This window comes from Caulobacter sp. X (genome assembly GCF_002742635.1).
In the GTDB taxonomy this organism is placed as follows: domain Bacteria; phylum Pseudomonadota; class Alphaproteobacteria; order Caulobacterales; family Caulobacteraceae; genus Caulobacter.
Genome location: NZ_PEGF01000001.1, coordinates 343,889 through 401,559, shown reverse-complemented (window position 1 = coordinate 401,559; position 57,671 = coordinate 343,889). Strand labels below are relative to the sequence as shown.

Sequence of the window (57,671 nt, the reverse complement as noted above, 5' to 3'; positions counted from 1 at the left end):
TCTGGCCCAGTTCATCGGCGACAAGCCGCCGTTCGACAAGCTGGAGACCATGGCCAAGTGGGTGGCGGACCTGGGCTATGTCGGCGTGCAGATGCCGACGGGAGGCGCGGATTCGTTCTTTGATCTCGCCCGCGCCGCCGAGAGCCAGGCCTATTGCGACGACGTCGCCGGCCTGCTGGCCGACCATGGCCTGCGGATCACCGAGCTTTCGACCCACCTTCAAGGCCAGCTGGTCGCCGTGCATCCGGCCTACGACGAGTTGTTCGACGGCTTCGCGCCGCCGGAGCTGCGCGGCAAGCCCAAGGAGCGCCAGGAATGGGCGGTCGGGCAGGTGAAAGCCGCCGCCATCGCTAGCCGTCGCCTGGGCCTAAAGGCGCACGCGACCTTCTCCGGCGCGTTGGCCTGGCCATACTTCTATCCGTGGCCGCAGCGCCCCGCAGGTTTGGTCGAGGAGGCCTTCGCCGAACTCGGTCGCCGCTGGAAGCCGATCCTGGACGTGTTCGAGGAGAACGGCGTCGACGCCTGCTACGAGATCCATCCGGGCGAGGACCTGCACGACGGCGCGACCTTCGAAAGGTTCCTGGACGAGGTCGGCGGCCATCCGCGCGCCAACATCCTGTACGACCCCAGCCACTTGGTGCTGCAGCAGCTCGACTATCTGGGCTACATCGATCGCTATCACGAGCGGATCAAGGCGTTCCACGTCAAGGACGCCGAGCTCCGGCCCTCGGCCCAGGCCGGGGTCTATGGCGGCTATCTGGGCTGGGCCGAGCGGCCGGGCCGGTTCCGCTCGCTAGGCGACGGCCAGGTGGACTTCAAGGCGATCTTCTCCAAGCTCGCCCAGTACGACTATGACGGCTGGGCGGTGCTGGAGTGGGAGTGCGCGCTGAAGCATCCCGAACAAGGCGCTCGCGAAGGCGCGCCTTTCATCCGCGACCATATCATCCAGGTGACCGACAAGGCGTTCGACGATTTCGCCGGCGGCGCGTCGGATCCTGGTCGCAACCGCCGCCTCCTTGGCCTCTAATGGGCCTGACCCGACGGAGTACTCAATGAAGTTCCAGCTTACCCTCGCCGCCCTGTTCGCGGGCTTGGCCACCAGCGCCGTCGCCGCGCCGCCCACGGGCGAGCAGGTGTTCCAGCAACGCTGCACGGTCTGCCATTCGCTGCAGCCCGCGCCGGGCAAGATGGGGCCGCCGCTGGCTGGCGTGGTCGGCCGCAAGGCCGGGACCGCGCCAGGCTACGCCTACAGCAGCGCCATGAAGGCCTCGGGCCTGACCTGGACGCCGGACCAGATGGACGCCTTCATCAAGGCGCCGAACAAGCTGGTGCCCGGCACCAAGATGCTGCTGGGCGCGCCAAACCCCGACGAACGCGCGGCCGTGATCCAGTACCTGGGTACGGTGAAGAAGTGATCGATCCTGACGGGCTCTAAATCATAGACTTAGAGCGTGATTGCCGCGAAACCGCTTACACTTTCGGCTATCACGCTCTAGCGCGCCGTCAGCTTCTGGATCTCGATGTCCTTGAACTCGATCGGATGGCCTTCGCTCTGCAGAGCGATGTAGCCCTCGGTCACCCGCTGAGCGCCGCGGGCCAGGATGTACGGCTTGGCGCCGTCGGCGACGGTGTCGTCCGGATCCAGCGTGATGTCCGCGTAGTGGTGGACGACGACGCCGTCGATCTTCTCGAAGACCTCGCCGTTCGGCCGCACTTCAAGCTCGGCCTTGACCCAGGTTCCGTTCGGAACGGTCGGCGCGTTGGCGGAAGGGGTGCAGTGCTCCTTCACCTTCTGTCCGTCGATGGTGATGGTGACGCCCGGCGTGCAGACCGCGGCGGTGGCTCGGCGCGCATCGCCGTCCTTGCCCAAGAGTTGGAACTCCACCGAGACCGGGAACGACTGGTTGACCGTCATGCTCTCGGGGCTTTGGCTATGGAACATGATCCCGCTGTTGCTACGCGCCCAGGCGGGCGTGTCGGGTAGGGCGCCGTCGGTCAGGAAACGGTAGGTCAAGCGGAGGCGGTAGGCTTTGAACGGCGTCTTGTAGAAGAGGTGGCCGAACTGGCCGTCCATGGTCTTGTAGCCGGCGTATGAGACCTTGATCGCGCCGTTATCGACAACAAAGGTTTGCTGATAGTTCTCGCCGACGGGGTGCTTGGCGATCTTGGGAATCCAGCCGTCCAGGCTCTTGCCATCGAACAGCGGTTTCCAGGGGGCCGCCTTGAGGTCCTGAGAGAATGCTGGGCTCGCGGTCGCAACCAGACCGAGCACGAGCGCGGCCAGGCCGGAACCCCGCGCCGACGCGGACAAGATGGTCATGGTGCTTTCTTCCTCCCGGACGCCCACTTTTCGCGATCGAATGTCGAGCTTTCTTGCAATGTAACCCATTTCATGGAAGCCTCCAGGCAAGAATGATGGGTTCCATCCAGGGTTGGCGTCGCGTTGCGTAAGCATGCCGGCGCGGTCTGGCGAGCGGACCGCAAAGGGAGCGAACATGGCCAACCTAAATGGTCGAGCGCGTCGTAAGAACACCTACGACGCCATCGTGGTCGGCAGCGGGATCACCGGCGGCATCGCCGCCAAGGAACTCACGGAAAAGGGGCTCAAGGTTCTGGTGCTCGAGCGCGGACGCATGGTTCGTCACCTCGAGGACTATCCGACCGCCACCCTGGATCCCTGGCAGACGAAGTATCCGCAGGGGCAGCTCCCGCCTGACGAGCTGTCGGCCCGATATCCGGTGCAGCGCCGCACGGGCTATACCATGACGGAGTACACCCAGCACTTCTTCGTCCGCGACGATACCAATCCCTATACCGAGACTAACCGGTTCGACTGGATCCGCGGTTATCACGTCGGCGGCCGTTCGTTGACCTGGGGGCGTCAGAGCTATCGCCACAGCCCGATCGACTTTGAGGCCAACGCCCGCGAAGGCATCGCGGTCGATTGGCCGATCCGCTACGAGGATCTCGCGCCCTGGTACGACCACGTCGAGCGCTTCATCGGCGTCTCGGGGCAGGCCGAGGGCCTACCGCAGCTGCCGGACGGCGTCTACCAGCCGCCGATGGAGATGAACTGCGTCGAGAAAGCCTTCAAGACGCGCTCCGAGGCGCGCTTCCCGGAGCGGCGCATCACCATGGGCCGCACGGCCCACCTGACCGCGCCGACCGAGGAGCAGCTCAGCCTGGGCCGCACCAAGTGCCAGTACCGCAACATGTGCATCCGCGGCTGCCCATTCGGCGGCTACTACAGCTCGAACTCCGGCGGGCTGGTCGCGGCCGAGCGCACGGGCAACCTGGTGATCCGACCCAACTCGATCGTGACCGAGCTGATCTATGACGAGAAGGCTGGACGGGCCAGCGGTGTGCGGATTCTGGACGCGACCACCCGCAAGGACGAGGAGTTCTACGCCGACGTCGTGTTCCTCTGCGCCTCGGCGCTGAATTCGGCCTGGATCATGATGAACTCGACCAGCTCGCGGTTCCCCAACGGCTTCGGCAACGGCAGCGACCAGCTGGGCCGCAACGTGATGGACCACCACCTGGGCGTCGGCGCCAGCGGCGAGGCGCCCGAGTTCGCCGACATGTACTACTCTGGCCGCCGGCCCAACGGCATCTACGTGCCGCGCTTCCGCAACCTCGGCGACGCCGCGACCAAGCGGTCCGACTACCTGCGCGGTTTCGGTTACCAGGGCGGCGCCTCGCGACCCGGCTGGGAGCGCGACCTGAAGAAGGGCGGACGCGGCTTTGGCGCCGAGCGCAAGGCGGCCCTGACACAGCCTGGTCCCTGGAGCATGGGCCTGGGCGGTTTCGGCGAAATCCTCCCTTACGAGGACAACCGCGTCACCTTGAACCGCGACGTGAAGGACGAGTTCGGCCTTCCGACCCTGACCATGAACGTGACCATGCGCGAGAACGAGCTGGCCATGCGCAAGGACATGCAGAACGCTGCGGCCGAGATGCTGGAGGCGGCGGGCTTCAAGAACGTTCGCGGCTACGACGGCGGCTATGCGCCTGGTCTGGGCATCCACGAGATGGGCACAGCCCGCATGGGCCGCGATCCGAAGACCTCGGTGCTGAATGCCCACAATCAGGTCCACGAGTGCAAGAACGTCTATGTGACGGACGGCGCGGCCATGACTTCGGCGTCGTGCGTAAACCCGTCCCTGACCTATATGGCGCTAACGGCGCGGGCGGCCGACCATGCCGTGAAGGCTCGCAAGCGGGGAGATCTGTGATGCTGCACCGACGCGACGCTCTCAAGGGTCTGGCGCTCACGGTCGGGGCGGCGGCGACCGGCTGGGCCAGCCGCGCGGCCGCCGCGCCGACGCTCGGCTGGACGCCCACGGCCCTGACCAGCGACCAGGCGCGCCTGGTCGACGTAGTGGCTGAGTTGATCATTCCGACCACCGATACGCCCGGGGCGCGGCAGGCCGGCGTGCCGCAGTTCATCGACCGCGCCTTGGCCAACTATTGCGACAAGACCCAGAAGGACCTGCTGATCGGCGGCCTGACGCGGATGGACGCCGACGCCCGGGCATCGCATGGCGACGTCTTCGCGGCGCTGAAGCCCGAGCAACAGGTCGCGATGCTGACGGCGTATGACCAGGAGGCGGCGGTCGCGAAGGGGCAAAACCCCAGCCAGCCGCATTTCTTCGCGGCGTTGGAGGACTGGGTGACGATCGGCTACTTCACGTCCGAACCCGGCGCGACCATGGCCTTGAAGTACGATCCGGTGCCCGGCGCGTATCACGGCTGTATTCCCCTGGCGGAGGTCGGGCGGGCCTGGGCGACGCGCTAAGGTCAGAACCTGAACTGCGCGAACAGCACAGCGAGGCTCACCGCCTTACCGCCTAGCGCACGAACGGCGGGCCCTGCGTCCTGCCGCGCCAGTTGGCCTTGGAGCTTGAAGTTTCGGGTCGCCTGCCATGACGCGTCCAACTGCATGGCGTCGCCAACGTCCTTGGACTGGCCAGGACGTGCGGCGGCGAGCGGAGCTAGAGGCTGCAGGTAGATCGCGTCGTCGCCCGTCCATAGGCGATGCGCTGTATAGCTAGCCTCGAGGCTGACGGCTTTCGACGGCGTGACGCCAAGGCTGGCGCGCAGGGAGGCTAGATTGCCCCAGCTGAAGAGGCCCGTTTCGTTGAAATAGGCGCCCTTCGGGAACATCGGGTTGAAAGTGCCCAGGCGACCGTCCGTGGGGTTCCGATCGCCTGACCCGGCGTCCAATCGCAAGCCCAGACGCGGCTTCCAGGGCTGGTCCAGCGTAAAGCCTCCGCTTGCCGAGACGGCGAAGGCGCGGATGCGGCGGCCGGCGAAGCGGCCGCCTTGCGCGACGCCTTCGGCCTCATAGTCGAACTTGCCCTCGGTCCCCGCGAGTCTGGCCCCGAGGCTGGTCCTGCGCTCGTCGCCCGTCACCGTTCCGAAGCGCACGGCGTCGCGCTCGAGTCCGAGGGCGTAGAGGTCCAGCGTCTGGCGCGGCGACAGGCGCGTCGAGGCATACAGGCCGTAGAAGCGTTGCGTGCGGCTGCGCGTATCGTCGAAGGCGCCGGTCGAGATGACGACGGGCTGGAGGTAGAACGCGTCCAGTTTCAGCGGGCCCGCGGTGTGGGTGATCCGCGCGCCATCGAAGCTCTGGCGGATGTTCGGCGCCTCGCGCACTGCGACGAAGCGCTGTGTCGCGTTGAACTGCAGTTCCTGGCGCCCAAGGCGGAGGCGCCAGCCTGAAGCGGGCGTGACGTCGACGAACAGGACCTGAGCGTCGACACCATCGCGATCGGTGGCGCCGGGCTTGTCTTTCTTGCCGTAGTCCCGATGCACGCCAAGCTCGCCATAGACCCTTACAGCTTGCCCCAGGCGCAGGTCGCCGCTCAGCAGCAGTCGGCCCAGAGCGAAGGTGTCGGTCTGCGCGCCGCCAAGGCCGAAACGCGGCTTGTCGACGGCGTCCACGCGCAGGCGCGCTTCACCACCTAGGCTCAGATAGGCGTCGCCGCCCAGCGGGACGTAGCGCAGCGGATCGAGTCCGGTGCGGTCGGTCACGTTGCTTAGGTAGCCATAGTCCTCGTCGGACCGCACGAGCTTGAAGGCGGGCGACTCGGACGCTTGAGCGGCGCCGGCGCTCGCCTGCGCGACCAGCACGATAGGTGTGACCAGCTTCACGACCGTTCTCCGCGCAGGGCGTGCAGCACCGCCAGGATGCCGACCACGACGACGCCAAGGCCGAGGCTCCAAGGGCCAGCGAACAGCACGCCGAGCGCGCCGCCCACTGCGCCGAAGGCGAAGGCCAGAACAGGCGGCCAGGTCTTGCGGATTCGTGTCTTCAGAGCCTCGTCAGGCCGGCCTCGGGCCACCACTAGGTCGACGAGGTCGATCGCCATCTGCGTGACGTTCCCCGTCATCATGGTGGTGGGCGCCAGATGGGCGAACACCACGCGGGCCGCGACGTTCTGAACCGCCATGGCGACCACCCCGACCAAACCCGCCAACATGACACCAGGGGCGTTGGCGCCGGCGGCGGGCAGGGCGTGGGCGGTCAGCAACATGAAGACCAGCAGCAGGAGGGCCTGCAGCGCCAGCACCAGCACCTCGCACGGCTGTCCCCTGGCGTTGCGCCAACGGATCAGGGCGTAGGTGGCGGCTACGGTTCCGATGAACACGGGCAGGGCCAGCAACTTGGTCGCCAAGCCGCTGGCGTCGCCAGCCAAGCCGACGCCAAGCATGACGATGTTGCCGGTGGCATGGGCGACGAACAGGCCAAACAGCAGCACGAAGCCGATGACGTCGATATAGCCGCCGACGAAGGCCATGCTCATGCCGGTGACGCCGGCCAGGCGAACGGGACGGGGGGCGCTCACGCGGCGCGCTCCCGGCGATCAAGCAGCGCGACCAACGCGAAGCCGCCGATCAGACCAATGTGTTCGACGAAGGCGTTCATGGCCATGAAGCGGTCGTGCCCGGTAGGCATCGCCCAGAAGGCGTTGGCCTTGATCGCCGCCAACAGGGTGAAGGCGCCCAGCATGCCCGCGCCCAGCCACAGCCAGCGACGCGTCAGGATCAGCAGCGGTCCGACGATCTCGACGGCGATGGTCAGGACGGCCCAGAAGGCCGGCGGGCTCATGCCAAAATGGGCTTGTTCGGCCACCGCGCCGGGGAAGTCGGTCGCCTTCACGACCGCGCCCAGCAGGTAGGCGCTGACCAGGGCCAGACGAGCCATCAGCGCGGTCGGCGGCCAGTCGAGGATGGCGGCGACGACACTTGGGGTTTCTCGCGAACGGATCATTTCACACCGCCCAGCAGCCGCAGCCCATCACACCCCAGAAGGAGCGCGCATCAGCGGTCGGCGCTTCGCGGGCGTAAGCGGCCGCGTGATCGTGGCCGTGGACATTGCAGCTGCTGGCGCAGCCGCAGGCTGAGGCCAGGGCGCGCGCGTGGCTTCGAGAGCGGTCCTGATAGCCGCCGAACGTCCGCACGGGCGACCAGTCTGGCATCGGCGGCGGCAGCACCGGCGCCAGCTTGCCGAAGTCGCCTTCGCCGTGGACCACCTTGCCGCCCAACAGGGTCAGCACCGACGACAGGTGCGGGATCTCGTCCTCGGGCACGGTCAGGTAGTCGCTGCTGAGTACGGCCAGGTCGGCGAGCTGGCCGACGGCGATCTGGCCCTTCTTGCCTTCCTCGTTCGAGAACCAGGTGTTGGCGGTTGTCCAGAGACGAAGGGCTTCCTCGCGGTCGACGCGGTTGGCCGGCGGGTAGAGGCGCGTGCCGCCCACCGTCTTGCCGGTCACCAGCCAGTTCAGCGAGACCCAGGGATTGTAGCTGGCGACACGGGTCGCATCCGTGCCGGCCCCAACCGGAATCCCGGCCTTCAGCATCTTGCCGATCGGGGGCGTGGCCTCGGCGGCCTTGGCCCCGTAGCGCTCCATGAAGTACTCGCCTTGGAAGGCCATGCGGTGCTGCACGGCGATGCCGCCGCCCAGGGCCGCGATACGGTCGATGTTGCGGTCGCTGATCGTCTCGGCGTGGTCGAAGAACCAGTGCAGGCCCTCGAACGGCATGTCGCGGTTGACCTTCTCATAGACGTCGAGCGCCCGGCTTATCGTCTCGTCGTAGGTGGCGTGCAGGCGCCAGGGCCAGCGGTTCTCGACCAGGTGACGGATGACCGGCTCGAGGTCGCTTTCCATGTTGGCCGGCATCTCGGGGCGCTCGACCCGGAAGTCCTCGAAGTCGGCGGCGCTGTAGACCAGCATCTCGCCCGCGCCGTTGTGGCGATACTTGTCGTCGCCTTGGCCGGGCTTCACCTGCTTGGACCAGCTCTGGAAGTCGGAGAGCTCGGCTTTCGGCTTCTGGGTGAACAGGTTGTAGCTGATCCGCAGGGTCAGCTGGTCGTCGGCGTGCAGCTTCTCGATGATCTCGTAGTCGTCGGGATAGTTCTGGAAGCCGCCGCCGGCGTCGATCACGCCGGTTACGCCCAGACGGTTCATCTCGCGCATGAAGTGGCGGGTGGAGTTCAGCTGGTATTCGGGGGGAAGCTTCGGGCCCTTGGCCAGCGTCGCGTAGAGGATCGTCGCGTTCGGCTGGGCCAGCAGCAGGCCCGTCGGCTCGCCCGAGGCGTCGCGCTGGATCTCGCCGCCGGGCGGATTCGGCGTGTCCTTGGTGTAGCCGACGGCGCGCAGGGCGGCGCGGTTGAGCAGGGCGCGGTCATAAAGGTGCAGGATGAACACCGGCGTCTCGGGCGCGGCGGTGTTGATCTCGTCCAGGGTCGGTAGACGCTTTTCGACGAACTGATGCTCTGTGAAGCCGCCGACCACGCGCACCCACTGCGGCGGCGGGGTGTTGGCGGCCTGCTTCTTCAGCATGGCCATGGCGTCGGCCAGGGTCGGTACGCCGTCCCAGCGCAGCTCCATGTTGTAGTTCAGCCCGCCGCGGATGATGTGCATGTGGCTGTCGATCAGACCCGGGATCACCCGGCGGCCCTTCAGGTCGATGGCAGTGGGGTTGGCGCCGGCGGCGGCGCGGACCTCGCGCTCCTCGCCGACCGCGGCGAACTTGCAGTCCCGGATCAGAGCAGCGTCGGCGCGCGGATTGCTACGGTCGAGGGTCGTGAACTTGCCGTTGACGAGCAGCAGATCGGTTTGAGCGGACATGGGACCGGACCTCCGAGGATCGGCGAGAAAGGGATTAGGAAGCAGGGCCGCGCCCAAGGCCAGCGCTTGGCGGCGATTGACCGGCGTCATGCCTGGTCTTCGGGCGTCTTGGCGCCGGCGTGGGGGCCGAGCACGCGGCCGGCGCAATCAGGCGTTTTGAGATAGGCCGTGACCGGCGCCTTGGTCAGCAGACGCTTGGCGATGGGGACGGCCTGCTCGCCCAGAAGCATGCCGAGCAACCCCAGCAGGGCGATGGCGGGCGGAGCGGGGGAGCGCACGCCCATCAGCGAATAGAGGACGCCTACCAAGAGGCCGGCGCCGATAGATAGGAGATAGGGCTTCATCGCGACGCTCCGGACAGGGCGGGCGAGGCCCTTTGGCCTCGCCCGGAAGCGGTCAGTGGCCTTCCGACGCGCCGAACATGGTCTTGGCGTAGGTGACGCCCAGGCCGTAGGCCCCGCCGAACTTCTTGGCGACGCCCGTCGTCAGCTCGTAGGTCTCGGCGCGAGCCCAGTCGCGTTGCAGTTCGAGCAGATATTGCAGCGAGGTCATCGGCTGGGCGCCGGCTTGCACCATGCGGGTGACAGCGCGCTCGTGGGCCTCGTTGGAGACGTCGCCGCAGGCGTCGGTGATCACGAACACCTCGTAGCCTTGATCCAGCGCCGACAGCGCGGGGCCGACGATGCAGACCGAGGTCCAGAGGCCCGCCAGCACGATACGCGACTTGCCGATGGCGTTGACCTCGGCGATCACCGGGGCGTCTTCCCACGTGTTCATCGAGGTGCGGTCCAGCAGGGGCTTACCCGGAAACGGGTCGGTGACCTCCGTGAACATCGGGCCCGAGAAGCTCTTTTCGGCGACCGTCGTCAGGATGGTGGAGACGCCGAAGCCGGCGGCGGCGCTGGCGACCAGGGCGGCGTTGGTGCGCAGCAGACTGGCGTCGATCGACTTGGTGGCGAAGGCCATCTGCGACTGGAAGTCGATCATGATCAGGGTGTGATCCGTCGGGTTCAGGAGACGGGCGCCTGGGACGGCCTTGGCTTGCAGAGACATGATTTCGGTCCTTCTAGGTGTTTGGCGGACCGTGCCCCGGGCCGCCGTGTCGGTGTCTGATGAGGAGACTGTGCCGGCGCTCGCGGGGATCATAAATGGAAATGAACGAAACTCATCATTTCCGATTTTCGCCTCTTGGAGGCCGAAGACCCGCATCCAGGACGCGGGTCTCCAGTCGTCCGAAAAGGACGCCCTCGGGCGTTCGTACGGTGACGAGCCCCAGCACGCGCCAAGGTCCGCCGTTATGCGCGCAAGCATTGTCTACCGGCCGGGACGGGCCTGCCTGGCGCATGACGGCGATCCCAGTTCCTAGGCCTTGAAGAAGGCCAGCAGGTCGGCGTTGATGACGTCGGCCTGGGTGGTCGCCATGCCGTGCGGGAAACCGGGATAGGTGATCAGCTTGCCGTGCTTGAGCAGCTTGATGGCGAGACGGGCGCTGTCGTCGATCGGGACGACTTGGTCGTCTTCGCCGTGCAACACCAGAACCGGCACGTCGATCTTCTTCAGGTCCTCGGTGAAGTCAGTTTCCGAGAACGCCTTCACGCAATCATACAGCGGCTTGACGCCGGCCTGCATGCCCTGGCGCCACCAGTTGTCGATGACGCCTTCGGAGACTTTCGCGCCCGGACGGTTGAAGCCGTAGAACGGACCGGCGGCGACATCCCGGAAGAACTGGGCGCGGTTGAAGGCGGTGCCATTGCGGAAGCCATCGAAGACCTCCATCGGCAGGCCGCCCGGGTTGGCGGCGGTCTTCAGCATGATCGGCGTCACCGCGCCGACGAGAACGGCCTTGCCGACACGGCCGGGCTTAGCGCGGGCGACGTAATGGGCGACTTCGCCGCCGCCGGTCGAGTGGCCGACGTGGAAGGCGTTCTTCAGGTCGAGGTGATCGGTTAGGGCGATGACGTCGGCGGCGTAGGTGTCCATCTCGTTGCCGGTGTCGGTCTGGGTCGAACGGCCGTGACCGCGACGGTCGTGGGCGATGACGCGATAGCCCTTCAGCAGGAAGAACATCATCTGGTTGTCCCAGTCGTCGGCCGACAGCGGCCAGCCGTGGTGGAACACGATCGGCTGAGCGTCCTTGGGACCCCAGTCCTTGTAGTAGATCTGCACGCCGTCCTTGGTCGTGACGTAGCCGCTGCTCATGTCATGGGTTCCTTTGCCTTGGGTTGAGGACGCGGGCTTGGCCAGCGCCAGGGAAGCGGACGGCAGAGCCGCCAGGGTCGCCGCGCCCGCGCCAGCGACGAGGACGTGACGCCGCGTGGCGCCCACGTCTTTGGGGTCGTGATCAGTCATCTTTGTTCCCCGAAGGAGGTTCAGACTTGGATGGAGAGCGCCGCGGCGATCAGGGCCACACGACACGCAAGCGATGTCGGAGGTCTTGTCGGCATTGGTCGTTATCGCAGCCAAACGTCCCGCGCTGGGGCGGCTGCGTAAACCTCAAGCGGGCTAGGCGGCGATGACACCGATGGGCGTCGGATCGTCACCAGAATTGCTCGCGTGACGTTGATCGCCACCAAAAGGGTGGGCCGGGCCTAGCTCGGCCGATATTGAACGACGAGAGCGGCGGCGCTTAGGCAGGCTACCTGGGATAGAAGGCGCGCATGGCGAACGGGTCTGTAAGGATTGGCTGGTGGGCGGCCCTCTTGGTCGCTCTGGCGTTGACGTCGCCGGCTCGGGCGCTGGATCCGCAGCGCGCGATCGCGCAGTACAAGCACACGCGTTGGACGGTCGAGGATGGCGCGCCCGCCGCGATCGAGGATCTCGCCCAGACGCCTGACGGTTACCTGTGGCTGGGCACCCCGCTCGGCCTATACCGGTTCGACGGGGTGACCTTCGAGCCGGTACGTCCGCCCCGCCCGAAGACCTACACCCTCAATGACCGTGTCGTCCGACTGATGGTCACCCGCAACGGCGCGCTGTGGGTCGGCTATGAGAGGGGCGGGATCGCCGTCCTTGAAAAGGGCCAGATAAGGCTCCTCTACGACGCCAGGATTTTTCATTCCGTGGTTTATTCGCTGGCCGAGGGCCGGGACGGCGCGATCTGGGCGACCACCTCGAATCCCAAGGCCAAGCTGGTCCGGTTCTCCAACGGCGCCTGGCAGATCCTGGACGCCCTGATCGACATTCCGGGCGAGGTCGAATGGGTGTTCGTCGCGCGCGATGGCGCGGTGTGGATCAGCGGTTCGGGTCGCCTGGCGCGCATGCGTCCCGGCGAGCCACGCTTCTCCACCGTCCAGTCCGGCTTCATCCAGGAGGTAGCGCTGGCGCAGGACGGGCAGGGGCGCCTTTGGGCGGCGGACGCTCGGGGGGTAAGGGTCGTCGAGGGGCAGGGCGCTGGGCAGATCGCCTACCCGACGCTGACAACCAGCCGTCAGACGCGGATCTTCTTCGATCGGGACAACAGCCTCTGGGGCGCTCGGCATCCTGACGGCGTCTTCCGAATCCGACCAGGAGAGGACGCCACGGCGTCGCCCCGGGTCGAGTCGTTCTCGGCCCAGCAGGGGCTAAGCTCCGACATGGCCTACAGAGCGCTCGAGGATCGCGAAGGCAATATCTGGGTGGCCACCGTCGGCGGCCTGGATCGTTTCCGCCCCGCCGCCATCGCGCCGGAGAGCGTGGTTCCGACCAGTTCGGCGTATGGCTACGGCGTCTTCGCGACCACGGCCGGGGTTGCCTATGTCTACGACAGCGACACCCTGTACAGAGCTTTGCCTGGTCAGCCGATGAAGCCGCTGATCCGGCGCCTCGGCCCGTTCACCGCCATGTGCGACGCGCCGGGCGGCGGCCTCTGGATGGGGCTGGGAACCGAGGTCTTGCGCGTTGACGGCGACAAGGTCACCCGCCTGCCGCCGCCGCCCTTCCCGCATGTGCAAGTCACCGCCTGCGCGGTTGACGCTCAGGGCGCTTTCTGGGGCGCGGGCTTCATGGGCGGCCTCGTGAAATGGGACGGGCGTCAGTGGACGCACGCCATGCCAGAACAGCTGGGTCGGGCCGTCACCGCCCTGATCGCAGACTCCCGAGGCCGCATCGTGGCCGACGGCGGTCGCGGCGCGGTGCTCATCGATGGCGCGACCATCACACCGATCAAGACCCAGCCGCGTTCTCAACGGGGCGGCACGATGCCGATGGCCAATGGACCGCTCGGCGTCATCTCCGGCAGCGATTTTGGCCTTACCCGCTTTCGCGACACGGGATCGCAATTCATCTCCCGCGACCGTTTTCCATTCATCGGGCTCAGCCACGGATTGGCTCAAACGGCCACCGAGACGTGGCTGCTCGGCGCGGCCGGTCTCGTGAGAATGCGCAACGCCGATCTCGAACGCGCCTTCGAAGATCCCAAGGCCGACCTTCCCGCGCGTATCTACGATCTCAAGGACGGCCTGCCCGCTCCGGCGTCCTACAAGTACCGGGCGGATCTGGCGGTCGGCGGCGACGGTCGAGTGTGGATGGCGACGACCGCCGGAATCGCGTCGCTGGATCCCGCCAGGTTGCCCTTCAACACGGTGGCTCCGCCCGTCTCAATCAAAAGCGTCGTGGTGGATGGCAAGCGCGCGGCGGACGGACCGGTCATCCGTCTGGCGAAAGGCGCGCGCTCGATCCAGATCGACTATGCGGGTCTCAGCCTGGCGACGCCCGAGCGCGTACGCTTCCGCTATCGGCTCGAGGGCGTCGACGAAGACTGGGTCGAGGCCGGAAGCCGTCGACAGGCCTTCTACGCGAACCTCAGGCCGGGAACCTATGTGTTCCGCGTGCGCGCGGCCAATGCGGATGGGGTCTGGAACGAGGATGGCGCCAGCGTGACGTTGGAACTTCCGCCGACGCTTTGGCAGAACCGGCTGTTCCAATTGCTCTGCGTCGCCTTGGCGCTCGCCTTGCTGGCGCTGGCCTTCCAGTGGCGGATGGGGCGGTTGAGCGAGCGTCTGCAGGCTAGTCTGCGCGAACGCATCGCTGAGCGGGAGCGGATCGCCCGAGAGCTTCACGACACGCTTCTGCAAGGGGTCCAGGGACTGATCCTCACCTTCCAGTCGGCGGCCCGCCAGGTGCCGACGGACCTGCCCGCTCGCGACCAGTTGGAGCGTGCGCTGGACCGGGCCGAGGCCGTGGTCGTCGAGGCGCGAGATCGCGTGCGCAGCCTGCGCGTGTCGGTCGGCGGGGATCTGGTCACCACTCTGCGCGACGTCGCCGAGTCGATGCGCTCGGAGGGGGCGGCCGAGGTCGTGACGACAACGATCGGCCGTCCCATCGATCTGCATCCTCTGGTCGCTGACGAGGTTGAACGCATCGTCGTCGAGGCCCTGTTCAACGCTCACCGCCACGCGCGCGCCTCACGGATCGACGTGATCGTCACGTTCGAGCGCAAGCGCTTGCGCATCAACGTTCGCGACAACGGCGTGGGTATCGAGCCCGCGGTCCTTGAGGTCGGCGGACGCGACGGGCACTTTGGCTTGGCGGGCATGCGCGAGCGCGCGCGTAAGATCCGGGCCAGCTTGACCATCCACAGCCGGCCCGGCGAGGGCGCGGACGTGGAACTGGTCGTTCCGGGCGCCGTGGCCTATGCCCGTCGACGGATCGCGTGGCCGCGATGGCTGGCGGGGCCTCGCGACGGGAAAGACGGGGAAGGCGCGGAATGAGCGACGCCATATCGGTGCTGATCGTCGATGATCATCCGCTCCTGCGCGAAGGCGTGACGGCCGTGCTTGAGGCCGAGCCGGACATTCGGGTCGTGGGCGAGGCCGCCGACGGGCTGGACGCGATCGCTCAGTTCAAAAACCTACGGCCCGACCTCGTGCTGATGGACCTGCAGATGCCGGGCGTCGACGGCGTCGAGGCGATCAGCGCGATCCGCGCGATCGCTCCGGATGCGCGGATCATTGTCCTGACGACCTACGCTGGCGATGTGAGGGCCTTGAGCGCCCTCAGGGCCGGCGCCAGCGGTTACCTGCTCAAGAGCAGCTTAAGAAGAGAGCTTATCGACACTATCCGCGCGGTCTTGGGCGGGCAGCGCTGTCTCCACCCCGAGGTCGCGCACGACATCGCCGTCAACGCCATCGCCGAACCTCTCAGCGATCGCGAAATCGACGTGCTCCGGCGCGTCGCGCAGGGCGCGGCCAATAAGCAAATCGCCCGCGCCTTGGCGCTGTCCGAGGACACGGTGAAAGGCCATATGCGGAGCATCTTTAGCAAGCTGGACGTCACGGATCGCACACAGGCGGTCACGGTCGCCTATCGCCGTGGGATCATCGCTCTTTAGGCGCCGGGTATCCTTCGGCGAAGTATTGCCGGGCCTGCTCCAGAAGCGCGTTGGCAAGACGTCCCGGCGGGGCCAGGGCCGATGTCATGAAGGCGTAGTCGTGCAGGATCTGGGGGCGGAAGACCCGCACCGCCATCCCCGGCTTGAGATAGTTGGTCGCCAAGAGCGCGTTGACGATCGCCACGCCCAGTCCGGCGGCGGCGAAGGCGCAGGCGGATCCGACGGTGTGGGTCTCCAGCTTCACTTCCGGACGCACGCCGCAGTCGCGGAAGGCGTCGTCGATCTGCCGACGGGTTCGCGTGCCATAGCCGAGCAGAACCAGCGGTTCGCCCCTTAGAAGCTGAGGCGTCAATTCCGGGTGGGCCTTCAAGGGGTGAGTCTCCGGCAGGACACACACCGTCTCGCTGGAGGACAGCAGGACCGTGGAGATATCCGAGCGATCCATCGGCAGCTTCACGAAGCCGCAGTCGGCGGTGCGATTTGCGACCATCGTCCGAGCCGTCTCGGTGCTCCGCGAGTCGATCGAAACGCGCACATTAGGAAACCGCGCCATGAAACGGCTGAGAATGCTGGGAAGCACGCCCTCCGACAGGCTGGGCGGCGCGACGATCTTCAGAGCGCCCGTGTTGAATGATGCGAGGTCCCGCACCAGGGTGTCGACGCGCTCAAGCCCGCCGAACGCCAGGTCGATCTCCTCATAGACGATCAGGGCCTCCGGCGTCGGCGCTAGGCGACCCTTCTCGCGGTAGAAGAGATCGAAGCCGGCATCCTGCTCCAACTGGGCGATCAGGCGGCTGACAGCGGGTTGGCTCAGACCCATGCGCGCGGCGGCGGCGGTCGCCGAGCCGCTCAGCATGGTCTCCCGGAAGGCTTCCAGACTCCGCAGGTTGAGCTTCATCGCCTGTCCGCTGAACGACTAAGACACAAGGATCGGCAAGAGCACCCGCGAGGGGCGCGCCGCGTCCATATAGACCCGATTTGTCGCCACTCGGGGAGATCGGCCGTAACCCTCCGGCTCTCCTGAGTTCGGATTGACGTCAAAATGGGGGAAATTGCTCGAGGAGATGTCGAGCCTGATCCTGTGACCTTTCACGAAGCGGTTGGCGGTCGGAAAGGCGTCGATCGTGATCGCGTAGACTTCGCCTGGCTCCAGCCGGGTCTCGTGCTCGAAGCTCTCGCGATACCGGACGCGCAACACTCCGTGACAGAGATTCATCGCATAGCCGTCGGGATAGTCGTCCGATGGCGGATGGACATCGATCAGCTTGACCATGAAATCCGTGTCGACACAGTCCGACGCGATGTGAAGGTCCACCTTGATCGAACCGACGACGACGATGTCCTGCTCAAGCGGCGAGGTCTGGAACACCAGTACGTTGTCCCGCGCGCCAAGAGCGCGATAGGGCGGCTCGCAACCAAATACGCCCGGGGCCTCGCGCTGGTCAAACGCGCCGGCTTCCATCACGGGCGCGCCCGAGGCGATGGCGCCGCCGATGGTGGGCACGGGCCGGCCGGGATCATGGATGTATTCCCGGAACGCCGACGCCGCGCTGGGCGCTTGCCTCGTCAGAGCGCCATCGGCCTGGAAGAACCAGTCCGTGACGGCGACGTCCGCTGGCGGCCACGCCGCCGCGTCCATCCAGGCGCCGCCATGATCGAGACGACCGTCGGCGGTCTTGCGTCCCGAGCCGCCGCCCATGACGAATAGCTTGACCGGCGGAAGGGGATCGTGACTGGCGGGTGTCTTCATCCAGGCGTCGAACCACGCCAGGCGCAGGGCGACGTAGTCTTCGGCGAGCGCGCCGTCCAAGGGGGCCGCGGGTCCGAAATCGACGTCGCCGGCGTAGGTGACCGAGCGTTGACCGTGGGTCCAGGGGCCCAGGATCAGCTTAACCGGGGAGTGCTTGCGCGTGGACAGCCCCAGAAAGTTCTCGATCGCCGTCACCGAATAGGGATCGAACCAACTGCTCATGTGGACGACCGGCACGTCGGAATAGGCGTCATAGGAGCCGCGCGCATAGATGCCATTCTGCTTCCAGTACGGTCCGAAGAGGCCGTTGCGCCATTGGTCCAGCAGATAGGCCTCGTACTCCGGCGCGGCGGAAAGCGGTGAATGGCCTTCCGTCCATGGCATGGCCTTGAACCAAGTTTCCAGGTCCTGCGCCTCCAGCGCGGCGCGGCGCGCTGGGTCGGCCTGAGTGGCGGGGCTGAGCAGGGCGTGCTTGTAGGCCCAGGTCGCCTGCTTCAGCTCGAACGCGCCGCCTTGGCGGATGCCGGAATGATAGGCGCTGGAGAAGCCGCCGGAATCGAGGAACATCGCCGCCAGTCCCGGCGGATCCAGGCAGGCGAGGGCGCTTTGCACATGCGCGCCGTACGACAGGCCCAGCGTCCCGACCTTGCCATCGCACCAAGGGCGGCGGATCAGCCAGTCGATCGTGTCGAAGCCGTCCTTTCCCTCGTTGAGGTACTTCTCGAAGACACCTTCGGACGCGTAGCGGCCTCGGCAATCTTGCAGCGCCACCACATAGCCGCCGCGCACGAAATCGACGGCCAGCTCAGGTTTCGACCTCGGCGTGGGATCATCGCGGGTTCGATCGCCGTGGTTCACACCGGTCTTGTCATAGGGCGTCCGCTCCAGCAGGACGGGGCGCGGCGTCTCGATCGGTCTGCCATTGATGGCGGGGCGATAGATGTCGGTCGCGAGGCGAACCCCATCGCGCATGGCGACCATGACGTTTCGGGTGACGTGGACATCCGGCGGCGGAATGAAGGGCCGGTCCCGTCGTTGATCGCCGTTGCTCATAGGCGCACGCTCGCCAGGGCCAGAATGGCCACCGCCAGAACCAACAGGATCGCGAGCAAGGGCGCGACGAAACGCACCCATTCGCCGTAGCCGACCTTGGACGTCGCCAGATAGGCCAGCAGCATCCCCGAGGTGGGCGTGATCATGTTCATCAGGCCGCTGCCCATCAGGAAGGCGATGATCAGCGTCTGTCCTCCGAGGCCTGACGCCTGGGCGATCGGGGCGAGGATCGGGATGGACAAGGTCGCCTTGCCCGAAACGCTGGGGATCGCCACGTCCAGCGCCATCTCGATCACCATTAGCGCGTTGGCGACGACAGGCGCGGCGTGACCCGAGGCCAGGCTGGTGGCGTTGGCAATGATCGTGTCCAGCACCTGGCTGTCGCGCAGCATTATCTCGACCGCGGCGGCCAGGCCGATCAGGAGGCCCGCCAGCGTCATCGACTTCATGCCTTCGACGAACAGGTCGGCCGTCTGGGCGGGCTTCAGATCGCCGACCACAGCGATCAGAACCGTCAGGGCGACGTAGAAGGCGGCGAGTTGCGGATTGCCCCAGTCCCAGACCTGAGCGCCGATCACCAGAGCTACGCACCCGGCGAGCAGGCAGAACAATACGGCGGTTTGGCGTGGAGTCAGCCGCGCGGCCGGCAGGTGTTCGGCCGTCGCCTTGATGTCCTTTGGCGCGACCCGCCGCAGGTACAGCAGCACGAAGGCGACGCCGACGCTGAGGAAGAGCGCGAAGACCCCGAGGCGCGGCGCCATGCCGCTGAACACCGGCAGACCCGCCAGCGGTTGGGCCACGCCGAGGGCCACGGGATTGGTGACCGAGGCGATGTAGCCGACCTTGGCCGCGACGCCGACAACCGCCATGGCGAAGAGGTTGGGCAAGCCCATGCGCTGGGCGATCACCAGCACGATCGGGATGATGACCAGATATTCGGATATGAACCCCAGGAAGGTGCTGCCAAGCGCGATGGTCAGCATCAGCACGGGCGTCAGGACGTAGAGATTGCCGGCGGTCGCGTGGAGCAGCCGGTCTATGCCGGCGTCGATCGCGCCCGTCGCGCGCATGACGGCGAACATGCCGCCGACGAACATCACCATGAAAATCAGCGGGGCGGTCTTGATCAAGCCCGCCGGGATCACGCTAACCAGCGAGACCAGGCTCGCGGCGCGGGCGGGTTTGTCCTTGCTGGACGGCGGGGCGAGCGCGAAAAGCGCCGCGGGGCCAGAGACCTTGTCGACGACGTGATAGCTGCCGGGCACGACCAGCTTGCCCAGGCGCTTGAATTGCCCGGCCGGGATCAGATGGGTCAGCAGGGCGGCGGCCAGAAGGACCCAGATCATGACCAGCGTGGGGTGCAGGCGCATGCTGGCGGGGCGGGCATGGGTGTCGGTGGAATGGCTCATTGCGTCCTGCCAGGAAAATGGGGCGAGGCGGCCGAGGGATGGGAGCCCCGGCCGCCTCTCGTCAGGGTCTAGAATTTGGCTGAGACCCGGACGTATCCGAAGCGTCCGCGCGCGTCGTAAGTGTAGATGTCGTAGTTGATCGGCGCGTTCGCGTAGGAAGCCGGCGGAGCCTTGTCGAAGATGTTGCTCACGCCGATGCTGATCGACGCGTCACGCTTGTCGAACTGATATCCGCCTTCGAGATCGTTGTAGAAGATCTCCTTGGTCTTGGCGTCCTTGACGGCGTTGGCGACATCGGTCGTCGAGCCGATGTAGCGGCCGCGCCAGAGGGCGTTCCACTGTCCGCTGGTCCAGCTGAACGAGGCCTGTCCCTTCCAGTGCGGGTAGGTCGCGCGAGGTTGATCGCCCTTGCCGGCGCGCTCGTCGACGATGGCCGCGCCGCCCGCCGGGTTCGGGCTCGTGGTCTTGAAGCTCTCCAGATACGAGGTGTCGAGCACCGCGGCGAAGCGGCCCAGGTCGTTGCTGAACTCGTAGCGCAGAGTGCTGTCGACGCCCGACGTCTTGATCTCGGCCAGGTTCTGCACGCCCTGCAGCAGGTTGGTGATGGCGCCGGTCGAGGCGTCGCGCGTGACCAGATCGCAGAACACGCCGCCGCGTTGGGCGCACAGGCTGAGGATCTGGGTCGCCGACTGGCTGGCGATCGCGTCGTGGACGGTGATTTGATACCAGTCGACGGTCAGGCTCAGGCCCGGAACGAAGCGCGGTTTGATCGCAACGCCGGCGCTGTAGGTGTCGGCGGTCTCGGCCTTAAGCTTGGTGTTGCCTGAGATGGTCCCGGCGATCAGGCCGTTCAGATTGTAGTTGGCCTGGTTGTAGCCGGTCGGCACGCCGACGCAGCCGGGCAGGTTCGGATTGGCCGACGCGCCGCCGTTGCACGGATCCGTGCCCTGGAAGCTGGTCTGGCGACCACCTTGATAGAGCTCCAGGATCGACGGCGCCCGGAAGCCTTGCGCATAGGTGCCGCGCACCAGGATGTCCTGGATCGGGCGCCAACCGAGACCGGCCTTCAGGGTGCTGTCGCCGCCAACCGTGTCATAGTCCGAGTAGCGGGCGGCCAGGCTGATATCCAGCGACTTGGCCAGCGGAACGTCCTTCAGCAGCGGGATGGCGGCTTCGGCGTAGACTTCATCGAGCTTGTACTGGCCCTTGGTCGGGCTGCGCGTCTGGGCCGTGGTGGTGGTGTTGCTGGCGAAGGCCGAGCCGGCGGCCGGCGTCGGGATGTTGGTCGGCAGCGCGTTGACGAACGGATCCGGGCTGTCGGAAGCCTTGTTCTGGCGATGCTCATAGCCTGCGGCGATCGATAGCGGACCGGCCGGCAGCTGGAACAACTCGCCGGTGATGTTCGCCGACAGATCGTAGATCTCCGTCTGGTTGGACTCGCGCGCGGTATAGCGGATGTAGGCGGCCTGCTCGGCGCTCATTCCCGAGAACAGGTTGATCGGCACGCACCCGGCCGTCGTGGCGCAGTTGGCGCCCAGGCCGAGCGCCAGCTTGTCGTAGTTGACGCCGTTACGCGCTTCGCTGTCGATCTTGTTCTTGGAGTAGAGCGCGTAGACGTCCCACTTCCAGTCGCGACCCAAAAGGTTCAGCTCGCCGTCGAAGCCGCCAGCGACGCGATAGGTCTTCACGTCCTGGACGTTGTCGCGGTTGCCGACCTCGGTCATGACCTTGCGGATGCGCCAGGCCGAATTGGCGGCGAAGCCCACCGCGTTGGCCGTCGGGACGCCGTTGGCCGTGCCGAACGGGTTGTAGGCTTGGTTGGCGCCGATGGCGAAGCCGCGGATCGTGCCGGACGAGCCGCCGATGTCGAGCAGGACCGGCGAGAACAGCTGGTCGGACTTGCGCTCGTTGAACAGAACCTCGCCCTTGAAGCGGACCTTGTCGGTGACATCCGTGGTCCAGCGGGCATAGACGCCATAGCGTTCGCTGGGTCCGGTCGAGTAGATGCCCTGGGCCTGGGTGTTGTAGTAGTCGCCGGGCAGGGCGGCGGTGTGGAAGGCGTTGTCGGCCAGGCTGCCCGAGCCGATCGTCGCGCCGGCGTTGAAGGCGACCGGCGCGCTCGACGAGGCGAAGCCCGAAGCGGTTCCGAAATAGGCGTTGTTCGACAGGCCCGGCAGGATGAAGAGGCCGTTCGGGCTGGTGCCCGGCGCGGTGACCGGGACCAGGGTGGCGCGGGTCAGATCGCGCGAAGTGGTCAGGATCGACTTGTCCTTGACGTAGCTGAGCGAGACCAGCAGCGCGCTTTTCTCGAAGCGCTTACCGAAGTTCGCCACGCCGGAATAGGTCTGGCCGTCGCCGTGCGTCGTGCCGCCCACCTTCGCCTGGACCTTCAGGCCGTCGAAGTCGCGGGCCGTCTTGATATTGACCACGCCGGCGATGGCGTCGGCGCCGTAGATCGCCGAGGCGCCGTCCTTCAGCACTTCCAGGCCTTCGATCATGCCCAGCGGCATGGTGTTGAGATCGACGAAGTCGCGGAAGCCGCGCTGGCCAACGCCGTCAACCCAGCGGTGGCCATCGACCAGCACGAGGACGCGATTGCCGCTGCCTTCCGCGCCGCCGAGGTAGCGAAGGTTGATCGAGCTGGCGCCGTAGGAGGTGCCTTGCGTGCCGTTGCTGCTGAGGCTGACGCCCGCCGACGGCAGCTTCTGCAGCAGCTCGCCAACAGAGCCCGCGCCCGATTGCTTGATGTCCTGCTCGGTCAGGGTGGTGACGACGCCGACCGAGTCCGCGTCCTTGCGCTGGATCCGCGAGCCGACGACGATGATCTCCTCGACCACGTCCGTGGACGGGGTGGCGGCTGGGGTGGCGACCTGAGCCATGGCTGGCGCGGTGATCATGCCGGCCATCAGGGCGGCGTAAGCGGCTCCGGCGCGCAGGGCGCGCGGGTTCAATACGGTCATTCTAGCCCCTCAATTGTTGTTCATTCGCCGCGCCGACCGCGCGGTTCCCCTCAGTGCGCAAAGCCTAGGTGGCGCTGCTTTCAGCGCGCAATGGCATTGGGGCGGCTGATCGACCTATGCGCGCGGCGCATGAGGTGCGTAACCTTTATGCCTATTAGGCATGGAAAGCGCCTGTTTAGCGGACAGCGTTCGGCGGTCATCCGTCCGCGGCATCAGAGCATGCCGCGCCGTCATGGGATGGTTTCGACCAGGACCTCCACCCTATGATCGACGCAACTCGAGGAGAGGGCATGAACCGTAGGAATTTGTTGGCGGCGGGCGCGGGACTGCTGGCCGCCCCCGTCCTCGCCAAGCCTCGCGCGTTGAGCGTCGCCCTTCTGGGCCAAGCCCTTATCGAGCACGCCGTCGCGGGTGATGCGTGGCCCGGCCGGCCGGCGCTGCGAGCGCGTCTGCGGCGCAACGATGTCTGCTTTACGAACCTCGAAACCGTCATTCGGGGGGCTCGCGCCGGCGCGCCGACACGGGAAAGCCTGACGGTGCACTCTGGCGCGCCCGAGGTGCTGGGCGTGCTGGACGATCTAGGCGTCAATCTGGTCGCCACCGCGAACAATCACGCCTTCGACCTGGGAGGCGGCGGCATTCTCGATACGGCAGAGGCGGTCAGCCGCCAGGGCCTGGCCTATGCGGGATCCGGCCCGAACCTCGCCGCCGCCGCCGCGCCCGGCTATCGCAAGACGCAGGCCGGGCAGGTCGCGCTTGTCGCTTTCGCGACGGGAAAGGTGCGGGAAGGGGGCGCGGCGACCCTGGACCGCCCGGGCGTGAACGAGCTACGACGCGCCTCCTCCGGCGAGCCCCTGGCGGAGGATTTAGCCCGCGTGCTCGGCGCGATCGCCGAGGCTAGGAAGACGTCCCAGGTCGTGATCGCCTATCAGCACAATCACGACTGGGAGCCGGCCATGGAAGACGTCCCAGCATGGCAGCGCGATCTTGCGCGGCGTTGCGTGGGCGCAGGCGCGGCGGCTTTCGTGGGCCACGGCGCGCCGGTGCTCCAGGGCGGAGAGATCTATCGTGGCGCGCCGCTGCTGTACGGGCTTGGCAATTTCATCTTCCAGACCGAGAAGCCGCCGGGCGCCTATCCGCCTTCGGCCTGGACCAGCGTGTTCGCCGAATGCGTCTTCGAAGCGGGGCGCGTGAAGAGCCTGCGCTTCGAGCCGATCGTGCTGAACGAGATCGGGCGGGGTGGCCCCACGGACATGCGGACACGGGGCCTTCCCCGCCTTGCCAACAGCGGGGAGCGGAAGGCCATTCTCGACGGCTTCGCCGCCGCCAGCGCCGAGCTAGGCGCTTCGCTGCGCCTTGGCCCCGGCGGCGTGGCGATCACCACGTAAAGGTGGCGGCCGCCCTGGCCGGCAGCGACGCCTTGAACCGCTTGGCGCCGTCGCCGATCGCGAAGCTGGCCGGCTCGCGGCCAACGTTCAGCACGATCAGCACCCGGCCGCCGTCGCGGTTCTGGAACGCCACTGTGCGCAGGTCGCCCAGCCTGGCTGGCGAGCCGATCCGGACCGCGCCTGGCTTCACGAACCGACTGGCGTGGCCGAAGGCGTAGTATTCCTGAGTGCGGGTCACCGCGCCGGTCTCGCTGTCGATCGTGACCACCGGCCGGCAGTCGCTGCAACCGCCCTTATGCGGCCCGAACTTCTCGTCCAGCGCCAGGTTCCACATCAGGACGCCGCGCGAGCCGCCGCGCGTCGAGCCGATGATCAGGTTCTCCACCATCCAGGAGAAGCTGTCGTCGAACCGGGGCGCCCATTCGCCGCCTGAGCACTCGGTCAGGAAGATCTCCTTGTCCGGATGCGCCGCCGTCACTGGCGTCTGAGCCGAGACGTCGCCGGCGTAACAGTGCCAGGCCACGCCCGCGAGGAAGGCGTTGGCCTTGGGATCGGCCAGCACGGTCATCGGCTGCTGGGGCTTGTCCCAGTTATGGTCCCAGTCGAGGACCTTGGTGGCGATCTTCTCGCGCTGGAATACTGGCGCCAGGTTTTCGCCGAAGAAGCGCGCGCGGCCCTCGGGCTTCCAGCGCATGCCGGGATAACTGTCTGGCTCGAAGTCCGGCTCGTTCTGGATGCTCAGATAGTCGGCGGGCACGCCCAGCTTGGCCGCGCCCTTGATGTAGCGCGCGAAGAAGTCGGCGTAGACGGGATAGGCCTCGGGCTTCAGTTCGCCCTGGATCAGCGAGCCCGTGGTCTTCATCCAGGCCGGCGCGCTCCAGGGCGAGTGCATGACCTTGAGGTCTGGGTTGATCTTCAGCGCCGCGCGGACGGTCGGAAAGACGTACTGCTCCGGCCTCTCTAGGGAGAAGTGCTCCAGCTTAGGATCGGACTCGCCGTTTGGCGTCTCGTCCAGGCTGTAGTGGTCGAGCGAGAAGTCCGAGGCGCCGATCGTGACGCGCGTGAAGCTGAAGCCAAGGCCGCCGTTGGCGCGGCCGAACAACTCATGGAGCAGGGCGTCGCGCTGAGCCGGCGACAGCTTGTTCTGGATCAGCCAGGCCGAGGCGTCGGTGATCGAGGCGCCGAAGCCGACGATCGACTGGTGGCGCTCCTTGGGATCGACAGCGATCAGCGGCAAGCCGTCGACGGCTTTCGCCGAGACGGCGCCCGCCGGCGGCTGGGCGGCCATAAGCTGGGTCTTGTCGCCGGTCGTCACCCAGGCCTGCAGCTTGGGCGCGGCGGCGACCGGAAAGGCCACCGCCAGCGCGGCGAGGGCGGTGCAGAGCGTGCGCATCAGGGCTTCCTCGACCAAGCCTTCAGATTGGCCTTGCCGGCCAGGACCGGCTCGCTGGCGTTGCGGCCGACATAGAGCGGATAGCTGCCCGCTGCGATCGACCAGCCGGGCCTGGCGACGTCATAGTCGGCCAGGACGCGCGGCTCGACCGTCAGGGTGACTCGCTGGGTCTGCCCGGGCGCCAGGTCGACCTTCTGAAAGCCGGCCAGCCGGACCATGGCCTTGCGCTTGCCGGTCGTGACGTAAAGCTGCGGCGTGTCGGCGCCGGCGACCTTGCCGGTGTTGGTCACGTCGAAGCTGACCTTAAGGCCCGCCGCGTCCTCGACCTTGAGGTTCTTGTAGGCGAAGGACGTGTACGAAAGTCCGTAGCCGAACGGATAGAGCGGCGTCAGCTTCTCTTGGGCGTACCAGCGATAGCCGACGGCGGCCCCTTCGACGTACTGCACGGGGAAGCCCTTGATGCCGGGAACGTTCTGGCCGGCGCGGCGGGCGTCGTCGATGGCGGCCTGCTCGGCGAAGCCGGGCGCGCTGGCGCGGGGCGCCTGGTCGGCGCTCTTGGGGAAGGTCATCGCCAGACGGCCTGACGGGTTGACCTCGCCGAACAGCAGACGGGCGATGGCCTGGCCGCCGCGCTGGCCGGGATACCAGGCCTGCAGCACCGCGCCGACGCGATCGAGCCAGGGCATCAGCACCGGTCCGCCGGTCTCCAGCACCACGATCGCGTTCTTGTTGGCGGCGGCGACCGCGTCGATCAGGGCGTCCTGGTTGTCGGGCAAGGCGATCGAAGGGGCATCCTGGGCTTCGGTCTGCCAGTGCCACGCGAAGACGATGGCGACATCGGCGTCCTTGGCCGCGGCCGCGGCGGCGGCCTGGTCCTTGCCGTCGACATAGACCACCTGCGCGCCCGGCGCGGCGGCCTTGATCGCCTCCAGGGGCGAGGAGGCATGCCAGGTGACGCGGACGAACGAGGCGGCCTCGCCGCCGTTCAGCGGGATCTCGACCGGCGCGCCGCCCACCGAGCGGACCTGCGACGAGCCGCCGCCCGACAGTACGCCGACATCGGCGTGGGCGCCGATCAACACGATCTTCTTGGCCGTCTTGGCCAGCGGCAGGAGATTGCGATCGTTCTTCAGCAGAACCGAGCCGCGCTCGGCCACGGCCTGGGCGACCTTGGCGTGGGCGTCGTAGTCGATGGGCTGGGCGCTCGTCGGGGTCGGATTGTCCATCAGGCCCGAGGAGATCACCCCGTGCAGGATGCGGCGGACCATGTCGTCGACGCGCGCCTGGCTGACCTCGCCCTTGGCGACGGCGGCCTTCAGGTCGTCGCCGAAGAAGATCTGGGTGTCCAGCTCCTGGCCGGACTGCTGGTCGAGGCCGGCGAGCGCGGCCTTGACCGTGCTATGCACCGCGCCCCAGTCGGACATCACGAAGCCCGGATAGTTCCAGTCGCGCTTCAGCACCTTGTTCAGCAGGAAGTCGTTCTGGCACGCCCAGTCGCCGTTGACCTTGTTGTAGGCGCACATGACCGAGGCGGGGTTGCTCTTCTCGATCGCGAGCTGGAAGGCCAGGAGATCGCTTTCCCGCAGGTCGGCCTCGTCAATCTGGGCGTCCATCACGTGGCGGCCGGTCTCCTGGGCGTTCAGGGCGAAGTGCTTGATCGTGGAGACGATGTGGTTGGACTGCACGCCCTTGATCGACTCGCCGGCCATCTCGCCGGCCAGCAGCGGGTCCTCGCCGAGATATTCGAAATTGCGGCCTGCCCACGGATCGCGAGTCAGGTTGACGCCGCCGGCCAGCAGCACATTGAAGGTCTTGGCGCGGGCCTCGGCGCCGATCATCGCGCCGCCGGCATAGGCGAGCTTTGGCTCAAAGGTCGAGGCGAGCGAGAGGCCGGAGGGCAGGGCGGTGGCGACGTCGCCCTTGCGCTGCTCGACCTGATTGGCGACGCCCAGGCTGGCGTCGCTCTCGCGCAAGGTCGGGATTTTCAGGCGCGGCACGCCCGGCACGTAGCCGGCCGAGGGGATCATGTCGGCGGGCGCGGGCTTGGTGTTGGGCGGGAAGAGGCCGTGCAGGTATCTGATCTTTTCATCGAGGGTCATCTGCTTGACCAGGGCGTCGGCCCGGGCCCAGGCCGGGTCATTGGCGCGCGGGGCCAGCGGGGCGCTGTCCCTGGTCGGCATGACCTCGGCGACGGCGCCCGCGAACGGCGCGAACGAAAGCAACGCCACGGCGGCGGTAGTCCGGCACAGGATCCGCAAGGCGGAAGAAGGCTGGGCGGTCGTCATGGCGTTACTCCGTGCCATCAGGGGGTGGGAACGAGCGGCGGGGCGGCCTGCAACGCCGCCGGCGGCGGCGCCTCGCAGGCCCGGGCCACGAACTCGGCGTGACTGGGCATGACGGCTAGGCACTTGCCGATCACCGTCTCGATGTTGTGGAGATACTGGGCGATGGCCTCGTCCGACTGGACGCGGACCAGCGGGTCGTAGCCGCGCGGGATCACGCCCTGGCCCAGGTAAACCTGGATCCAGCTCTCCTCGGTGAAGAGCTCGTCGTCCTCGCGGAACACCCGGCCGTTGGCGCGGAACAGGTCCATCTTCCGCTGTAGCGTCGCGGGGACCTCCATGTCGCGGCAGTGGCGCCAGAAGGCGGTGTCGTCGCGCTCGGTGGCCTTGTAGTGCAGGATGATGAAGTCGCGGACGCGCTCGTATTCGAAGTCCGTCTGGCGGTTGAATTCGTCGATCGTCGCCTGGTCGAAGCTCGCGTCCGGCAATAGGCGAACCATGCGGATCACCGAGGACTGGATCAGGTGCAGGCTGGTCGACTCCAGCGGCTCCATGAAACCGGCGGCCAGACCCACGGCCACGCAGTTTTTGTTCCAGATCTTCCTGCGCTTGCCGGTCGTGAACCGGATGCGCAGCGGATCGGCGCGCTGGGCGCCGTCCAGGTTGGAGAGCAGGACGCGTTCGGCTTCATCGTCGTCGATGAACTTGCTGCAGTAGACGTGGCCGTTGCCGGTGCGGTGTTGCAGCGGAATGCGCCACTGCCAGCCGGCGTCGTGCGCCGTCGAGCGCGTATAGGGCGTGAAGTGCTCCGAGCGCTCGGACGGCACGGCGATGGCCCGGTCGCAGGGCAGCCAGTGCGTCCAGTCCTCGTAGCCCGTCTTCAGCGCCTGCTCGATGATCAGGCCCCGGAAACCCGAACAGTCGACGAAGAAGTCGGCCGTGATCGTCTCGCCGTCGTCCAGCGTGACCGACTGCACGAAGCCGTCCTCGGGGCGCAATGTCACGTCGACGATCTTGCCCTCGCGCCGCTTGACGCCGCGCGCCTGGGCGTAGGTCGACAGATGCTTGGCGTAGAGGCCGGCGTCGAAGTGGAAGGCGTGCGCGATGTGGCCGATCGGCGACTCGCTCATGTCGGCCCGAGCGCGCATGAACTTGTCGCTCAGCGCCATGGCGTTGTTGATCGCCAGGTGATCGAAGGGAGGGGCCTTTCCCAGCTCGCGCATGCGCAGCCAGTACTGGTGGGCGCGCAGCCAGCCGAGGTCCTGGCCGATGACGCCGAAACCGTGCAGGTAGCTCTCGCCCTTGCGCCACCAGTTCCGGAACTGGATGCCCAGCTTGAACGAGCCCTGCGTCTTGCGCAGGAAATCGTCCTCGTCGAGGCCCAGCAGCTCGTTGAATTTCTTGATGGCGGGGATGGTCGCTTCGCCGACGCCGATCGTGCCGATCTGCTCGGACTCGATCAGGACGATCTCGTAGAGGCCCTGGAACAGGCGTGAGCACAGCGCCGCCGTCATCCACCCGGCCGATCCGCCGCCGGCGATCAGTATCTTCTTGAGCGGTTGCAACCACTCGCCTCCCGTTTTGGTCAAAGGTCGGGGCCGCTGGCTGTGCGGCCCCGCCTCCGATGGTTCTAGCTGGCGAGCCCAACCGCTAAGGGGGCTGCGGCGGGGCTCGTCATCTTGCTTAGAACCGATAGTTGACGCCGAACAGGATCTGGCGGCCGTACTTTTCGTAGGTCTCCGGCAGCGAAGCGCCGTTGCTGGTCTTGGTCCCGCCGTCGTCGAGGCCAAGGCGTGTGCGATAGGGCGAGTTGGTCAGGTTGTTGACCTGCACCAAGACGCCGAGGTTCTCGAGCGGGCCGTCCTGGAAGGTGTAGCCGATCTGGGCGTCCACCTGCTTGTCGGCCAGGATCTCGGTGAAGCCGCGCGTTGCGAACAGCTGCACGACCTCGCCCTTGAAGGCCGAGCGGTAGCGCTGGCTGATGCGCGCCTGGAAGCCGCCGCGCTCGTAGTAGCCGGTGACGTTGTAGACCGTGCCCGAGAGGCCGGGGATACGGACCTTTTGCTTGGGATCGGTGCTCGTGGTCGGGTTCAGGTTCGACTTGGTCAGGGACAGGCTGCCCTGGACGCCGAAGCCCTTCATCACCTCGGCGAACTGGCCGAAGTCCAGCGCGCCGCTGAACTCCAGGCCCTTCACCGTGCCGCCGTTGCCGTTGGCGGGCAGGGTGATCTGACCGATGTTGTTGATCGTCGTGCCCGACGGGATGTTCGCCCCCGGCGGCAGCGGGATGCCGGTGAAGTCGAACGTGCCGGACTGCTGATAGATGTAGGTGTCGAGCTTCTTGTAGAAGCCGGCCACCGACAGATAGGTCGCGGGGCTGACGTACCACTCGTAGGCCAGGTCGGCGGCCTTCGCCATCCAGGGCTTCAGGTGCGGGTTGCCGCCCGAGGCCGACCATGGATTGACCGTCGTGCCGGGACCGCAGGGCTGGCTGGAGCAGACCAGGCTGTTGAAGCCCGGCGTCACGTTCGCCCGCATGTCGTCCATCCGCGGACGGGCCATGGTCTTGGACAGGGCGAAGCGGATGCGATGACCGCCGCCCAGGTCGTAGATCAGGTTCATGCTGGGCAGGACGTCGGTGTAGTCGTCCTTGGCGTTGATCCGGGTCGGGACGATCGGCTGGCCCGAGGCGAGGCCGTTGATCACGACGCCGCTCGACTCCTGCTTCTGCTTGACCACCTGCACGCCGACATTGCCGCGCAGGTCGCCGGCCTGGAAGTTGGCCTTGGCGAAGAAGGTCGCGACCTCTTCGGTGATGTCCCAGTTCTTGTCGTAATAGTTCGCGTCGAGGATCGGCGCGGCGTTGTAGTACTTCTTCCAGACGTCGCCGATCTTGACCGCCAGCACGTCGCCGAAGCCGGCGAAGCCCAGATTGGTCGGCGAGGCGAGGTCCGCGGCGTCGACATAGACCTGCTGACGGCCGTTCTTCAGGAACAGATCGTTGTCCGAGACCGTCTTGCCCTTGTCGCGCTTGGTGTAGTTCACGCCGCCCGAAACCTGGGTGATGAACCCGTCCATATCATGTTCGAGGCGCACATCGACGGCGGTCACGTCTTCCTTGACGTGCGGATAGCGGATGGCGCCGTCGTGGCCCCAGCCGCCCCAGGGCGCGCGGTCGCCCAGCGTCACCTTGCTGGCGTCGGCGTAGTTCAGGCCCTCGTCGTATTGCGAGAAGCCGTCGTCGGCGACCTTGAAGCCGATGGTGTCATAGGTGCGGCCCACGTCCGGCGTACCCGGGGTGACTCCGCCGACGCCGCGGCCGTAACCCGCGTACGTCTCCATGATCTGTTCCTTCCGCTTGTTCGACGAGTAGGACAGATCGGCGACCAGCCGGGTCTTGTCGCTGAACTTGTACTCATTGTTCAAGCCGGCCGAGAACAGCTGGTCCATGCGGGTGTTGTAGTCGTTGCGCAGCTGCAGAACGCCATGGCTCAGCGTGCCGCCGGACGCGAACTTCGAGCCGCCCAGCGTCTCGGTGGTCACGCCCGAATAGGTGACGCCGTCGGCATAGGGGTTCGAGAACCACTGAGCGCCGCGCGTCCGCTCCTTCTGCTTGAAGGACGAGTAGTAGAGGTCCAGCGTCGAGTGCATCCGCTCGTTCGGCTGGTACTCGAAGATGCCGATCACCGCGTCGCGCTTGTTGTTGCGCGAGGTGGCGAAGATCTCTTGGCCGTTCAGCATCAAGGCGCCGTCGGCGCTGTCGGGCGAGGTGGATTCGGCCGGGAAGGCTTCGTAGCCGTAGGCCTTGTAGTGCTTCACCTGAGACGGCGAATCCAGATGGGCGTAGCCCAGCGCGACGCCGATCGTGTCGTCGGCGAACTGGTTGATGTAGCTGACGCTGAAGCGACCGCCCGTGTTGTGGGAGTCGTCGTTCAGCTTCTTGCCCGAGGTCTTCTCGCCCCGGAGGTTCACGGCCAGGACGCGCTTGCCGAATTCCAACGGACGGACGGTGCGCAGGTCGGCGGTGCCCGACAGGCCCATGCCCGAGACCTGGGCGTCGGGCGTCTTGTAGATCACCACGCTGGACAACAGCTCGGACGGATACTGGTCGAACTCGACGGCGCGGTTGTCGCCGGAGCTGGCCTGCTGGCGGCCATTCAGCAGCGTGGTCGTGAAGTCCGGCGCCAGGCCCCGGATCGAGATCACCTGGGCGCGGCCGTTGACCCGCTGGGCCGCGAGGCCGGGCAGACGAGCGATCGACTCGGCGATCGAGACGTCGGGCAGCTTGCCGATGTCCTCGGCCGAGACGGCTTCGACGATCGAGGTCTCGTTCTTCTTGATGTTGATCGAGTTCTGGATGCCGGCGCGGATGCCGGTGACCACGATCGCCTCGACCGTGTCGTCCTCGGCCTTCGGCGCGGGCGCGGTCTGCGCGAATCCAGGCCCGGCTAGGGCCAGGGTGATGGCTGCGACCGAAGCCGTGGCGTAAAATTTCTGGGTGGACGGACGCGCGCCGCTCGTCGTGCGGTTTCGCATGAATTCTCCCCTCTGAACTCGCCCGCGGAAAGGCGATCCATCTTCTTGCTTGTCATGCGGCCGAATCCGGCCGTGGAAATGCTCCAATGGAAGCGCTTCCAATTGCCGCCAAGGCGACAACGTTGTCAAGGCTCAAGCATGGGAAGATCAGACCGTAGCGGTCGTCTGACGAAGGACGACGGCGTGCTCAAGTCGCTGAAATACGGGCTGCGGCTCTAGATTTGCGCCCGTCAGCCGAGCGACGATCAATTCGACGGCCCGTTGGCCCAACACCTTGACCGGTTGGTGCACGGTGGTCAGTGGCGGCCAGACGATGGCGGCGACGGGCGCGTCATCAAAGCCGGTGATCGAAAGGTCCTTAGGGATGTTCAGGCCCCGCGCGTGAGCCGCCGACAGGACGCCGGCCGCCATGTCGTCATTGGCGCAGACGATCGCGGTCGGGCGCAAAGGGTGATCCAGCAGAGCAGGGGCGAGATCGACTCCCGACCGAAAGGTGAAGTCCCCGCGCGAAACAACATAGTCCGACTCGCCGAGGCCCTGTTCAGAAAGGGCGCGCTGAAAGCCCTTGAACCGTCGGTCCGCCGACAGGTGCCCCTCCAGTCCGGCAATGAAGCCGAAGCGTCGGTGGCCAAGGCGCAGCAGTTCTCGGGCGATGTCGTTGCCGCCCGCCTCGTCATCGACCCCGACCGCATCGGCCTTGCCCCGCCCGGGACCACCGGGCGAAACCGTCACGACCTTGCAGCCTTGCGCCAACGCCGCCTCGATCAAGGCGACATCGTCACTGTAAGGGGGGGACAGGATAAGGCCTTCGCATCGCTGGGTCGTGACCAGGTCCAGCACGCGCTTTCGCCGGTCGGGCGTCTGATGCGGAACATTCTGGACCAGCACTTGGTAGCCCAAGGCCAGGCAGGCTCTCAGCGCGCCAAGCTCCAGCGCGGACTCATAGTAGGAGTTTGGCTCGTTCTCGGGGTCCGACGCGAACACGAAGGCCAGCAATCGGCTGGCGCCCCCGGCAAGGCTTCGCGCTTGAGGATTGACCTTGTAGTCCAATTCCTCGACCGCGCGCATCACCCGGGCGCGGACCTCGTCCCGGACGTTGGGGCCGCCGTTGAGCACTCGAGACACCGTCACGCGCGCCACGCCCGAAAGCCGGGCGACGTCGTCGATGGTGGGTCTCTTGGTTGTCAAACGCGATGTTCCCCAGAAAGCCCGGCGAAGATGCTCAGGAAGCCCCTGCAATACAAGCGCGTGCGCTGGGAAGAGGGCTCAAGGCCGTTGGGTCCAGCCTTAATGGCCTTATTATTGGTATAGTCCAAAAATTCGTTTTCGTGACGAGTCGACAGCTTCAGCGCCATGAAGGCCCCTCAAGCGCATCCGCAAGCGCGACCTGGAAGAATGATCCGATCCGGAAGTAATTGATCCACGCCGCGCGCGACGGACAGGTGCTGGCGCAACGAATTTTGACTGACGGCCCGTCACTGTCACGCAGGTGTCGTGGCAGCCTGCTTAAAGCCTCTGGTCCATACCAGTTTTGGGGCAGGGGATTCTCATGCTGAAGTTGCAATCCGTTCGGGCCTGGCGGCCGAACTTGAAGAGCTGTCTGCTGTGCACGGTCGCCGTGCTCGCGGCCGACGCCAGCGCCACCGCGGCTTTCGCGCGCCAGGCCGCGGAAAGCGCGGGCGCCAGCGATACGGTCGATGCGATCGTCGTCACGGGCTTTCGCAAGTCGCTCGCCGACGCCCGGGCCATCAAGCGCGAATCGGTGATCCAGAAGGACGCGATCGTCGCCGAGGACATGGCGAAGTTCCCTGAATTGAACTTGGCCGAGTCGCTACAGCGCCTGCCGGGCGTTCAGATCAACCGCGAAGCGGGCGAAGGTCGTCGCATCTCGCTGCGCGGCCTCGGCCCCGATTTCGCCCGCGTGCAGCTGAACGGCATGGAAGTGCTGGGCAATGTCGACTCGGCGCAGGACAGCCGCGGCCAGCGCTCGCGCGACCGCGCCTTCGACTTCAATATCTTCGCCTCGGAACTGTTCTCGCGCGTCGAGGTCGAAAAGACCTTCGAGGCCGCGCAGAACGAAGGCGGCATGGCCGGCACCGTCGGCCTCTTCACCGGCAAGCCGTTCGACTACCAGTCCGGCTCCAAGGGCGCTCTGTCGCTGAAGCTGGGCACCAATCAGTACACCAAGGACACCCAGCCGCGCATCGCCGCTCTGTTCAGCCATAACTGGGACAACCGGTTCGGCGTGCTGGCCTCGATCGCCTACGCCAAGCGCCAGACGACCGAACAAGGCCACAACACCTACAACTACTCGCACCCCTCCGCCTCGACGATGAAGTCGCTGGTGGCCAAGGGTCTCGACATCTCGAAGCTCAGCGCCGCCCAGCAAGCCAAGTTCGTGTCGGGCGACCTCTATTTCGCGGACGGCAACCGCATCTCGTCCTGGGACGCCAAGATGGAGCGCCTGGGCATCACGACCGCCGTCCAGTGGAAGCCCGTCGATAACCTGCTGCTGACCCTGGACGGCCTCTACGGCCAGTTCACGACGCATCGCGATGAGCTGCACCTGGCCACGCGTCCGCTGTCGTCCACCGGCTCGGTCGCTTTCGATACCGCGCCGGGCGGCGTGTGGCCGACCGTGTTCCAGAAGCCGTCGGTGATCAACAACCTCGCCTACGACAGCAACGGCTACGTCACCTCGATGGACGTCACCGGGACGACGTTCGGCAGCGAGCATCGCCGCTCGCTGAACAAGAACCGTTTCCGCCAGCTGGCGCTGACCGGCAAGTGGGACGCCAGCGAGCGGCTGTCGTTCGATGGCCACGTGGGTTACGAGAAGTCGACCTACAAGACGCCGTATGACGACAAGCTGTACATGCGCGCCAAGGGCAACCTGATCGCCAACTACGGCGCCGACGGTCAGTCCGCTTCGTTCCAGTATCCGGGCTGGGATCCGACCAACGCGGCCAACTACGCGATGGACTCGTTCTACTACCGCAGCTTCTACAACGAGTCGGAACTGCGCGAGGGCGTGCTGAACGCGCACTACGTGCTGAACGATACGCTGACCCTGCGCGCCGGCGCGGCCTATCACCGCTTCCGCCAGGACGGCAGAGACCTGTTCTATGACGACAACGTCAATGGCACCCGCGGCAAGGCGCGCGGCACGTCGGTGGGCGACATCACCACGGTGTTCTCGAACAACTTCGGCTCGTGGCTGATCGGCGACTACGAAAAGGCTTTCGCCAAGTATAAGGAATATCACCGCCTCGGCCCGAACACGGACGGCACGGGCGGCGCTCTGCAGGACATCGAGAACGTCTACACGACCACGGAAGAGACCGTGTCGGAGTACGTCCAGCTCGATTGGGATCACGAACTGTTCGGCAAGCGCTTCCGCGGCAATGTGGGTCTGCGCGGCTATCAGACGGACACCCACAGCACCGGCTGGATCCAAGGCGACAGCTACGCCTATCTGGGCACCACCGACGTGAAGGGCAGCTATTCCGGCGTCCTGCCGGCCCTGAACACGGTGCTGGAGCTGACGCCTGAGGTTCAGGTGCGCTTCTCGGCCACCCAGAATCTGAACCGTCCTGGCATGGGCTCCATGGCCGCCGAAGGCACGGCGTTCAAGGACCCGGACTCGGGCGTGATCACCGCTTCGCGCGGCAATCCGAACCTGAAGCCGTACAAGGACACCACGCTGGACGTCGCCGTCGAATACTACTTCGGCAAGATCGGCATGGTTTCGGCCAGCGTGTTCCAGAAGAACATCGAGAACTTCATCGGCTCGCTGACCCTCGAGAACGTGCCGTTCAGCCAGACCGGCGTGCCCTTCACGACGATCCCCGGCGCGACCGCGAACACGATCGTCAAGGAGTTCTCGATGCCCGTGAACGTAGCGGGCAAGAAGAAGCTGACCGGTCTCGAGCTGGCCGCGCAGGCGGACTTCACGTTCCTGCCCGCGCCGTTCGACAAGTTCGGCGCTATGGCGAACTACACCTATGTCGACGCGGACGAGGCGCTGACCGGGATCTCGAAGACCAGCTACAACGCCACGCTCTACTACGAGACCGACAACTGGGGTCTGCGTGGGTCGCTTAGCCACCGCACCCGCTGGTACACGGGCCGCAGCGACTCTCCGATGAGCGCCAGCACCCGGGGCTTCGAGGGCTCGACCTATGTGGACGCCGCGGCGTTCTACAAGATTTCCGAGAAGCTGCAGGTCTCGCTGGACGCGGTCAACCTTACCAACCAGAAGGACACGCAGTTCTGGGGCCAGAACCGCTACCTCTATAACCAGAACCAGAGCGGTTCGACCTACATGATGGGTCTCCGCTACAAGTTCTAAGCCTACCCAGGAAGCGGCGTCTCGCTCGTCGGACGGGACGCCGCTTTTCCACCTAATACGGCCAAAATGATCGTTTCCCATCGCCACCGCTTCATCTTCGCCGCGGTTCCCAAGACTGGCACGCACGCCGTCCGGCAGGCCTTGCGCGAGCGGATGGGCGACGAGGACGTCGAGCAGGTCGGCCTGTTCGTCAACAAGCGCTTCCCCTGGGCCGATCTCGCGGCGATCCAGCATGGGCACCTGTCCCTGCGCCAGGTGCGGCCCTATCTCGGTGAAGAGGCCTTCGCGGACTATTTCAAGTTCGCCTTCGTGCGTAATCCGTTCGATCGCTTCGTCTCGTACTGCGCCTTCATGCTGCGCGGCGGCGACGTGTTCCAACGGCAGCCGCGCGAGGCTATGCGCCATTTCCTGTTCGTGGACCCGCCCGAAGGCCACATCCTGTTCCAGCCGCAGGCCTGGCTGCTGGTCGACGACGACGGCAAGACCCTGCTCGCCGATCAGGTGGGACGGGTCGAGGACATGCAAGGCTCCTACGACGCCATCTGCGCGCGCATCGGCATCGCGCCGCGTCCGCTGGATCGGGTCAACAGCACCGCGCACCAGGACTATCGCGCCTATTACGACCAGGGACTGATCGACGGCGTCGCCAGGCGCTATGCACAGGATCTCGAGCTCTTCGGCTACGATTTCGAGGGCGTGCGATGAGCGGCGCGCGGCTCGAACTGACGGCCAATCCGCGCAAGACGAGGACGGTGCGCGCCCTCGGTCCAGTCGACATCTCAGCCCTGCGCGACGCCGTCCTGGCGATCCCCGAGGCGGTCTGGGACGCCGAGAACGCCGCGAAACCGAATAAGTTCGAGGTGCTGGACACGACCCGGCACATCGTTTTCCGCTTCGTCGACAGCCCGCGAGACTGGCGCGGCTCGCACGACCGCCCGGCCTGGGCGGCGTGGCGGGATCGGCTGGAGCCCGTGCTGGCCCAAGCGGTTCGCGACTACGGCTATGCGCGCGGCGTCTTTCCTCGGGTCATGTTGGCGCGGATGCCGGCCGGCGGGGTGATCCATCCGCACATCGACGCCAATCCGGCCGCCAAATGGCCGCACAAGATCCACGTGCCGCTGACGACCAATCCCGAAGTGATCGCGTTCTTCGGCGGCGCCGAGCATCACTTTCCGGTCGGCGAGGCGGTCGAGGTCGACAACCTCGGTCCTCATTGGGTGCGCAATGGCGGCGTTACGGACCGCATCCACCTGATCTTCGAATATTTCGACGCGGACCAGCCTGAACCTGCATGGCTGGCGCCGTTGCTGAGCGCGACGCCGTGAGCGATTCCGAAGCGCGAGACGATCGAGAAGCGCTGTTGCGCCAAGCCAGGGCGCTGCGCGAACAGCGGCGGGTCAAGGAAGCGCTGACGTCGCTTGAGCGCTTGCGAGAAGAGTATCCGCGCTTCAGCCGACTTTATCAGGAGCGCGCGCAGTGCCTTATCGCCTTGGGAGATGGTCCGGGCGCGATCGCTGCTCTGCATGAGGCCGTGGCGCTCAATCCCGCGCTCCCCGCCTGCTGGGACATGTTGGAGCAGCTGCATCGCCTGCGGGGAGAGGAGGGCGAGGCCAGCGTCGCTGCGCAGCGGCTTGCGGTCTTGAAGCAGCTTCCGCCCGCCGTTGTCGCGGCTCAGAGCCTGCTGGCCGACGGAGATCTTGAGCCCGCCGAGGATATCCTGCGTGCTCACCTGCGCTCGGCTGGCGAGAGCGTTGGCGCGCTGCGCCTCCTGGCTCGCATCCGGCTGGAAGGCGGAGCGGCGGAGGAGGCCGAGGCCCTGCTGGCCGCGATCCTTGACCGAGCGCCGGACTACCACGAGGCGCGCTTCGACTACGCCATGGCGCTGCTGCAGGCCCAGAAGCATCAGGCGGCGCGTGAGCAGGCCGAGCGTCTGTTGGAAGAAGCGCCAGGCGCGCGCGACGTCCTGAAGCTGTACGGCGCGGCCTGCCTGGGCCTTGGCGACTTCGAACCGGTGATCGACCTCTACGCGCGGCTCCTGGCTGGGCCGTGCGAGTCCGCCGAGGAGGTCGCCGACCTGCGCCTGTGGCGCGCCAACGCCCTGAAGGCCATGGGGCGCGGCGTCGAGGCCGTCGCCGACTATCGCGCCGCTCTGTCGGCCCGCCCGGATCAAGGCGTGGCTTGGTTCAGCCTAGCCAATCTCAAGACCCATGCCTTCGACGATAATGACATCGTCCGCATGCGCGCCGCCGAGGCGAGGCCCAGCCTGCAAGACATGGACCGGATTTATCTCCGCTTCGCTCTTGGAAAGGCGCTGGAGGATCAGGGCGACTATGCCGCTTCATGGGCGTTCTACGCCCGCGGCAACGCGCTGAGGCGGACGTCGAGCCGCTACAGGACGGATGTCGCCGAACGCTGCGCGGAGCGCTTGAAGCAGGCCATGACCGCCGAGGCCTTCGCCAAGCGGGCAGGGTGGGGGGCGGACAGTCCAGCGCCGATCTTCGTGCTGGGGCTTCCGCGCTCGGGCTCGACCCTGATCGAGCAGATCCTGGCGTCGCACTCCCAGGTCGAAGGGACGCACGAGCTGACCGAGATCGGCCGTTACGCCGGTGAGCTGTGCGGCCGAGATCCCGATTGCGGTCTGCCGGAGACCCCCGCCGCGCTCCTTCACCTGACGGCCGCGGATGCCCGCGCGCTAGGCGAGCGCTTTCTGAGCGAGACGCAAGCCTATCGGCGGATCGGGCGTCCGTTATTCATCGACAAGATGCCCAACAACTTCTGGCACATTGGCCTTATCCAGCTGATCCTGCCGCGCGCGACGATCATCGACGTGCGGCGTGAACCGATGGCCTGCTGCTTCAGCAACTTCAAGCAGCTGTTCGGGACGACGAACCAGGAATTCACCTACAGCCTGGAAGACATCGCCGGCTATTATCGGATCTATCTCGACCTGATGCGGCACTGGGAGGCCGTGCTGCCTGGGCGCGTCCTCAGGGTCCGGTACGAGGATGTGGTCGACGATCTGGAAGACGCCGCGCGGCGCATGCTGGACCATGCCGGTCTGCCCTTCGAGCCGTCGTGTCTGCGTTTCCATGAGACCCGGCGCGGCATCCGAACGCCCAGTTCCGAGCAGGTGCGCCAGCCGATCGGGCGCGAGGGCCTGGAACAATGGAAGCGCTACGCGCCCTGGCTTGCGCCGCTACGCACGACGCTGGGCGATGTGCTGACGGAGACCGCGTGACATGCGTCTTTCGCAACCCTTCTTCCAGCTGCCGCTGCTGTTCGACGCAGCGCGCCTCCAGGCCGAGGTCGCCGCCTTGCCGCCCGAGGCCTGGGTCTCCCATCCTGACCAGGTGCCTGGGAACAGCGCTGTACGGCTGATCACAGCGGGCGGGAGCGAGAACGACGGCGTCCAGGGGCGCATGGCGCCGACGCCGTGGCTTGAGGCCATGCCGTATATGAAGCAGGCCCTGGCGGGCTTTGGCGTGGTCTGGAGCCGCTCGCGGCTGATGCGCCTGGCGGCCGGCGCGGGGGTCCCCGAGCACGCCGACATCAACTATCACTGGCATACCCGCGTGCGGTTGCACATTCCGGTGCTGACATGGCCGGAGGTGCGCTTCCACTGTGATGGCGAGGCCGTGCACATGGGCGCGGGCGAAGCCTGGGTGTTCGACAACTGGCGACGCCACCACGTCGAGAACAACGCCGTTGGCGAGCGGATTCATCTGGTCGCCGACACGACCGGCACGGCGGCGTTCTGGCGGTTCGTCCACGCGCCGGCGACGCCGCGAGATCGGTGGCGCTCAGTGAAGTGGGATCCGACCGCCGATCATCCGCTGTTGACCGAACTGAACCAACGCTCGCCGATCATGCCGGCGGCCGAGGTCCAGTGGCTGCTGGATGATCTGAGGAGCGAGCTGACCGTGGCGGTCGACAGTCCCGATGCCCTAGGCCGGGCGGCGCGGTTCAGCCAGGTGCTGGAAGGTTTCGCGTTCGACTGGCGTCAGCTGTGCGCGCTGCATGGCGTCGGCGGCGAGGCGGCTCCGGCGTTCCTGCGTCTCGCCGGAGCGCTTGGCGAGGCCGTGCGTCCCTTGGCCGAGGGGCTTGTGATGCGCACCAACGGCGCTGACGCGCTGCTGGTGCTGGAGAAGCGTGTGTTGCAGCATCTCGTCGCCGAAGACGCTGCGCGGTGAGGGAAGGTTCGTCTTGAAGCAGGGTTTTGATCTGGCCATCGTGGGAGCGGGCATTGTCGGCTTGGCCCACGCCTTGGCCGCCGCGCGGCTGGGCAAGCGCGTTGTTGTCGTTGACCGTGACGCCCAGGCCAATGGCGCCTCGGTTCGCAACTTCGGTTTCGTGACGGTGACGGGCCAGGAGCGGGGCGCGGTCTGGAGCCATGCGCGTCGCTCGGCGGAGATATGGCGCGAAGTTGGCGACGCGGCGGGCGTGGACGTTCTCCAGCGCGGCCTGACGATGATCGCCCGGCGCCCGGAAGCCGAGGCCGTGCTCAAGGCCTTCCTGGAAACCGAGATGGCCGAGGGCTGCGCCTGGCGCGACGTCGACGCGCTGGGCGATCGCCTCCCGACGCGGGGGCAAGTGCGGGGCGGGTTGACCAGCAGCGTCGACCTGCGCGTGGAGTCGCGCACCGCTATTCCGCGCGTTGCGGCCTGGCTTGAAGCCGCGCATGGCGTCACCTTCCTGCGGGGCGTCTCCGTTCGCGGCGTCGAGACCGGGCGGCTGGAGACCTCCGCTGGCGTGATCGCCGCCGAGGCGATCGTGGTCTGCCCGGGCGATGATCTCGCGACCCTGTTTCCGGACAGCTTCGCGCGCGCCGGCGTGACTCGCTGCAAGCTGCAGATGCTGCGCTTGGCCGATCCAGGCTGGCGGCTGCCGGCGCCGGTCATGTCCGACCTCGGCCTGGTCCGCTATCTCGGCTATGCCGCCTTGCCTGAGGCCCAGGCCTTGCGCGCCCGGCTCGAAGCCGAGCAGCCCGCGCATCTGGAGCATGGCGTCCACCTGATCGTCGTGCAGAGCGCCGACGGTTCCCTGGTGGTCGGCGACAGCCATCACTACGCGCCGACACCCGATCCTTTCGCCCGCGATGATGTCGACGCCTTGATCTTGGACGAGTTCGCGCAGGTGTTCGGCCAAGCGCCGCCCCCCGTCACGGAGCGCTGGATCGGCACCTACGCCTCGGCCTCAGGGCATAGTCTGGTCGAGACGCCAGCGCCTGGGGTGCGCTTGGTCGTGGTGACGGGCGGCACCGGCGCGTCGACCGCGTTCGGCCTCGCCGAAACTGTCGTCGCCGATCTGCTGGACCTGCCCCAAGGAGCCTTCGCGTGAGCCACAGCCCTATTAAGGCCGTCATCTTCGACTGGGCCGGTACGATGATCGACTTCGGCTGTCGCGCGCCCGTTTTGGCGCTCAGGGAGGTGTTCGCCGAGGCCGGGGTCGAGATTACGGAGGCTGAGGCGCGCGCCGACATGGGCCGCGCCAAGCGTGATCACGTCCGCGCGCTCCTGGCCATGCCAAGGATCGCCGAAGCTTGGCGGGCCTGGTACGGCCAAGCCAGCGATGAGACGGATGTCGATCGCCTGCACGACGCCGTCGAACCGAAGATGCGCGAGGCCGCTCGAGACTGCTCAACCCTGATCCCGGGCGCGGCGGCCTTGGTCGCGGACCTGCGCGCACGGGGCGTGAAGATCGGCTCGACCACGGGCTACACCCGGCCAATGATGGCCGACATCCTGCCGCTGGCCGCCGAGCAGGGTTATGCTCCGGACGTCGTGGTGTGCGCGGGCGAGACCGTCGTGGGCCGACCGTCGCCCTTGATGATGTGGAAGGCGCTGGTCGAGCTTGGCGTCTGGCCGGCGCGGGCTTGCGTCAAGGTCGACGACGCCGTGGTGGGGATCTCCGAAGGTCTCGAGGTCGGCGCCTGGACCGTGGGGTTCTCCGCGTCCGGTAACGGCGTGGGCCTGAGCCTGGAGGCGCTCGCCGACCTGCCGGCCGATGAGCGCGCCTCGCGCGTCGCGGCGTCCGCGCAAGCTTTGCGGGACGCCGGGGCGCACTATGTCGTCGAGACAGTCGCGGAGCTCGGCCCAGTGCTGGACGATATCGAGGCGCGGATCGCGCGGGGCGAGCGGCCGGTCTAGAGCTTGCCGGCTTCGCGGATCAGGTCGCGTAGGAGGTCGCCGTAGGTCTCGAAGCCGGCGACCTCGGCCTCCAGATCCTTCCCCGCCTCGTCATAGCTGCGCAGCTTCTGTGCGGCGCCAGCGTAGGGATCGGCGAGGAAGACTTTGATCTCGTCGGGCTTCATCGGGCCGCCCTGCAACGCCAGGCTCTGCTGCGAGGCATAGCTGAGACGGCCGGCATAGGTAGGATCGATAGCCACGCGATAGCGTTTGGCCGCCACGTGCAGCCGGATCGGTTCGCTCACCTCGGGGCCGAAGCCGCGCGCCAGATAACCGGCGCCGATCTGTTCGTGGCGGGTGTCGATGCCACGGTCGGCGGCGTCCTCGCCGATCTTCTGCATCAGATGGCCGATGTCGTGCAGCAGGGCCGCGGCGACCAGGCTTGGCGACGCTCCGTCAAGCTTGGCGTGATGCGCCGCCTGCAAGGCGTGCTCCATCTGGGTGACGTCCTCGCCATAGTGCAGGTCGCCCAGGCGGGTGAAGAAGTCGGTGATTTCGGCCAGGAACGTGTCGGCCGCGGAACTCGAAGTCATGCTGTATCCGTAGGTTCTGAAGGCTTACAGGCGCATGCGCCCGATGCCGGGATCGGTGCGGCTGGCCCGCCCGGTCTCGAGATGGCCGGCCAGACGCTGAATGAAACTGGGATCATCGGCGTGGGTGAGGGTGAGATCGTACCAGTGATCGCTGCCGCGCAGGTCCCAGATGGCCTGCACGGTGCGGTCGGCTTTCAAGGCGATGGCCTGACGCGCCTCGCCGTCGGACAGGGGATAGGCCTCATCCATCTGGGCGATCACGGCGCCGGCCCGGCTGCTCTTCAGCTTAACGAGCAGGCGCGAGCGCGCGTCGGGCAGGACCTTGATCGTGGGCTGCGCCTTCGACGCGTCGCCCACGAAGCGACGGTAGAAGCCGTTGGGTCCGTGGACGGTCAAGTCATAGGGACCAGGCGCCTGGCCCGCGCGGTTCCAATGGCCTGCGGCGTAGGCCTGGCCGGCCGCGAGGGTGAAGCGCCACGGGCCGCCGCGGTCGGTGTTGTCGAACACCTGGAACACCGCGCCCGCGCGGCCGGCGTTGACTAGATCGATCCAGACCTTGCCGTCCTTCACGCGCAAGTCGGCCGCCAGGAGGTAGGGCAGGGCGCGGGCCACCCGCTGCGGGCCGTCCTGCGGCGAGGCCGTCTGCGCCGCTGGGATGCGCAGGCTGGGCGCGGCCTTGGAGCGCGCCACGCGCTGCATGTAGTCCGCTGTCGCCGGCAGGGTCAGGGCCGCCCAGTCCTGGTTCGGCGCGGCGAAGTCGAAGGCCGAGGTCAGGTCGCCGCAGACGGTCCGGCGCCAATCGCTGATGTTCTCCTCGCGCACCCCGAAGCGGCGCTCCAGGAACCGCAGGGTCGAGGTGTGGTCGAACACCTCCGAGCAGACAAAGCCGCCGCGCGTCCACGGCGAGACGATGATGGCCGGCACGCGGATGCCCAGGCCCAGGGGGTGAGCGCCCTTGTTCTCGACGTCGGCCTGGCCGTAGTCCTTGCTCTCGCCAGCGACGGACACCGAGCTCCAACCCTGTTCGGCGGTCAGCGGCGGCATCGGCGGCTGCATGTGGTCGTAGAAGCCGCCCGCCTCGTCGTAGTTGATGATGAAGACGGTCTTGGCGAACACCTCGGGGTGGTCGACCAGCGCCTTGACCAGCTCGGCGCAGACGTGCTCGCCCTTCGAGGGCTCGGCCTGAGGGTGTTCGGACAAATCCGCGGCGGTGACGATCCACGAAACCTGAGGCAGGCGATCGGCGGCGACATCGGCGCGGAACGCCTCGACCAGCTGCTGGCCGTCCGAACGCGTGCGGTCGGCGCCGGTCTTGTGCTCCGACACCCATGAGCGCGCGCGCTCATAGAGCGGCGAGTCCTTGGGGCACGGCCGGAACGGCTTGAACACGGACAGGATGTTGTCGCCGAAGTTGTCGTACTCCTGATAGACCTTCCAGCTGATCCCGGCCGCCTGCAGCCGCTCCGCATAGGTCGTCCAGTCATAGGAACCCTTGGCCATGGGCTTGTCCGTGGCCATGTCGGCGCTGGGGGTCTCGTCCTCGCCGTAGTTGCTCATCTCCGGATCGCCGCCGACCTTCCCGCCGCCGTTGCAGCCCGTCCAGAGATGCAGGCGATTGGGATAGGTCTGGGTCAGGGTCGAACAGTGATAGGCGTCGCAGACGGTGAAGGCGCTAGCCAGCGCGTGATAGAAGGGCAGGTCGGAGGCCTTGTAGTAGACCATCCGCTTGTGCAGCTCGCCGCTATGCCCCCACTGATCGTAACGCCCGCCATTGACGATGGTGATCGCGGCTTGGTGGCCCTGGTCCGAGCCGTCGACCGTATAGGCGTTGGTGGCCGAGGCGTCGCCATGGAACGGCGCGACGAAGCCGTCCGCGTGCTCACGGCTCGGCTGACGCCAGACCGACGCTCCGCCTGGCAGGCGCTGCGGCCGAGGGTCGCCAAAACCCCGAACTCCATTCAGCGTCCCGAAGTAGTGATCGAACGCTCGGTTCTCCTGCATGAAGATCACGACGTGCTCGACGTCCATGATCGTGCCGGTCCGGTGGCGCGCGGGGATCTCCAGGGCGCGGGCGATGGTCGCCGGGAGCAGGCCCGTGGCGGCGCCGGCCGCGGCGGCGCGCAGAAACGAGCGTCGATCGGCGGCCATGATCCATCTCCCACAATCCGATTTGGTATAGACCAGATTGACGCGAAGGTTTCGTGACATTTTGGGGCGGCGGGCGTTCGACCCGATCGGGTTCCTTGACCCAGGGATGCCCCCCTTCCATCCTTAAGGGCGGCGGGATTCGACCGCTGGCTAGGTCGTTCGATGCAACAGCCCGAAAGTCTTCAGTATCTCGGCGTGCGTGACGACATCGCCGCCCGCATCACGGCCGGCGAATTCAAGCCCGGCGAGCGGCTGCCTTCCGAGCGTCAGCTGCAGATCGGCGGAGGCGTGGCGCGCGGCACCGTGCGAGAAGCGCTTTTCCAGCTCGAGGCCGAAGGGATCATCTACCGGAAGGACCGTAGCGGCTGGTACGTTTCGCCGCCCCCCGTGGTCTATGACCCAACACGCTGGGAGGGCTTCATGTCCTACGTCGAGGCGCAGGGGCGACGGCCCGAAACCGAAACGCTGAGTAAGGTCGAGATCACCTGCGACGGCATACTGGCCCAGATCTTCTCGCGCCCGATCGGCGCGCCGATGTACTGGATCCGCCGACGCCGCTCGATCGACGGCCGCGCCGTGCTGATCGAGAGCATCATCGTCGATGGCGCTCGCGCGCCTGGCCTGATCGAGCACGACCTGAACGGTTCGCTGACCAGCGTGCTGAAGACGGTCTATGGCATCGGCGTGGCGCGCAACAAGGTCGATATGCGGCCCTGCGCTCTGACGCGCGACGAGGCCGAGGCGCTGCGGGTGAAATCGGGCCTGCCGGGCCTCAGCCTGGTGCGGACCTGCTACGACGCTCAAGGCAATGTGGTCGAATTCGATCGCGAATACTGGCGCCATGACGCCCTGACCGTCAGCGTGGATATTCGGGTGCGCTAGGGCAGGGCGCCGTCATCGAGCCGACACGTACGTGGTCTAGACCAAGCCAGTTTATCGAAGGGCGTATCCATGACATTCGGTCCCCGGCGCTGGCTTGAGCGCGCCAATCCGCTGGCCTTCGCGCTTTTCGCGGGGCTGGCTGGGTTCTGCGCCTATTTCTCGATGTACGCCTTCCGCAAGCCGTTCGCCGCAGCGACCTTCGGCGCCGTTGATGGCTGGAGTTTCGCGATCGACTACAAGATCGCCCTCGTGCTGGCTCAGGTGCTGGGCTACGCCCTGTCCAAGTTCATCGGCGTCAAGGTGATCTCGGAGATCGCGCCGGCGCGTCGAGGCGGAGCGATCCTCGGCTTGATCGGCGCTTCGTGGCTAGCGCTCTTGGCCTTCGCCCTGGTTCCGGCGCCCTGGAACGTCGCGGCCCTGTTCCTCAACGGCCTGCCGCTGGGCATGATCTGGGGCCTGGTGTTCGGTTACATGGAAGGGCGGCGGACGTCCGAGGTTCTGGGCGCCATTCTTTGCGCCAGCTTCATCCTCTCCTCGGGCGTCGTGAAGTCGGTCGGCAAATGGCTGATGAGCGACTTCCACGTCTCGCCGTTCTGGATGCCGGCCGCCACCGGCGCGGTGTTCATGCCGTTGCTGTTTGTGTCGGTGTGGGCGCTGACCCAGCTGCCGCCGCCGAACGCCGCTGACGAGGCCGCTCGAGTGCGCCGCCAGCCGATGGACGGCGCCCAGCGCCGGGCGTTCCTGGCGACCTATGCGCCAGGCATCGTGCTGCTAGTGCTTTCATATGTTCTGCTGACCGCGCTGCGCGACTTCCGGGACAACTTCGCCGCCGAGATCTGGACCGCCCTGGGCTTTGGCAAGGCCTCGGACGTCTTCACCGCCAGTGAGTTGCCCGTCGCCGTCATCGCCCTGGGCGTCCTGGGCGCGGTGATGCTGGTGAAGGACAATCTGCGCGCGCTGCTCGTGATGCATGGCGTGATCTTCACGGGCTTCGTCCTGCTCGGCGTCTCGACCCTGGCCTTCCAGGCGCACATGCTGTCGCCGCTCACCTGGATGATCCTGACGGGCGCGGGCGTCTATCTGGCCTATACGCCGTTCAACGCGATGCTGTTCGACCGCATGGTCGCCTTCAGCGGCCAGGTCGGAACGGCGGGCTTTCTGATCTATGTCGCCGATGCGTCGGGCTATCTGGGCAGCGTCGCGCTGCTGATCTGGCGCAACTTCGCCATGGTCGACCTCGACTGGCTGCACTTCTTCGTGGCCAGCATCTATGCGACTAGCCTTTTTGGCGCGGCCTGCACCGTTCTGGCCGGCCTCTACTTCGTCGCTCGCTCTCGGCGTCCCAGAGAGTTGGCGTCAAGCAATCTCGCTTGAGACCGGAGCGATGGATGGACGCCTGTCCTGGCTCTTTAAGCCGCGACTGTCGGCCTGAGCGATATCAGCCAAAGACCTGACTCCGGCGGCATGCGCATTTGGGAGTATGGCTAGCAGCCCTTCGCCAGATGCACGCCCCGGAGGAAACCGCGGCGGGCCAAGCCTGCGTCAACCAAGTTGTTGAGGTGGCGATCGGCGGGAGCTGCGCCGGAGATTTCACGCACGAGGCCGCGGAAGGGGATCAGGCTGTTGACCACCATCTTCCCGCCGGCTTCCGCCATCTTGCCGTCGCGGCTTTCATTGTTCGCACCCTCGGAGTCGAGATCAGGGCCGAGCGCTCCATTCAGAGCGACGATCTCGGTCTCGAGCGCCGCGCAGGTGTCCGACGTCTTCAGGCTGTACGGGGCGTCGTACGCCTTCTGCAGGATCGGGGGAATCTCGCGCTTTGCCATGCCAAAGTCGCGGGCAGGCTGAGCGCCGATGTCCATGGCCTTGTCGCGCGCGTCGCGCAGGCCATTGCGCTCTGGCTTTCCTGGCGTCTTTGGCGCGTCCACCGACTGCGCTTTGACTTGCGCCAGGGCGGGCTCGGATAGGAGCATCGTGGCGACGATCGCCGAGACAAAGGTGGCTTGTCTAGAAAGCACTGTGTTCGTCCTGGGTTGAGCGGGTTGTTCCAAGGATCAGCGCGAGGCGCGAACCTCGGGTGCGAAGCTCTTATCGCCCCCCGCCGTTGCGACGGAGTGGAGGTTATGTGGAGGGCTTGTGGAGAGCCTCGGCCCCGTCGGCGCGACGAAGGCCAAGTCGAGCTTTACGGCTCCGCGAGCCATGGCGCGACTCTGAAGCGACGTCATCATCGTGATGTCATCGACCGACCTTCGCGAGCAGGTGCTGGAGCGTGCGCGTCATGTGTTTCTCGACCGCGCTGCGTGAGATTCCGAGTTGCTCGGCCGTCTGAGCGTGGGTGAGGCCATCGATCTTATGCAGCCAGAAGACTTGCCGCGTTCTTGGGGGCAGCTCCGCGAGCGCCTGGGTCAATCGCTCAAGCCGCAGGCGAGCGTCCACAGCGGCCTCGGCGTCCGGCGCATCCGCGATGTCGGCGCCGTCCACGGTCGTGTGGCTTACGCTCCGCCAATCAGCGTCGCGGGCCTCGGAGCGTCGCCGAGCGCGGAGCCGGTCCAGTAGTAGGTTCGAGGCCAGTCGGTAGAGATAGGCGGACGGGTTCTCGATGGCGGCGCCATCCACCCGCTGAACCTTCAGGAAGAGATCCTGCATCAGGTCCTCAACGTCCGGGGCCGCGCGGGTCCGGACAGAAAAGAAGCGGCGCATGTCCTCACGCCGCGCGATGTAGGCGAGGACCAGCGAAGGCGTTGGTTGGGTGTGTGGATCGTCGTTCACGAGATTTCGCGCTAGGCGGTTCGCGGGATCGCTACGTCGGCTCCGAACCGCCGCCCAGCGCGGCGTAGAGCGCGACCATGGCCGTGAGCTGGTCGCGCCTCAGCGACAGCAGCGCCTGACGCGCCGCGTAGTCGGCGCGCTGGGCGTCGAGCAGCTCAAGGCGGCCGTCCAGCCCGGCGCGATAGCGCAGCCCCGAAAGGCGCAGACGCCGGGCGGCGGCCTCGGCCACGCCCTCCTGGACATGGACCTGGTTGGCGAAGGTGGCCTGGGCCGCGAGGCCGTCGGCCACCTCCCGGAAAGCGATTTGGATCTGCTTTTCGTAGGTCGTCACGGCGAGCGATTTGCGCACCTCGGTCAAGGCGACGGCGCCCCGCAGCTGTCCGCTCCGGAAGATCGGCTGGGTGATCTGCGGGGCAAACGACCAGGCGCGGCTTCCGCGATCGAACAGCGCGCCGAGATCCGCGCTGGCGCCCCCGAGCGCGCCTGTCAGCGAGATCCGGGGCAGCAGGGCCGCGCGCGCGGCGCCGATATCGGCATTGGCGGCTCGAAGCATGTGCTCGGCCTGGGCGATATCGGGTCGACGGACCAGCAGTTCGGCGGGAAGACCCGGCTCCAGTTGGGTTGGGAGCGGCTGATCGGCCAGACGAATGGGCGGCGGCAGCGAATCCGGCTCCGTGGCGCCGACCACGAGCTCAAGAGCATTGCGGGCCCGGGCGAGCGCGCGGCGACCGGCCTCGCGATCGGCTTCCGCTTGGCGTACGAGGCCCTCGGCCTGGGCGACGTCGAGGCCGCTGGCTTGCGAGGCCGACTTGAGCCGTTGGGCGATGTCGAGCGATGAGCGCCAGTCCGCCAGAGTGGCTTCGGTCAGCGTCAACTGCTCCTCGGCCAGCCGCTCGTCGAGATAGGCCGTCGCGACGGCCGAGATGACGGCGATCCGCGCGGCGCGCGCGCCCGTCTCGCTGGCGAGATAGCGCTCGGAGGCGGCGCTGGATTGAGCCCGGAGGCGTCCGAACAGGTCCAGCTCGAAGGCCGTCAGTCCAAGGTTGGCCGCATAGGCGTCCGACCGGCCTTGAGACGGTGAGCGCTCTTGGGTTCTGGACAGATTGGCGTCGAGGCTCGGGCCCAGGGCGCCGCGAGCGACGCCGCGTTCGGTGCGGGCGGCCTCGACGTTCAGCAGAGCGGCGCGGAGGTCCCGGCTCTGGTCCAGGGCTTGACTGATCAGGGCCTGAAGCCTCGGATCGCCATAGACCTGCTTCCAGGCCAACGATCTCGCCGCAGGCATGTCCGTCGCCACGCCGCCCTCGATGATGGGATAGGCCGCGGGAACTGGCGCCGCGGGGAACTCCAGGCGAGGCGTGACGGAGCAGGCGCAAAGCAGCGCGGCGCTGCAAAGGATCAGAGCGCGCATGGATCAGGGCTCCGACGGAGCGGCTTTGTGTCGTCCGGTTAGGCGCTCAGCGGCGCCGACGACCACGACGAAGAAGACGGGAACCAGGATGATCGTCAGCAAGGTGCCGGTGATCATTCCACCAAATACGCCGGTGCCGATGGCGTGCTGGGTTTCGGCGCTGGCGCCCGAGGCGATGACCAGGGGGACGACGCCCAGCGCGAAGGCGAGGCTGGTCATCAGGATCGGTCTCAGGCGGAGCTTGGCGGCATGGATGGCGGCCTCGGTGAGCCCCATGCCCTCAGCGCGGCTGGCCCTGGCGAACTCGACGATCAGGATGGCGTTCTTGGCCGATAGGCCGATGATGGTGATCAGCCCGACCTTGAAGAAGACGTCGTTGGGCAGGCCTCGCAGGAGCACCGCGGCCAGGGCGCCGATCAGGCCCAGCGGGATGGCCAGCATCACCGACAGCGGGATCGACCAGCTTTCATAGAGCGCCGCCAGGACCAGGAAGACGACCAGCATCGACAGGGCGAGCAGGGCGGGGGCCTGGGCGCCCGCCAATTTCTCCTGCAGCGACTGCCCGGTCCAGGCGACCGCGTAGCCCCTGGGCAGTTGGGCGGCCAGTCGCTCCATCTCGGCTATGGCCTGGCCGCTTGAGACGCCGGGCGCGGCCGATCCGGTCAGGCGGACCGACGGGTAGCCGTTGAAGCGCGTCATCTGGGCCGGCGCCTTTGTCCAGACCGGCGTCACCACCTCGGACAGTGCGACCATCCCGCCGGACTCGTTGCGGACGTAGAGCTTCAGCACGTCGCCGAGCTGCATTCGGAACGGCGCGTCGGCCTGGACGATCACCTGCTGCAGGCGGCCGGCGTTGACGAAGTCGTTGACGTAGCTTGAGCCCAGGGCGCTCGACAGGGTGTCGCCGATCGCGGCGAAGGAAACGCCCAGGGCCTGGGCCTTCTGCCGGTCGATATCCAGCCGGACCGTCGAGCCGGGCGGAAGGCCGTCGGGATAGACGCCCGTCACCAGTTTGCTCTGAGCCGCGAGTTCGAGCAGGCGCGTCTGAGCTTTGATCAGGGCCTCGGGTCCGCGGTTGGCGTGGTCCTGGAGCGCCAGGGTGAAGCCGGACGAGTTGCCGAGTTCGTCGATCGACGGCGGCATCACCGACATGATCTCGCCTTCGCGCTGGACCTTCATGGCCTCGGTCGCGGCCTCAACCTCGCCGACGCTGGTGGCTCCGTCGCGCTTGTTCCAGTCCTTGAGCATGGTGAAGATCAGCGCGGTGTTGGGGCCTTGGCCCGAGAAGCTGAAGCCGGTGACGGCCTGGGTCGTCTCGATGGCCGGGCGCGTGCGGGCGTAGTGCTCGAAGCGCGCGACGGCCTCGCTGGTGCGCTGGGCCGTGGCGTCGGCCGGCAGCTGGAAGGAAGTCATGAAGTAGCCCTGGTCCTCCTCGGGCAGGAAAGCCGACGGCAGCACCAGAAGCGCGCCCGCCGTGACGGCGGCGACGACGCCGAACGCGGCCATTGCGCGTCCGCCGCGGCGCAAAACCTTGCCCAGCAGGCGCTCGTAGCCCTGGGTCAGCCGATCGAAGCGCTGGTCGAACCAGGCGAAGAAGCCTTTCTTCGGCGCGTGGCCGTCGATCGGCTTGAGCAAGGTCGCGCACAGGGCCGGGGTCAGAGACAGCGCCAGGAAAGCCGAGAACAGGATCGACACGGCCATCGACAGGGTGAACTGGCGATAGATCGCGCCCACCGAACCGTCGGCCAGAGCCATCGGGATGAACACGGCCGCCAGCACGGCGGTGATGCCGATGATCGCGCCCGTCATCTCCGACATGACCTTGCGCGTGGCGTCCTTGGGCGAGAGGCCTTCGGTCGCCATGATCCGCTCGACCGCCTCGACCACGACGATGGCGTCGTCGACGATGATGCCGATCGCCAGCACCATGCCGAACATCGTCAGCACATTGATCGAAAAGCCCGCCGCCAGCATCACGGTGAACGTCCCCAACAGGGCGATCGGCGCGACAATGGCCGGGATCAGCGTGTAGCGGACCTTCTGCAGGAACAGGAACATCACCAGGAACACCAGCGCCATGGCCTCGACCAGGGTCTGGACGACCTTCTCGATCGAGACGCGGACGAACGGGGCGGTGTTGAACGGGATGGCCAGCCGCATGCCGGGCGGCGCGGATTTCTGTAGCTCGTCGAGCCGGGCCTGGATCGCCGCCGCGGTGCGCACGGCGTTGCCGCCGGGCGAAAGCTGAACGCCGAGCGCCGTCGCGGGCTGGCCGTTCTCGCGCGTGGCGAAGTTGAAGTTGGCCGAGTTCAGCTCGATACGGGCGACGTCGCCCAGAGTGACCCGCGAGCCGGAGGTGTTGGCGCGCAGCACGATGGCCTTGAACTGCTCGACGGTCTGCAATTGGCCGTCGGCGGTCAGCGGCACCGTCACGCGCTGGTCCTTGACCGTGGGCTCGCCCCCCAGGGCGCCAGGCGCCAGTTGCTGGTTCTGGGCCGCGATCGCCGCCGTGACATCGCTCAGCGCGAGATTGAAGCCCGTCAGCTTGTTCGGATCGACCCAGATCCGCATGGCGCGCTCGGATCCGAACATCTGAACTCTGCCGACGCCCGGCACGCGCTTCAGCTCATCGGCGATGTTGCGAGCCATGTAGTCGCTGAGCGCCACCTCGTCGTCACGCCCGTCGACACTGCGCAGGCTGACCATCATCAGGAAGTTGGACGCGGCGCTTTCAACGCCGACGCCGGTCTGGCGCACGGCCTGAGGCAGGCGCGGCTCGATCGTCTTCAGACGGTTCTGGACGTCGACCTGGGCCAACTCCGGGTTCGTGCCCGGCTTGAAGGTCGCCGTGATCGAGGCCGAGCCTGACGTGTCGGTCGAGGACTCGAAATAGAGCAGGTTCTTGACGCTGGAGAGCTCGCGCTCGATCAAGCCAACGACCGAGTCATTCATGGCCTGAGGCGTGGCCCCGGGATAGCTGGCGTAGATGCTGACCGTCGGCGGCGCCACGACCGGGTAGCGCGCCACGGGCAGGCGAGGGATCGCCATCAGGCCGGCCATCACGATCGCGATCGCGATGACCCAGGCGAAGATCGGCCGCTCGATGAAGAACTTCGGCATGGGACTAGCGCGCCCCCATCTGGAACGGAACGGTCTTGACCTGAGCGCCAGCCGCGACGCGGTCCTGCCCCTCGACGATGACGCGTTCGCCGGCCTTTAGACCTCGGGTCACCACATAGCGGCCGCCCACGACGTCACCGACCTCGACGGCGCGGGTCTCGACCAAGCCCTTGGCGTTCACCAGGCTGACGATCGGCTTGCCGCCGCTATCGCGAAGCACCGCCTGCTGAGGCGCCAGGACCGCGCCGTCGATCGGCCCGCGCGGTAGGCGGGCGCGGACGAACATGCCCGGCAGGAGCGCGCGATCGGGATTGTCGATCTGGACGCGCGCGATCGCGTCGCCGGTGGCGGGATCCACCGTGACGCCAGAGAACAGGATTTTGCCCTTGCGCGGATAGGGCGCGCCGGACGCCGACAGGATCTCCACTTCACGGCCCGCGCCGCCCCTCGCCATCGCGCGCAGCGCTTCGAGACGCGCCGAAGGCTGACGGACGTCGACATAGACCTGGTCGATCTGCTGAACGGTGGCCATCGGACCCGCGCCGCCGGCGGCGACCAGGGCGCCTTCCGTGACCTGAGCCTCCCCGATCCGCCCGCTGATCGGCGCCCTCACGGTCGCGAAGCTGAGCTCGACGCCGCGCCGACGCAGGGTCGCGCGCGCCTCGGCGAGGTCAGCCTCAGCCTGGGCCCTGGCCGACACGGCGTCGTCATAGCTCTGGCGGCTGATGGCGTCGGCCTCGACCAGAGGCGCGAGACGCGAGACCTGGGCCCTGGCGCGGTCGGCGACCGCGATCGCGCGCTGGAGCGCGGCCTGGGCGCCGGCGGCTTCCGCCTGATAGGGGGCGGGATCGATCTGGAACAACGGCTGGCCCGCTCGGACCTCGCTTCCCTGCTCGAAGAACCGTCGCGTCACGACGCCGGACACCTGCGGGCGGATTTCGGCGGTGCGGAAGGCGACCACCCGGCCTGGAAGATCATCCATCGGGGTGACGGTCGCGACTTGCGCGGTCGCCACGGCGACTTCGGTGGGGGAGGGCGACGCGGCGACCTCAGCCCGGCCGCAGGCGGCCAGCGTCGACGCGCCCAGCATGAGGACGATGGCGAGGCGAAGGTTACGGCGGTCCATCAAAGAGACAGGCTCCCAAGGCGCGCCTTCGGAGGCGCCGCGAGCCTATGCCCGAGTGCGGTTGCGTGACCGTGGAGGCAATGTTGCGACTTCGTGGAGGGGTTCTGGCGCCGCCGCCGGAAGGGTGGTTAGTGCTCTAACCATCCGCTCGCGGCCGCATTGGAGATCCCGTGAACGCCCTGGTTCTGATCGTTGAAGACGAGCGCGAGATCGCGGAGATTCTCGTCGGCTATCTGGAGCGCGAGGGATTCAGGACCGTCACGGCGCGCGATGGCCAGACGGCGGTCGAACTGCACCAGGCGCTCCGCCCCGATATCGTCCTGCTCGACGTCGGGCTGCCCAAGTTGGACGGCTGGGAGGTCCTGGCGCAGCTCCGCCGGCGCGGCTCGACGCCGGTGATCATGCTGACGGCGCTGGACCAGGATATCGACAAGCTGCAGGCGCTTCGGATCGGGGCGGACGACTATGTCGTCAAGCCTTTCAATCCGTTGGAGGTGGCCGCCCGCGCCAAGGCGGTGCTGCGCCGCGCCTTAGGCAGGGACGCGGCCTCGGTGGCCCGAGCGGGACCGCTGGATGTCGACCCCGTCAATCACACCGCGACGGTGAACGCGCCGGAGGGGGCGCGCCGGCTCACCTTGACCCTGACGGAGTTCCGCCTGTTGCTGCACATGGCCCAGGCGCCGATGCGTCTCTATACGCGCGCTGAGCTGTTGGACGCCTGCCTGTCAGGTGGAGACGCGCTGGAGCGGACCGTCGACAGCCATCTGAGCAAACTGCGCAAGAAGCTCGAGGCGGCCGGCGCGCCAGGCATGCTCTCCAATGTCCGAGGCCTGGGTTATCGCCTCCTGGGGGACCAATGAAAGCGCAGAGCCTATCGCAACGCCTCAACCTAGCGGTCGTCGGCATTACCTTGGCGACCTTGATCCTCAGCCTGATCTTCGTCGCCTTCGCTTACGGGTTGCTCTTTCAGTTCGCCCCCAAGCTCTTGTCCGCCGAGGACGCGATCCTGCCGGCTCCCATCGAATGGGGGATGTACTCGGTCTGCATCGTGCTGGGCAGTATCGCCGCCAGCGTGGTGGCGACGCGGGTCGCGCGAAGGATGGTAGAGCCGCTGGAGACCCTGGCCGAGGCCGCGCGCCAGATCGCTGGCGGCGATCTTTCGGCCAGAGCAGCTTTGACGACCCCGGCGCCCACGGAAGCCAGCCAGATGATCGCCGACTTCAACGCCATGGCGGATCGGCTTGAGAAGGCCGTCGACGACATCGTCACCTGGAACAGCCTGATCGCCCATGAACTGCGGACGCCGGTCACGATCCTCAAGGGGCGGCTGCAGGGTCTCGCCGAGGGCGTCTTCCTGCCCGAGCCGGCGCTCTTGCTATCCCTGCATCAGCAGGCGGACGCTCTGGCGCGGCTTGTCGAGGATCTGAGAGTCGTCAGTCTGCTCGATAGTGGTCGGCTGCAGCTGCGGACTGTCGAAATCGACCTGGCGTCCGAGATCGAGGGGCTTGCGCGTCTGGTCGAGCGCGACCTCGACAAGGCGGGCTTTGGCCTGCGCATGACCCTTACGAGCGGTCGCTGCGTCGCCGATCCCGTCCGCTTGCGGCAGGCGGTGCTGGCCCTTGTCGACAACGCGCTGAAATATGCGGAGCCGTGCGTCCTTGAGGTGGCCACGCGCGTCTCGGACGCCGACGTCGCCATCAGCGTCATCGACGCAGGACCAGGGATGCCGGAGAGCCTCACTGCACGAGCTTTCGAGCCGTTCCGACGTGGAGACGACGTCGACATGAAGTCCGGCTCGGGCCTCGGGCTAGCCGTCGTGCGCGGCATCGCCGAGGCCCATGGGGGGCACGTGAGCTACGAGCGCCGCGATGGTCGTTCAGCCTTCACCATCACGCTGCCGAGGACGTGTTAACGGGGGAATTCGCGATGATCCTGATCAGTTGCACGTATCACCTGCCGCGCCGCCGGCCGTGGGCCGTGCGGCCGAGGAGGCGGGGGCCAGATACCAGGAACTGATCGAGCTGGTGTCGATCGAAAACGCGCTGTCGATGCTGGCGCGGCCGTTCACCCAACACGACCTGGATGACCCATTCCGGCCGGAAGCCGCCGAATTCGGGGCCAACTCCAGCCGGAGCGCGGTCAACCGGATTATCGAGGCCGTGGCGGTAGGAGTGCTCCAGCGCCATTAATTGCGGTCGCTGACGCGAGGCACAATCTACGACTAGCGAGGCACACTCATCGTCTAAGATATATTATCAGAAATAATAGGCCCATAGCGGCAGCTGAGGCTTGACGCCAGGCCGGCGAGCTACAAAACACGTCTCACTACAGCGTTTCGCTGGGCGGTCGATGTTTCGCGCCAGGAGCCGCGCGGTTTGGGAGACGAGCGAGATTGGCGAAGAATTCTGGAGCCATTCGCGGTCCCACCATCATCGACGTCGCGGCTCAAGCCGGCGTGTCGCCCATGACGGTCTCGCGCGTGATCAACGACCGTCCGGGCGTTGGTCCCGAGACCCGCCAGGCGGTCAATGAAGCCATTCGCGCACTGGGCTACACGCCGAACGTCGCGGCGCGCAGCCTTGTAACTTCGACCGAGCTGCGGATCGGCGTCGTCTATTCCAATCCCAGCGCCGCCTTTATGAGCGACTTCCTGACCGGCGTCTTCGAGGAAGCCTCCATCCGCGGCGCCCGCCTTATCCTTCTCAAGGGCGGCGAAGGCGGTCGGCCGCCCAGCGTCGCGGAACTGAAGGCGCTGGTGGCGTCCGGCATACGCGGCGTGATCCTGGCTCCGCCGCTGGGCGAGTCGCCTGTCGTCCTGCGCGCGCTCAGCAAGGCCGGCCTGCCGATGGCCGCCGTGGGCGCCTATGACGTCGAAGACGCGATCTGCGTGCGGATCGACGATCGCCGCGCCGCCTACGAGATGACCCGCGAACT

The 57,671-nt window shown here is 66.9% G+C and carries 44 protein-coding genes (2 of these 44 running past the window's edge); 20 read left to right on the top strand and 24 right to left on the bottom strand.

What is annotated here, in order from left to right:
* Together CSW60_RS01670 and CSW60_RS01665 are read left to right on the top strand one after the other, a co-directional pair.
* A protein-coding gene (locus tag CSW60_RS01670; protein WP_099535595.1) for a sugar phosphate isomerase/epimerase crosses the window boundary here: on the top strand, positions 1-1,027 show its 3' portion. It extends 29 nt beyond the left edge of the window; the window shows 1,027 of its 1,056 coding nt (coding positions 30-1,056); its start codon lies off the left edge, out of view; the stop codon is at positions 1,025-1,027.
* A gap of 25 nt (positions 1,028-1,052) precedes the next feature.
* Positions 1,053-1,415 (top strand): cytochrome c family protein, encoded by a 363-nt coding sequence (locus CSW60_RS01665; RefSeq protein ID WP_099535593.1) that lies wholly within the window; start codon positions 1,053-1,055, stop codon positions 1,413-1,415.
* A 77-nt stretch (positions 1,416-1,492) separates the two neighbouring features.
* Here CSW60_RS01665 and CSW60_RS01660 read toward each other — a convergent pair whose 3' ends face one another.
* Positions 1,493-2,320 (bottom strand): DUF1080 domain-containing protein, encoded by an 828-nt coding sequence (locus CSW60_RS01660; protein WP_099535591.1) that lies wholly within the window; start codon positions 2,318-2,320, stop codon positions 1,493-1,495.
* A 175-nt stretch (positions 2,321-2,495) separates the two neighbouring features.
* On the opposite strand from CSW60_RS01660, the gene CSW60_RS01655 reads away from it, so the two are divergent.
* Together CSW60_RS01655 and CSW60_RS01650 are read left to right on the top strand one after the other, a co-directional pair.
* Positions 2,496-4,235: a GMC family oxidoreductase gene (locus CSW60_RS01655; RefSeq protein WP_099535589.1), complete on the top strand. Its 1,740-nt coding sequence runs from the start codon at positions 2,496-2,498 to the stop codon at positions 4,233-4,235.
* Positions 4,235-4,798, top strand: coding sequence for a gluconate 2-dehydrogenase subunit 3 family protein (locus tag CSW60_RS01650; RefSeq protein WP_099535587.1), 564 nt, complete (start codon positions 4,235-4,237; stop codon positions 4,796-4,798). Before CSW60_RS01655 ends, CSW60_RS01650 begins: the two co-directional genes overlap by 1 nt.
* A 2-nt stretch (positions 4,799-4,800) precedes the next feature.
* Here the strand turns inward: CSW60_RS01650 and CSW60_RS01645 are convergent, their stop codons facing one another.
* From CSW60_RS01645 to CSW60_RS01615, 7 genes are all read right to left on the bottom strand, one after another.
* Positions 4,801-6,156: an alginate export family protein gene (locus CSW60_RS01645; protein WP_236634201.1), complete on the bottom strand. Its 1,356-nt coding sequence runs from the start codon at positions 6,154-6,156 to the stop codon at positions 4,801-4,803.
* Entirely contained in the window at positions 6,153-6,851 is a 699-nt protein-coding gene (locus tag CSW60_RS01640) for a YoaK family protein (protein ID WP_236634200.1), read from the bottom strand. The genes CSW60_RS01645 and CSW60_RS01640 overlap by 4 nt, the downstream gene beginning before the upstream one ends.
* Positions 6,848-7,276: a DoxX family protein gene (locus CSW60_RS01635; RefSeq protein WP_099535585.1), complete on the bottom strand. Its 429-nt coding sequence runs from the start codon at positions 7,274-7,276 to the stop codon at positions 6,848-6,850. The genes CSW60_RS01640 and CSW60_RS01635 overlap by 4 nt, the downstream gene beginning before the upstream one ends.
* Before the next feature lies 1 nt (position 7,277).
* Positions 7,278-9,137 (bottom strand): amidohydrolase, encoded by a 1,860-nt coding sequence (locus tag CSW60_RS01630; protein WP_099537518.1) that lies wholly within the window; start codon positions 9,135-9,137, stop codon positions 7,278-7,280.
* 86 nt (positions 9,138-9,223) lie between these two features.
* Positions 9,224-9,481 (bottom strand): DUF1427 family protein, encoded by a 258-nt coding sequence (locus CSW60_RS01625; protein WP_099535583.1) that lies wholly within the window; start codon positions 9,479-9,481, stop codon positions 9,224-9,226.
* Between the two features lie 52 nt (positions 9,482-9,533).
* Positions 9,534-10,190 (bottom strand): hydrolase, encoded by a 657-nt coding sequence (locus tag CSW60_RS01620; RefSeq protein ID WP_099535581.1) that lies wholly within the window; start codon positions 10,188-10,190, stop codon positions 9,534-9,536.
* Positions 10,191-10,499: 309 nt separating this feature from the next.
* A complete protein-coding gene (locus CSW60_RS01615) occupies positions 10,500-11,336 on the bottom strand; it encodes an alpha/beta fold hydrolase (protein ID WP_201723023.1) in 837 nt (278 codons plus the stop codon).
* 458 nt (positions 11,337-11,794) lie between these two features.
* Here CSW60_RS01615 and CSW60_RS01610 point away from each other — a divergent pair, with 458 nt between their 5' ends.
* Both CSW60_RS01610 and CSW60_RS01605 read left to right on the top strand, forming a co-directional pair.
* Entirely contained in the window at positions 11,795-14,824 is a 3,030-nt protein-coding gene (locus tag CSW60_RS01610) for a sensor histidine kinase (RefSeq protein WP_099535577.1), read from the top strand.
* Positions 14,821-15,444 (top strand): response regulator transcription factor, encoded by a 624-nt coding sequence (locus CSW60_RS01605; RefSeq protein ID WP_099535575.1) that lies wholly within the window; start codon positions 14,821-14,823, stop codon positions 15,442-15,444. Before CSW60_RS01610 ends, CSW60_RS01605 begins: the two co-directional genes overlap by 4 nt.
* On the opposite strand, the gene CSW60_RS01600 is transcribed toward CSW60_RS01605, so the two are convergent.
* The 4 genes from CSW60_RS01600 to CSW60_RS01585 all read right to left on the bottom strand — a co-directional run bounded on the left by CSW60_RS01600 (position 15,431) and on the right by CSW60_RS01585 (position 22,616).
* Positions 15,431-16,342, bottom strand: a complete 912-nt coding sequence (locus CSW60_RS01600; RefSeq protein ID WP_099535573.1) for a LysR family transcriptional regulator — start codon at positions 16,340-16,342, stop codon at positions 15,431-15,433. The genes CSW60_RS01605 and CSW60_RS01600 overlap by 14 nt on opposite strands.
* An 18-nt stretch (positions 16,343-16,360) precedes the next feature.
* Complete coding sequence (locus tag CSW60_RS01595; protein WP_099535571.1) at positions 16,361-18,247, bottom strand: CocE/NonD family hydrolase; 1,887 nt, start codon at positions 18,245-18,247, stop codon at positions 16,361-16,363.
* A complete protein-coding gene (locus tag CSW60_RS01590) occupies positions 18,244-19,656 on the bottom strand; it encodes an SLC13 family permease (RefSeq protein WP_099535569.1) in 1,413 nt (470 codons plus the stop codon). Before CSW60_RS01590 ends, CSW60_RS01595 begins: the two co-directional genes overlap by 4 nt.
* A 68-nt stretch (positions 19,657-19,724) precedes the next feature.
* On the bottom strand, positions 19,725-22,616 hold the full coding sequence (locus CSW60_RS01585; protein WP_099535567.1) for a TonB-dependent receptor: 2,892 nt from the start codon (positions 22,614-22,616) through the stop codon (positions 19,725-19,727).
* Positions 22,617-22,906: 290 nt separating this feature from the next.
* Here CSW60_RS01585 and CSW60_RS01580 point away from each other — a divergent pair, with 290 nt between their 5' ends.
* The gene (locus CSW60_RS01580; protein WP_099535565.1) at positions 22,907-24,004 is read left to right on the top strand and encodes a CapA family protein; all 1,098 of its coding nucleotides are present in this window, start codon (positions 22,907-22,909) and stop codon (positions 24,002-24,004) included.
* Here CSW60_RS01580 and CSW60_RS01575 read toward each other — a convergent pair.
* The 5 genes from CSW60_RS01575 to CSW60_RS01555 all read right to left on the bottom strand — a co-directional run bounded on the left by CSW60_RS01575 (position 23,994) and on the right by CSW60_RS01555 (position 33,403).
* The gene (locus CSW60_RS01575) at positions 23,994-25,397 is read right to left on the bottom strand and encodes a glycoside hydrolase family 30 beta sandwich domain-containing protein (protein ID WP_099537517.1); all 1,404 of its coding nucleotides are present in this window, start codon (positions 25,395-25,397) and stop codon (positions 23,994-23,996) included. The genes CSW60_RS01580 and CSW60_RS01575 overlap by 11 nt on opposite strands.
* Positions 25,397-27,682, bottom strand: coding sequence for a beta-glucosidase (locus tag CSW60_RS01570; RefSeq protein ID WP_099535563.1), 2,286 nt, complete (start codon positions 27,680-27,682; stop codon positions 25,397-25,399). Before CSW60_RS01570 ends, CSW60_RS01575 begins: the two co-directional genes overlap by 1 nt.
* A gap of 17 nt (positions 27,683-27,699) precedes the next feature.
* On the bottom strand, positions 27,700-29,244 hold the full coding sequence (locus tag CSW60_RS01565) for a tryptophan halogenase family protein (protein WP_099535561.1): 1,545 nt from the start codon (positions 29,242-29,244) through the stop codon (positions 27,700-27,702).
* Between the two features lie 118 nt (positions 29,245-29,362).
* The gene (locus CSW60_RS01560) at positions 29,363-32,215 is read right to left on the bottom strand and encodes a TonB-dependent receptor (protein WP_099535559.1); all 2,853 of its coding nucleotides are present in this window, start codon (positions 32,213-32,215) and stop codon (positions 29,363-29,365) included.
* A 147-nt stretch (positions 32,216-32,362) separates the two neighbouring features.
* A complete protein-coding gene (locus CSW60_RS01555) occupies positions 32,363-33,403 on the bottom strand; it encodes a LacI family DNA-binding transcriptional regulator (protein ID WP_099535557.1) in 1,041 nt (346 codons plus the stop codon).
* A 361-nt stretch (positions 33,404-33,764) separates the two neighbouring features.
* On the opposite strand from CSW60_RS01555, the gene CSW60_RS01550 reads away from it, so the two are divergent.
* The 7 genes from CSW60_RS01550 to phnX all read left to right on the top strand — a co-directional run bounded on the left by CSW60_RS01550 (position 33,765) and on the right by phnX (position 42,712).
* Complete coding sequence (locus CSW60_RS01550; protein WP_099535555.1) at positions 33,765-36,566, top strand: TonB-dependent receptor; 2,802 nt, start codon at positions 33,765-33,767, stop codon at positions 36,564-36,566.
* 66 nt (positions 36,567-36,632) lie between these two features.
* Positions 36,633-37,271, top strand: coding sequence for a sulfotransferase family 2 domain-containing protein (locus tag CSW60_RS01545; RefSeq protein ID WP_099535553.1), 639 nt, complete (start codon positions 36,633-36,635; stop codon positions 37,269-37,271).
* Positions 37,268-37,891, top strand: a complete 624-nt coding sequence (locus CSW60_RS01540; RefSeq protein WP_099535551.1) for an aspartyl/asparaginyl beta-hydroxylase domain-containing protein — start codon at positions 37,268-37,270, stop codon at positions 37,889-37,891. Before CSW60_RS01545 ends, CSW60_RS01540 begins: the two co-directional genes overlap by 4 nt.
* Entirely contained in the window at positions 37,888-39,804 is a 1,917-nt protein-coding gene (locus tag CSW60_RS01535; RefSeq protein WP_236634198.1) for a tetratricopeptide repeat-containing sulfotransferase family protein, read from the top strand. The genes CSW60_RS01540 and CSW60_RS01535 overlap by 4 nt, the downstream gene beginning before the upstream one ends.
* Before the next feature lies 1 nt (position 39,805).
* A complete protein-coding gene (locus CSW60_RS01530) occupies positions 39,806-40,756 on the top strand; it encodes an aspartyl/asparaginyl beta-hydroxylase domain-containing protein (RefSeq protein WP_099535547.1) in 951 nt (316 codons plus the stop codon).
* A 13-nt stretch (positions 40,757-40,769) separates the two neighbouring features.
* The gene (locus CSW60_RS01525) at positions 40,770-41,903 is read left to right on the top strand and encodes a TIGR03364 family FAD-dependent oxidoreductase (RefSeq protein ID WP_099535545.1); all 1,134 of its coding nucleotides are present in this window, start codon (positions 40,770-40,772) and stop codon (positions 41,901-41,903) included.
* The gene (gene phnX, locus CSW60_RS01520) at positions 41,900-42,712 is read left to right on the top strand and encodes a phosphonoacetaldehyde hydrolase (protein ID WP_099535543.1); all 813 of its coding nucleotides are present in this window, start codon (positions 41,900-41,902) and stop codon (positions 42,710-42,712) included. Before CSW60_RS01525 ends, phnX begins: the two co-directional genes overlap by 4 nt.
* On the opposite strand, the gene CSW60_RS01515 is transcribed toward phnX, so the two are convergent.
* On the bottom strand, positions 42,709-43,284 hold the full coding sequence (locus tag CSW60_RS01515; RefSeq protein ID WP_099535541.1) for an HD domain-containing protein: 576 nt from the start codon (positions 43,282-43,284) through the stop codon (positions 42,709-42,711). The genes phnX and CSW60_RS01515 overlap by 4 nt on opposite strands.
* A 24-nt stretch (positions 43,285-43,308) precedes the next feature.
* Positions 43,309-45,432, bottom strand: a complete 2,124-nt coding sequence (locus tag CSW60_RS01510) for a phosphocholine-specific phospholipase C (RefSeq protein WP_099535539.1) — start codon at positions 45,430-45,432, stop codon at positions 43,309-43,311.
* A gap of 162 nt (positions 45,433-45,594) precedes the next feature.
* Between CSW60_RS01510 and CSW60_RS01505 the strand changes: the two genes are divergently transcribed.
* Both CSW60_RS01505 and CSW60_RS01500 read left to right on the top strand, forming a co-directional pair.
* On the top strand, positions 45,595-46,314 hold the full coding sequence (locus tag CSW60_RS01505; protein WP_066681072.1) for a UTRA domain-containing protein: 720 nt from the start codon (positions 45,595-45,597) through the stop codon (positions 46,312-46,314).
* A gap of 69 nt (positions 46,315-46,383) precedes the next feature.
* Positions 46,384-47,688, top strand: a complete 1,305-nt coding sequence (locus CSW60_RS01500) for a DUF5690 family protein (RefSeq protein WP_099535537.1) — start codon at positions 46,384-46,386, stop codon at positions 47,686-47,688.
* A gap of 110 nt (positions 47,689-47,798) precedes the next feature.
* On the opposite strand, the gene CSW60_RS01495 is transcribed toward CSW60_RS01500, so the two are convergent.
* The 5 genes from CSW60_RS01495 to CSW60_RS01475 all read right to left on the bottom strand — a co-directional run bounded on the left by CSW60_RS01495 (position 47,799) and on the right by CSW60_RS01475 (position 54,737).
* On the bottom strand, positions 47,799-48,332 hold the full coding sequence (locus CSW60_RS01495; protein WP_236634197.1) for a hypothetical protein: 534 nt from the start codon (positions 48,330-48,332) through the stop codon (positions 47,799-47,801).
* Between the two features lie 217 nt (positions 48,333-48,549).
* Entirely contained in the window at positions 48,550-49,083 is a 534-nt protein-coding gene (locus CSW60_RS01490; RefSeq protein WP_236634196.1) for an RNA polymerase sigma factor, read from the bottom strand.
* 31 nt (positions 49,084-49,114) lie between these two features.
* Complete coding sequence (locus tag CSW60_RS01485; protein ID WP_099535533.1) at positions 49,115-50,491, bottom strand: efflux transporter outer membrane subunit; 1,377 nt, start codon at positions 50,489-50,491, stop codon at positions 49,115-49,117.
* Positions 50,492-50,494: 3 nt separating this feature from the next.
* Positions 50,495-53,611, bottom strand: coding sequence for a multidrug efflux RND transporter permease subunit (locus tag CSW60_RS01480; RefSeq protein WP_099535531.1), 3,117 nt, complete (start codon positions 53,609-53,611; stop codon positions 50,495-50,497).
* A 4-nt stretch (positions 53,612-53,615) separates the two neighbouring features.
* Positions 53,616-54,737, bottom strand: coding sequence for an efflux RND transporter periplasmic adaptor subunit (locus tag CSW60_RS01475; RefSeq protein WP_099535529.1), 1,122 nt, complete (start codon positions 54,735-54,737; stop codon positions 53,616-53,618).
* Between the two features lie 170 nt (positions 54,738-54,907).
* Between CSW60_RS01475 and CSW60_RS01470 the strand changes: the two genes are divergently transcribed.
* The 4 genes from CSW60_RS01470 to CSW60_RS01455 form a co-directional block, all read left to right on the top strand.
* A complete protein-coding gene (locus CSW60_RS01470; RefSeq protein ID WP_099535527.1) occupies positions 54,908-55,597 on the top strand; it encodes a response regulator in 690 nt (229 codons plus the stop codon).
* On the top strand, positions 55,594-56,649 hold the full coding sequence (locus tag CSW60_RS01465; protein ID WP_099535525.1) for a HAMP domain-containing sensor histidine kinase: 1,056 nt from the start codon (positions 55,594-55,596) through the stop codon (positions 56,647-56,649). Before CSW60_RS01470 ends, CSW60_RS01465 begins: the two co-directional genes overlap by 4 nt.
* The gene (locus CSW60_RS01460) at positions 56,606-56,926 is read left to right on the top strand and encodes a hypothetical protein (RefSeq protein ID WP_236634272.1); all 321 of its coding nucleotides are present in this window, start codon (positions 56,606-56,608) and stop codon (positions 56,924-56,926) included. Before CSW60_RS01465 ends, CSW60_RS01460 begins: the two co-directional genes overlap by 44 nt.
* Before the next feature lie 203 nt (positions 56,927-57,129).
* Positions 57,130-57,671: the 5' portion of a LacI family DNA-binding transcriptional regulator gene (locus CSW60_RS01455; protein ID WP_099535523.1), read on the top strand. 499 nt of this gene lie beyond the right edge of the window; the window shows 542 of its 1,041 coding nt (coding positions 1-542); it begins with the start codon at positions 57,130-57,132; its stop codon lies off the right edge, out of view.

What these genes read in the sequence shown, in the direction of transcription:
- CSW60_RS01540 (WP_099535551.1), top strand. Translation starts at nt 37,268, where the DNA reads ATGAGCGGCGCGCGGCTCGAACTGACGGCCAATCCGCGCAAGACGAGG.
- CSW60_RS01635 (WP_099535585.1), bottom strand. Translation starts at nt 7,276, where the DNA reads ATGATCCGTTCGCGAGAAACCCCAAGTGTCGTCGCCGCCATCCTCGAC.
- CSW60_RS01590 (WP_099535569.1), bottom strand. Translation starts at nt 19,656, where the DNA reads ATGAGCCATTCCACCGACACCCATGCCCGCCCCGCCAGCATGCGCCTG.
- CSW60_RS01585 (WP_099535567.1), bottom strand. Translation starts at nt 22,616, where the DNA reads ATGACCGTATTGAACCCGCGCGCCCTGCGCGCCGGAGCCGCTTACGCC.
- CSW60_RS01515 (WP_099535541.1), bottom strand. Translation starts at nt 43,284, where the DNA reads ATGACTTCGAGTTCCGCGGCCGACACGTTCCTGGCCGAAATCACCGAC.
- CSW60_RS01570 (WP_099535563.1), bottom strand. Translation starts at nt 27,682, where the DNA reads ATGACGACCGCCCAGCCTTCTTCCGCCTTGCGGATCCTGTGCCGGACT.
- CSW60_RS01600 (WP_099535573.1), bottom strand. Translation starts at nt 16,342, where the DNA reads ATGAAGCTCAACCTGCGGAGTCTGGAAGCCTTCCGGGAGACCATGCTG.
- CSW60_RS01595 (WP_099535571.1), bottom strand. Translation starts at nt 18,247, where the DNA reads ATGAGCAACGGCGATCAACGACGGGACCGGCCCTTCATTCCGCCGCCG.
- CSW60_RS01655 (WP_099535589.1), top strand. Translation starts at nt 2,496, where the DNA reads ATGGCCAACCTAAATGGTCGAGCGCGTCGTAAGAACACCTACGACGCC.
- CSW60_RS01615 (WP_201723023.1), bottom strand. Translation starts at nt 11,336, where the DNA reads ATGAGCAGCGGCTACGTCACGACCAAGGACGGCGTGCAGATCTACTAC.
- CSW60_RS01610 (WP_099535577.1), top strand. Translation starts at nt 11,795, where the DNA reads ATGGCGAACGGGTCTGTAAGGATTGGCTGGTGGGCGGCCCTCTTGGTC.
- CSW60_RS01500 (WP_099535537.1), top strand. Translation starts at nt 46,384, where the DNA reads ATGACATTCGGTCCCCGGCGCTGGCTTGAGCGCGCCAATCCGCTGGCC.
- CSW60_RS01630 (WP_099537518.1), bottom strand. Translation starts at nt 9,137, where the DNA reads ATGTCCGCTCAAACCGATCTGCTGCTCGTCAACGGCAAGTTCACGACC.
- CSW60_RS01475 (WP_099535529.1), bottom strand. Translation starts at nt 54,737, where the DNA reads ATGGACCGCCGTAACCTTCGCCTCGCCATCGTCCTCATGCTGGGCGCG.
- CSW60_RS01605 (WP_099535575.1), top strand. Translation starts at nt 14,821, where the DNA reads ATGAGCGACGCCATATCGGTGCTGATCGTCGATGATCATCCGCTCCTG.
- CSW60_RS01465 (WP_099535525.1), top strand. Translation starts at nt 55,594, where the DNA reads ATGAAAGCGCAGAGCCTATCGCAACGCCTCAACCTAGCGGTCGTCGGC.
- CSW60_RS01485 (WP_099535533.1), bottom strand. Translation starts at nt 50,491, where the DNA reads ATGCGCGCTCTGATCCTTTGCAGCGCCGCGCTGCTTTGCGCCTGCTCC.
- CSW60_RS01480 (WP_099535531.1), bottom strand. Translation starts at nt 53,611, where the DNA reads ATGCCGAAGTTCTTCATCGAGCGGCCGATCTTCGCCTGGGTCATCGCG.
- CSW60_RS01660 (WP_099535591.1), bottom strand. Translation starts at nt 2,320, where the DNA reads ATGACCATCTTGTCCGCGTCGGCGCGGGGTTCCGGCCTGGCCGCGCTC.
- CSW60_RS01560 (WP_099535559.1), bottom strand. Translation starts at nt 32,215, where the DNA reads ATGCGAAACCGCACGACGAGCGGCGCGCGTCCGTCCACCCAGAAATTT.
- CSW60_RS01460 (WP_236634272.1), top strand. Translation starts at nt 56,606, where the DNA reads ATGGTCGTTCAGCCTTCACCATCACGCTGCCGAGGACGTGTTAACGGG.
- CSW60_RS01505 (WP_066681072.1), top strand. Translation starts at nt 45,595, where the DNA reads ATGCAACAGCCCGAAAGTCTTCAGTATCTCGGCGTGCGTGACGACATC.
- CSW60_RS01575 (WP_099537517.1), bottom strand. Translation starts at nt 25,397, where the DNA reads ATGCGCACGCTCTGCACCGCCCTCGCCGCGCTGGCGGTGGCCTTTCCG.
- CSW60_RS01550 (WP_099535555.1), top strand. Translation starts at nt 33,765, where the DNA reads ATGCTGAAGTTGCAATCCGTTCGGGCCTGGCGGCCGAACTTGAAGAGC.
- CSW60_RS01620 (WP_099535581.1), bottom strand. Translation starts at nt 10,190, where the DNA reads ATGTCTCTGCAAGCCAAGGCCGTCCCAGGCGCCCGTCTCCTGAACCCG.
- CSW60_RS01650 (WP_099535587.1), top strand. Translation starts at nt 4,235, where the DNA reads ATGCTGCACCGACGCGACGCTCTCAAGGGTCTGGCGCTCACGGTCGGG.
- CSW60_RS01510 (WP_099535539.1), bottom strand. Translation starts at nt 45,432, where the DNA reads ATGGCCGCCGATCGACGCTCGTTTCTGCGCGCCGCCGCGGCCGGCGCC.
- CSW60_RS01545 (WP_099535553.1), top strand. Translation starts at nt 36,633, where the DNA reads ATGATCGTTTCCCATCGCCACCGCTTCATCTTCGCCGCGGTTCCCAAG.
- CSW60_RS01625 (WP_099535583.1), bottom strand. Translation starts at nt 9,481, where the DNA reads ATGAAGCCCTATCTCCTATCTATCGGCGCCGGCCTCTTGGTAGGCGTC.
- CSW60_RS01665 (WP_099535593.1), top strand. Translation starts at nt 1,053, where the DNA reads ATGAAGTTCCAGCTTACCCTCGCCGCCCTGTTCGCGGGCTTGGCCACC.
- CSW60_RS01530 (WP_099535547.1), top strand. Translation starts at nt 39,806, where the DNA reads ATGCGTCTTTCGCAACCCTTCTTCCAGCTGCCGCTGCTGTTCGACGCA.
- CSW60_RS01580 (WP_099535565.1), top strand. Translation starts at nt 22,907, where the DNA reads ATGAACCGTAGGAATTTGTTGGCGGCGGGCGCGGGACTGCTGGCCGCC.